At 41.4% G+C, this 44,301-nt stretch carries 35 protein-coding genes (1 of these 35 only partly in view); 10 read left to right on the forward strand and 25 right to left on the reverse strand.

Translation table 11 applies throughout. The features are described from left to right. Positions 1 to 189, reverse strand: partial view of a Tim44 domain-containing protein gene (locus BTO21_RS08060; protein WP_065193531.1) — the 5' end (the start) only. Its footprint begins 696 nt before the window's first position; 189 of the gene's 885 nt are visible here — the first part of the coding sequence; it begins with the start codon at positions 187 to 189; the stop codon falls past the left edge of the window. 407 nt (positions 190 to 596) lie between these two features. Here BTO21_RS08060 and BTO21_RS08065 point away from each other — a divergent pair, with 407 nt between their 5' ends. The 3 genes from BTO21_RS08065 to BTO21_RS08075 all read left to right on the forward strand — a co-directional run bounded on the left by BTO21_RS08065 (position 597) and on the right by BTO21_RS08075 (position 3,689). Continuing rightward, the gene (locus BTO21_RS08065) at positions 597 to 1,001 is read left to right on the forward strand and encodes an NINE protein (protein WP_045027705.1); all 405 of its coding nucleotides are present in this window, start codon (positions 597 to 599) and stop codon (positions 999 to 1,001) included. A 198-nt stretch (positions 1,002 to 1,199) separates the two neighbouring features. Continuing rightward, complete coding sequence (locus BTO21_RS08070) at positions 1,200 to 1,796, forward strand: TetR/AcrR family transcriptional regulator (RefSeq protein WP_045027704.1); 597 nt, start codon at positions 1,200 to 1,202, stop codon at positions 1,794 to 1,796. A gap of 18 nt (positions 1,797 to 1,814) precedes the next feature. Beyond that, on the forward strand, positions 1,815 to 3,689 hold the full coding sequence (locus BTO21_RS08075) for an MFS transporter (protein WP_045027702.1): 1,875 nt from the start codon (positions 1,815 to 1,817) through the stop codon (positions 3,687 to 3,689). Positions 3,690 to 3,806: 117 nt separating this feature from the next. Here BTO21_RS08075 and menE read toward each other — a convergent pair whose 3' ends face one another. From menE to BTO21_RS08100, 5 genes are all read right to left on the reverse strand, one after another. Then, complete coding sequence (menE, locus tag BTO21_RS08080; RefSeq protein ID WP_045027701.1) at positions 3,807 to 5,231, reverse strand: o-succinylbenzoate--CoA ligase; 1,425 nt, start codon at positions 5,229 to 5,231, stop codon at positions 3,807 to 3,809. Then, positions 5,219 to 6,193 carry an o-succinylbenzoate synthase gene (menC, locus tag BTO21_RS08085; RefSeq protein WP_045027699.1) on the reverse strand — a complete coding sequence of 325 codons (975 nt, stop codon included), beginning with the start codon at positions 6,191 to 6,193 and terminating at the stop codon, positions 5,219 to 5,221. The genes menE and menC overlap by 13 nt, the downstream gene beginning before the upstream one ends. Positions 6,194 to 6,273: 80 nt before the next feature. Continuing rightward, positions 6,274 to 7,089, reverse strand: coding sequence for a 2-succinyl-6-hydroxy-2,4-cyclohexadiene-1-carboxylate synthase (gene menH / locus BTO21_RS08090; RefSeq protein ID WP_045027698.1), 816 nt, complete (start codon positions 7,087 to 7,089; stop codon positions 6,274 to 6,276). Further along, positions 7,073 to 8,806, reverse strand: coding sequence for a 2-succinyl-5-enolpyruvyl-6-hydroxy-3-cyclohexene-1-carboxylic-acid synthase (menD, locus tag BTO21_RS08095; protein WP_373455611.1), 1,734 nt, complete (start codon positions 8,804 to 8,806; stop codon positions 7,073 to 7,075). The genes menH and menD overlap by 17 nt, the downstream gene beginning before the upstream one ends. Beyond that, positions 8,803 to 10,137 (reverse strand): isochorismate synthase, encoded by a 1,335-nt coding sequence (locus BTO21_RS08100; protein WP_045027696.1) that lies wholly within the window; start codon positions 10,135 to 10,137, stop codon positions 8,803 to 8,805. The genes menD and BTO21_RS08100 overlap by 4 nt, the downstream gene beginning before the upstream one ends. A 401-nt stretch (positions 10,138 to 10,538) precedes the next feature. Between BTO21_RS08100 and BTO21_RS08105 the strand changes: the two genes are divergently transcribed. From BTO21_RS08105 to BTO21_RS08115, 3 genes are all read left to right on the forward strand, one after another. Further along, positions 10,539 to 11,753: a pyridoxal phosphate-dependent aminotransferase gene (locus BTO21_RS08105; protein WP_045027694.1), complete on the forward strand. Its 1,215-nt coding sequence runs from the start codon at positions 10,539 to 10,541 to the stop codon at positions 11,751 to 11,753. Between the two features lie 188 nt (positions 11,754 to 11,941). After that, positions 11,942 to 12,526 carry a 5'-deoxynucleotidase gene (yfbR, locus tag BTO21_RS08110; protein ID WP_045027693.1) on the forward strand — a complete coding sequence of 195 codons (585 nt, stop codon included), beginning with the start codon at positions 11,942 to 11,944 and terminating at the stop codon, positions 12,524 to 12,526. Next, positions 12,526 to 13,893 (forward strand): anti-phage deoxyguanosine triphosphatase, encoded by a 1,368-nt coding sequence (locus tag BTO21_RS08115; RefSeq protein ID WP_045027691.1) that lies wholly within the window; start codon positions 12,526 to 12,528, stop codon positions 13,891 to 13,893. The genes yfbR and BTO21_RS08115 overlap by 1 nt, the downstream gene beginning before the upstream one ends. A gap of 178 nt (positions 13,894 to 14,071) precedes the next feature. On the opposite strand, the gene BTO21_RS08120 is transcribed toward BTO21_RS08115, so the two are convergent. After that, positions 14,072 to 14,680 carry a tRNA-uridine aminocarboxypropyltransferase gene (locus BTO21_RS08120; RefSeq protein WP_045027689.1) on the reverse strand — a complete coding sequence of 203 codons (609 nt, stop codon included), beginning with the start codon at positions 14,678 to 14,680 and terminating at the stop codon, positions 14,072 to 14,074. A gap of 10 nt (positions 14,681 to 14,690) precedes the next feature. On the opposite strand from BTO21_RS08120, the gene rrtA reads away from it, so the two are divergent. Next, on the forward strand, positions 14,691 to 15,233 hold the full coding sequence (rrtA, locus tag BTO21_RS08125; protein ID WP_065193515.1) for a rhombosortase: 543 nt from the start codon (positions 14,691 to 14,693) through the stop codon (positions 15,231 to 15,233). Positions 15,234 to 15,327: 94 nt separating this feature from the next. Here the strand turns inward: rrtA and BTO21_RS08130 are convergent, their stop codons facing one another. From BTO21_RS08130 to tig, 7 genes are all read right to left on the reverse strand, one after another. Continuing rightward, positions 15,328 to 15,630 carry a ComEA family DNA-binding protein gene (locus BTO21_RS08130; RefSeq protein ID WP_045027688.1) on the reverse strand — a complete coding sequence of 101 codons (303 nt, stop codon included), beginning with the start codon at positions 15,628 to 15,630 and terminating at the stop codon, positions 15,328 to 15,330. 128 nt (positions 15,631 to 15,758) lie between these two features. Further along, positions 15,759 to 17,651, reverse strand: coding sequence for a peptidylprolyl isomerase (gene ppiD, locus BTO21_RS08135; protein WP_045027687.1), 1,893 nt, complete (start codon positions 17,649 to 17,651; stop codon positions 15,759 to 15,761). Between the two features lie 428 nt (positions 17,652 to 18,079). Further along, entirely contained in the window at positions 18,080 to 18,352 is a 273-nt protein-coding gene (hupB, locus tag BTO21_RS08140; RefSeq protein WP_045027685.1) for a nucleoid-associated protein HU-beta, read from the reverse strand. 226 nt (positions 18,353 to 18,578) lie between these two features. Beyond that, a complete protein-coding gene (lon, locus tag BTO21_RS08145; RefSeq protein ID WP_045027683.1) occupies positions 18,579 to 20,942 on the reverse strand; it encodes an endopeptidase La in 2,364 nt (787 codons plus the stop codon). A gap of 209 nt (positions 20,943 to 21,151) precedes the next feature. Next, on the reverse strand, positions 21,152 to 22,435 hold the full coding sequence (clpX, locus tag BTO21_RS08150; RefSeq protein ID WP_065193518.1) for an ATP-dependent protease ATP-binding subunit ClpX: 1,284 nt from the start codon (positions 22,433 to 22,435) through the stop codon (positions 21,152 to 21,154). 112 nt (positions 22,436 to 22,547) lie between these two features. Continuing rightward, positions 22,548 to 23,171, reverse strand: a complete 624-nt coding sequence (clpP, locus tag BTO21_RS08155; protein ID WP_045027680.1) for an ATP-dependent Clp endopeptidase proteolytic subunit ClpP — start codon at positions 23,169 to 23,171, stop codon at positions 22,548 to 22,550. 105 nt (positions 23,172 to 23,276) lie between these two features. Next, entirely contained in the window at positions 23,277 to 24,575 is a 1,299-nt protein-coding gene (tig, locus tag BTO21_RS08160; RefSeq protein WP_045027678.1) for a trigger factor, read from the reverse strand. Between the two features lie 1,358 nt (positions 24,576 to 25,933). Here tig and folD point away from each other — a divergent pair. Continuing rightward, positions 25,934 to 26,791, forward strand: coding sequence for a bifunctional methylenetetrahydrofolate dehydrogenase/methenyltetrahydrofolate cyclohydrolase FolD (gene folD, locus BTO21_RS08170; RefSeq protein WP_045027675.1), 858 nt, complete (start codon positions 25,934 to 25,936; stop codon positions 26,789 to 26,791). A 76-nt stretch (positions 26,792 to 26,867) separates the two neighbouring features. On the opposite strand, the gene rfaH is transcribed toward folD, so the two are convergent. Then, complete coding sequence (gene rfaH / locus BTO21_RS08175) at positions 26,868 to 27,371, reverse strand: transcription/translation regulatory transformer protein RfaH (protein WP_045027672.1); 504 nt, start codon at positions 27,369 to 27,371, stop codon at positions 26,868 to 26,870. Positions 27,372 to 27,815: 444 nt separating this feature from the next. Here rfaH and BTO21_RS08180 point away from each other — a divergent pair, with 444 nt between their 5' ends. Then, on the forward strand, positions 27,816 to 29,210 hold the full coding sequence (locus BTO21_RS08180; RefSeq protein ID WP_045027670.1) for a peptide MFS transporter: 1,395 nt from the start codon (positions 27,816 to 27,818) through the stop codon (positions 29,208 to 29,210). Between the two features lie 241 nt (positions 29,211 to 29,451). Here BTO21_RS08180 and BTO21_RS08185 read toward each other — a convergent pair whose 3' ends face one another. Continuing rightward, complete coding sequence (locus BTO21_RS08185; RefSeq protein ID WP_045027669.1) at positions 29,452 to 30,501, reverse strand: response regulator; 1,050 nt, start codon at positions 30,499 to 30,501, stop codon at positions 29,452 to 29,454. A 336-nt stretch (positions 30,502 to 30,837) separates the two neighbouring features. On the opposite strand from BTO21_RS08185, the gene BTO21_RS08190 reads away from it, so the two are divergent. Continuing rightward, positions 30,838 to 31,722 carry a LysR family transcriptional regulator gene (locus tag BTO21_RS08190; RefSeq protein ID WP_045027667.1) on the forward strand — a complete coding sequence of 295 codons (885 nt, stop codon included), beginning with the start codon at positions 30,838 to 30,840 and terminating at the stop codon, positions 31,720 to 31,722. A gap of 239 nt (positions 31,723 to 31,961) precedes the next feature. Here the strand turns inward: BTO21_RS08190 and purF are convergent, their stop codons facing one another. From purF to BTO21_RS08235, 9 genes are all read right to left on the reverse strand, one after another. Continuing rightward, the gene (gene purF, locus BTO21_RS08195; RefSeq protein ID WP_045027666.1) at positions 31,962 to 33,479 is read right to left on the reverse strand and encodes an amidophosphoribosyltransferase; all 1,518 of its coding nucleotides are present in this window, start codon (positions 33,477 to 33,479) and stop codon (positions 31,962 to 31,964) included. A gap of 87 nt (positions 33,480 to 33,566) precedes the next feature. After that, positions 33,567 to 34,058 carry a colicin V production protein gene (gene cvpA, locus BTO21_RS08200; protein ID WP_045027664.1) on the reverse strand — a complete coding sequence of 164 codons (492 nt, stop codon included), beginning with the start codon at positions 34,056 to 34,058 and terminating at the stop codon, positions 33,567 to 33,569. Positions 34,059 to 34,122: 64 nt separating this feature from the next. Beyond that, positions 34,123 to 34,773 (reverse strand): cell division protein DedD, encoded by a 651-nt coding sequence (dedD, locus tag BTO21_RS08205; RefSeq protein ID WP_045027662.1) that lies wholly within the window; start codon positions 34,771 to 34,773, stop codon positions 34,123 to 34,125. Between the two features lie 57 nt (positions 34,774 to 34,830). Continuing rightward, positions 34,831 to 36,093: a bifunctional tetrahydrofolate synthase/dihydrofolate synthase gene (folC, locus tag BTO21_RS08210; RefSeq protein WP_045027661.1), complete on the reverse strand. Its 1,263-nt coding sequence runs from the start codon at positions 36,091 to 36,093 to the stop codon at positions 34,831 to 34,833. Positions 36,094 to 36,296: 203 nt separating this feature from the next. Beyond that, a complete protein-coding gene (gene accD, locus BTO21_RS08215) occupies positions 36,297 to 37,211 on the reverse strand; it encodes an acetyl-CoA carboxylase, carboxyltransferase subunit beta (protein ID WP_045027659.1) in 915 nt (304 codons plus the stop codon). Positions 37,212 to 37,437: 226 nt separating this feature from the next. After that, positions 37,438 to 38,217: a tRNA pseudouridine(38-40) synthase TruA gene (gene truA, locus BTO21_RS08220; protein ID WP_045027658.1), complete on the reverse strand. Its 780-nt coding sequence runs from the start codon at positions 38,215 to 38,217 to the stop codon at positions 37,438 to 37,440. Between the two features lie 355 nt (positions 38,218 to 38,572). Continuing rightward, on the reverse strand, positions 38,573 to 41,662 hold the full coding sequence (locus BTO21_RS08225) for a FimV/HubP family polar landmark protein (RefSeq protein WP_045027656.1): 3,090 nt from the start codon (positions 41,660 to 41,662) through the stop codon (positions 38,573 to 38,575). Between the two features lie 312 nt (positions 41,663 to 41,974). Beyond that, positions 41,975 to 42,988 (reverse strand): aspartate-semialdehyde dehydrogenase, encoded by a 1,014-nt coding sequence (locus BTO21_RS08230; protein ID WP_045027655.1) that lies wholly within the window; start codon positions 42,986 to 42,988, stop codon positions 41,975 to 41,977. Beyond that, a complete protein-coding gene (locus BTO21_RS08235) occupies positions 42,985 to 44,160 on the reverse strand; it encodes a 4-phosphoerythronate dehydrogenase (protein WP_045027653.1) in 1,176 nt (391 codons plus the stop codon). The genes BTO21_RS08230 and BTO21_RS08235 overlap by 4 nt, the downstream gene beginning before the upstream one ends. Between the last annotated feature and the right edge of the window lie 141 nt (positions 44,161 to 44,301).

Genomic DNA, 44,301 nt, shown 5'->3' on the forward strand with positions numbered 1-44,301 from the left:
CGCTGATGATGCTGCGGTTGGATTTTGTTTACGGATGGTATCAGTCTGTTGTGGTTGCTGCTTACGAACCGGAGCGGTTTTAAAGCTTTTACCAAACGACTTACCACCACCGAATTTTTTTGCTTCAGCATGTGGTGCTGTAAAAGACACCGCCACAATAAGAGCAAATACGGTAAAAAAACGTTTCATGATAATCGATATACCTTCGTCATTAACTTTAAGCATCGTAGCTATTCGCTAGAGAATGTCAATTTAATCACTCATCAAAATTGTTACTAATGTTTAACATTCGCTAAACGTCTTAAGATGAATAAATTAAAAACATAACAATCAGACATATATGACCAATAATATAGGCTACACCTGTTGTGATTCTTTATATAATTAAACATAAATAGCTTTAATATGCATACTTATGTGCAATAAATTGAACTAATACAACCTAAAAGGTGAAAATTCCAATATCCTTCCATATATTATCCGCAGTAAACGTTTATTATTATATACTGTTTTTTATCATGTCAGTGAAAGTACACAATAGTCGCTAAAGGTAGTGCTTTCCTTGATTATTATCATTTTTCCCCATGGAGATATCTATGCAAGAGAATAATACACACAGTAAATTTGTGGGTTATCTATTGTGGATTTTTGGTTTTACCGGCGCTCACCGCTTTTATTACGGTAAACCAGTAACAGGCACTATTTGGTTTTTGACATTAGGTTTATGTGGCATTGGCTGGTTAATTGATTTCTTTTTGATCCCATCAATGAACCGTGAATCTGACTTACGTTTCGCTAGTGGTGAAATCGATTATAATATTGCTTGGCTACTACTGACTTTCCTTGGTGTATTTGGTGTTCACCGTATGTATATGGGGAAATGGCTCACGGGCATCCTTTATTTATGTACGTTTGGTTTCTTCCTTATCGGTATTCTCATCGATTTTTGGACACTGAATGATCAAGTATCATTGGAAAACACCAAGAAACGAAACGCGTAACTGATAAATTCTGGAATTCATATTATGGCGTATATGCTATCGCCTCTTCGGGCTATATCAATGCCATAATATTTGCGTTATGTCCGATTTGTATTGCACATAATGTCTCACGGACGAATATGATTAAAATAATAAAAAAAGCAGCCTTCCGCTAGGCTAATTATAACAATTGCAAACATATTTAAAGAGTATAACTCCATGGCAAGAAGAAATGACCACACTCGCGAAGAATTGGTAAGTATGACGCTTGAGCAAGTAAAAAACTTTCTCGATCAACATCCGCATCATGAATTGAGCTTACGTAAAGTAGCTGCAATGATTGGCTATGTACCCAGTACTTTAGTTAATGTGTTTGGTAACTATAATCTCTTACTCCTTCATGCTGTCGCTCAAACACTGGATGAATTATTCCAACAAGCTGAGCTTTGTGTACGTGATTCAACCTCTTCGCAACAAGCATTACGTAACCTTGCTTTCTGCTATCTTAACTTCGCAACAGCCCACCCTTATCGTTGGCAGTTAATTTTCCAACATACGATGAATGGTGAAGATCTTCCCGAGTGGCAAACCGATCGTATTGATAATATGACGGGTATGCTAGAAGCGTTAATTGGTCAAATTAATAGTGATATGAGTGACAAACAAGTCCTTGAAGCAAGTCGTGTTATTTGGGCGGGTGTCCATGGTATAACCTTACTCACCGTCGATGATAAATTATTCACTTCAAGCCCAGTAGATGGTAAAGCGCTGATCAATAATTTATTAGATACCTACTTAAATTCATGGCATAAATAATTTAACGAGAACAGCAGAATGTCCCCTAAGCCTCAATCAAACCTGTTAACTAAACGTCGGTTTTTACCTTATTTTCTCACACAGGCTTTAGGGGCATTTAACGATAATGTTTATAAAAACATTCTGCTTATTTTTATTGCTTATGCCTCCGTACACACGCTGCCGCTTAATGCTGATCTATTAATTAATTTAGCGGCAGGACTCTTTATTCTGCCCTTTTTCTTATTTTCAGCCTCTGCTGGCATACTGGCAGATATTTATGATAAAGCCAAAATCATGCGCATGGTTAAATTGGCAGAAGTGATCATAATGTGTGGCGCCGCAGTGGCCTTTATTTACCAAAGCTATTTATCATTACTTTTTTTACTGTTTTTAATGGGCACCCAATCTGCATTTTTTGGACCGGCTAAATATGCGCTATTACCGCAACACCTTAAAAAAGACGAATTAATCTCAGGTAATGCATTAGTTGAAACTGGAACATTTTTAGCTATTTTACTCGGTACTATTATTGCTGGCGTTATCGCTAACAGTGACAATAGCCGTTACATTGCTGCCGCTAGTGTGATTATCTTTGCGATTTTAGGCTATGTGACTTCACTGGCAATTCCACCTGCACCACCAAGCCAACCTCATGTTAAATTTCATTGGCGTCCATGGCAGCAAACTCGCCACACCATGAAAATAGCCCAACAAGATAAAATCATTTTCCAATGTATTATTGGCATTAGTTGGTTTTGGTTTCTTGGCGCGTGTTACTTAACCCAATTCCCTAACTTTGCTCGCGGTAATTTAGGCGGCCAAGCCTCATCCGTCTCGTTTTTATTAACCTTATTCTCAATCGGTATCGCCATTGGTTCAATGCTCTGTGACCGCTTATCACAGCATCGTATTGATCCAGGTATCGTACCCATTGGCTGCTTTGGTATTAGTCTGTTTGGGTTTGGCTTATACGCCATGACACCCACGGTTATGCCAGTAAGCGACTCGATCATGACATTCATTGCCCAACCGTTATTATGGCCGGTCTTTATCTCATTATTATTACTTGGGGTTGCTGGCGGTATTTTCATCGTGCCGTTATATACCTTAATGCAACAACGCGCCCAAGAAGATCAGCGCGCTCAAATTATTGCGGCTAATAATATTTGGAATGCGGTCTTTATGGTGATTAGTGCCATTGTTGCGATTGTGTGCCTGTCTTTATTGCAACTTTCCATTCCACAGTTTTTTCTATTACTGGCCGGATTAAATAGCCTTGTGTTGGTTTATATTTATTTCCAAGCCCCTGATTTTTTCTGGCGTTTCGTGGTTTGGGTTGTCACTCATACCATGTATCGCGTCCGCCACCATAATCTCAACAATCTTCCTCAACATGGCGGCACATTATTAGTCTGTAATCACGTCAGTTATATGGATGCGCTACTATTAGCAGGTGCTTGCCCTCGTCCGATCCGTTTTTTAATGGATAAAGACATTTATAATCTCCCTGTTATCAATGCCTTTTGTCGTGCATGCAAAGCGATCCCCGTTGATGCCAATGATCGTAAATCAGTACGAACAGCCTTTGCTCAAGTAGCGACATATTTAGAAGATGGCGATATTGTATGTGTATTTCCTGAAGGTCACTTAACCCAAGATGGCGAAATCGCACCCTTTATGCGCGGTATTGACTTAATCATTAAACGTTCAAAAGTTGACGTTATTCCCATTGCTTTACAAGGTTTATGGGGCAGTTACTTTAGCCGTGAAGGTGGGCATGCATTACTGAAATGGCCTAAACGTTTTTGGTCAAAAGTAACGATTATCGCGGGGGAATGTGTATCATCTGAGGAAACCAATAGCCAGTTACTACGCCAACAAGTCATCGACTTACGTGGTGATAATCGCTAGTGATAACGCGGCTTATCCTCGCTTAACTACAGGTTAATAATACTAGACGAATACTAGATAAATAATAAAAAGGCGAAGCTATTATGCTTCGCCTCTTCGTAAATATCCGTATTGTTTTTATACTTGTAACGCTAACCACTGTGCCAACTCTGACCGTGATATTTTCACACTTTGCGTAAAGCTTTCTGGTAATGCAAGATAACGCACAGGTCGCTTATGAGGTGCCACATTTTGCGACATATAAGTAATTAACTCATCCATCAGATAATTATCTAACGGCTGAGCTGTGGTTAATATCGCTACGGGCCTGGCACCAAAATCATGATCAGCCACAGGTAGCACAATCACTTGGTTAACCGCCGAATGTTGTAATAATACCTGCTCAATATCTTCTGGCTGCACATTTTCACCACCAGAAATAAACATATTATCGGCTCGACCACGAATAAATAATTCGTCATCATGCCACTCACCTACATCTTTGGTGGCAAACCAATCATCATCGTCATTACATCCCAATAACGAGAAAATAGTCTTATTGCGGTAATATCCCAGACATAGCACATTACCACGTACCCAAATTTCACCATCGCGTAAAATAAGCTCACGATGTGGCAAAACAGTACCGACGCCAGCACTACTATTCGCACGTTTAACGGTTATGGTTGATGCCATCTCTGTCATCCCATAACCATTCCAACATTCAATCCCGGCTTGTTCAGCCGCAGTGGTTAAACTCACAGGGATCGTCGCACCACCTAATAATACCTGTTGTAATTGATGTTGCTGTGCATATTCAGAATCAAGGAAGCGTTGTAACTGCGTCGGAACCAATGATGCATGACTCACCCACTGTAAGGCTTGTTGGTGTAATTTTGGCTCCACAACAACAATTCTTGCACCACGGTATAACCACCGCCAAACAATCGCTAATCCCGAAATATGGAATAACGGTAACGACAATAGCCAACTATCATCAGCGGTAAACGTCATTTGCTTTAATAACCCACGGGCACTGGCTAAATGTGATTGCGCATGATGCACAACTGCTTTAGGAGAACCAGTAGAGCCTGATGTTAATGTTAGCGAAACAGGACGGTGTTCCTGCCACATCACAGGAATAATACGTTCAGACGTCATCGCAGGGATCAAAGATAACGTCGATCCGGGCAATGACTCAGCTGCATCTATCTCTGGACACCAAATGTGATCATTTCCCAATACCGTTAATTGCTCCATTAACGCCTTGGGTGGCAACTTAGGATTAAGGCCAACATAACGGGCACCAACACGAATAATGGCTAATAACAGCCACAACACGTCGATACTATTTGGTGCAACCACGGCAACTAATTGATCACGTTTTACCCCTTGAGCAACCAACCGTTGAGCATATTTTTCAATATTGGCGGCAACTTCAATCCAATTCCATGTCACAGCGCCTGCATTAACATCACCTAATGCAATCGCAATTTCTGTTGGTCGTTGCTCAGCCCAATATTGCCAAGGCCACATCTGAAATGCTGCTTTTATTTTTGCCATACCACGTCTAATTCAGATAAAGGGATCACCGGCAGTTCACAACCAGGCCATGACTGCATTAATTGCGCTTGAAATAATTGCATGGTATCCAACCCCGGGATCACATTCGGAGTTTGCCATTGCGCTAAGCGTGCTAACTGATTTAAACCCAGACTTGATTCAATACTTGAACTGATCACTGCAATGAGTCCAGCAGCATGTGCTTGCTCAATCAATGAAATACAACGCTCAAGCGAACCTATCAAGGTCGGTTTAATGATTATCGCTGCAACACCTGGCTCGGCTTTTACTTCAAACCCAGCATCGCGTACTGTTTCATCCCAAGCAATATTAATTCCAGTTTGTTGTGCAAACGCCAAACTGTCACTCGGTTCACGACACGGCTCTTCTAGAAAAGCAATGCCACTGCGATGTTCAGGTCGAATATATTTAGCAAATTGTTGTGCTTTAAGTGGTGTCCATTGACGATTAGCATCGAGTCGTAATTGCATATCGGGAATGGCTTCAAGAAGCATATTGGCAACGATACCGTCACGGACGGCTTCATACATACCGACTTTGATCTTAGCCACTTTCTCACCCGGCATTTGGTTCAAACGTACCACCAAATCATCAGGATCCCCTGAACATAATGGCGCTACCAAATAATTACCTGTAGCGGGAAGTTCAGCCGCTAACTCTGCTAATGCACAGCTAATACCAAACGCAACCGATGGCAAAGCAACATCAAGATCTAATGTCTCACCAGCGACCCATTGCGAAAGTAACTGTTGTGCTTGCTCGCCAGCTTCCGTTGCAGTCTCAACACTAAATTCTGGTAATGGCGCAATTTCACCATAAGCCCGTTGTTGATCTTGGCATAACTCAATCACCCAACCTTCACGCGTAATCAACCGTTGATCACGTAAAATAACCCCAGAATCCATTGGAAGTTGGTATTGAAATAACTTAGCGCTACGCATTGAATTTCCCTTATATGATGCCAGAGACGTATTAACTAAATCCTCTAGCCAAAAACAAAGTCGCTCTCGCTTTAACGAGATTATGAATCAATAAAGCTTAATAATGCCGTTGTAAAAGCAACAGGTTGTTCAATATGAATATTATGACCTGCATTATCTATAACCGTGATATTTAAGCCACAAGCAGATGCTAATTGGCAAAATTTACTATCATGCTCACCACAAAGATAATGGATGGGTATAGAAAGCTGTTGTAATTGTGGCAATAATTGTGGCTGTTTAGCGAGTGACGTTGCGAGCATCATTTTCGCAATCCCAGAGCCTAAATTATCACTCCGTTTAGCCACTAAAGCCTGTCGTTGATCTACTGTCAGTGATGCAAAAACAGGTTGTTGATACCAATCTTGTAATACATCAACCAATGGCTGTTGTGCAAATCGTGCCGCCCAACGCTGATCATGTTGATAGCGAGACTCACGTTCAGCAACCGGTAAACCAAAATGCCCACCTTCAAGCAACACGTTAATTAATCGCGGTGAATCCGTTGTTGCTGTTGAGTGCGTCGCCAAGGTACACGCATGGTACATCGCTAAACGTGCGCCCATCGAATAACCAATCAGCACATAATCATTAACGCCACGTTGTTTTAACGTTGCCATCAACGCTTGATGAATAGCAGCAAAGCCGCCATCAAATGCATCGGTGGTTATTTCAGCATCAACAAACGCACTTAACCCATGTCCTGGCAAATCGATGGTAATACATTGCTGAGTAGCCGCAAGTTGGCTAATCACATATCGCCAATCACGACCATTACCTAATAAACCATGTAGAAAGACTAATGTAGGCTGGGAAGCATTGGCTTTAACCCCAAAGGTTTCAGAATAAAGTAGCATGCTCGACCTCAGCAAATAACACTTTTAGCATTTCCCCAGCTTCACCGGCTGGCGTTTTGATTTCAACGAGTGTTGTACCTGCTTGTAATTGCCCCTCACGAATCGCTGTTTCAGCCGCAATTAATGATGTTGGCGCACAATAATGTAAACCAAACATCGCCGCAGCATGACTAAATTCAAACCCATGTGGCATGCGATAGAAATCATCTTTTTGCTGATCAGGCACCGGCAGCATGTCAAAAATACCACCGCCATCATTATTGGTTACAATAATAACAATCGGATATTGATGTTGATTTAATAAAGATAATGAATTGAGATCATAAAGTAGCGAAGTATCACCAATCAAACACACTAAAGGCGCTTTTCGAGCCCGTTGCACACCTGCTGTCGTCGCGATTAAACCATCAATACCCGATGCGCCACGGTTAGCAAATGTTGCCGTTGATGGTAATTGAGCACACATATCCAGTAATCGGACAATCATGCTATTACCCAAAAATAATTCTGTTGATGGTGCTATCCAATTCATCACCTGCGCCGCTAAGCCCAATTCAGAAAAGTGTGTGCTGTGTGCTGTGACAATGTCAAAATAACGCTGTGAGGCAGCAACCAACGGCAATGCCCATTGTGAATGTAGAGATTCAGTGGTTAATGCCAACGCTGCGTGCGCCCATACTTCAATATTGGCTTGAATACGTTGACTACGACGATGATTGGGATCTAATCGACCCGCTAGCGGATCAATCAATAAAAAAGACTGCCACGTTTGGCTACCAATGAGCTGTAATAACCGTTTTGAAACTAAGCGACCACCAAATTGTAGTAGCACTTGCGCTTGTTGAAGGTGATGCTGGCAGGCCGCATTTTGTAACCACCCATCAAAACCTGCAAAATCACTGCTGCCACCTGCTTGAGGATCCACCAGCAATGGCCACCCCAACGCAGTCGCTAATTGTTGCACCGCATAAAGTTCATTAGCCGCGAGTCGACCCGCCACTATCACCCCTTTCTGGGTACACAATGCTTGCCACTGTACAGGGTCAATTGTTGCAGTTGCTGAAGACAGTAACGCTTGATGCTGACAATGCGGCGTATGATCCTGCATCCACTCAGCGACAGGGAGTAGATAATCGCTAAAATCGACATCATCGCCATATAATGGCTCAGGGTAATGGCAATTAAAATGCACCGACCCACCACGTAATTGCTGTTGCTGCATCACATCATCAATAGCGCACAATAACCAATTAGGGCTAATATCCAAACTTGGGCTTGGTACATCTAAAAAATGATTAACATGATCAGAAAAAATACCATGCTGCCGAATCGCTTGGTTGGCACCACATTGAATTAATTCAGCGGGACGATCAGAAGTTAATAGTACTAGTTTTTCACCAGTTAACCCCGTTTCAGCAACTGCAGGTAATAAATTCGCCACAGCGGTACCCGAAGTCACAATCACGGCAACGGGAGATTGCGTTGCTTTGGCTAACCCTAATGCTAAAAAGCCTAACCCACGTTCATCAAAATGCGTATGAATCGTCAGCTGGGTTAATTTTGCCGCTGCTAATGTTAACGGCGTTGAACGAGATCCCGGTGCAATACAAACATGTTGCACTCCAAGTCTCATTAACTCCTCAAGCATTAAACTTGCCCAGCAACCATTTAGTGCCGCACGGTATGAGTGGCTAGTCGTTAATGATGGCTGCATCATGCGCTTTTATATCCCATATTATCCATAACTGTACCGTCATCAAAACAAGGTTGCTCAAATAAACTACATAAGGTTGATGTTTTACGATCAAGCTCTTTCCATTCGCTATCAGCTACTGACCCCGGCACAATGCCAGCGCCAGCAAATAAATGTAAATCATCACCGCTAATCATCGCACTACGGATCGCCACACAGAATTCACTGTGCTTTTGACCTATATAACCGACAGCACCGCTATACCAACCACGGGCAAACGGTTCATGCTCTGCAATAAAGTTTAACGCTGCATCACGGGGTAAACCTGCAATCGCAGCCGTAGGTTGCAAACTATCAAGCAAATTAGCACTAAACACAGCATCATTGAGTTGACCATCAATGCTGCGTTTTAAATGTTGCACTTTACGTAACCGTACTAACTCCGGCACCGGTGAAACATTCATTGATTCACATTGCGGTACTAAACGTCCCACGATGTCATCAACCACTAATCTATTTTCATAGCCATTTTTAGTATCAGCTAACAGCCATTCAGCTAATTGCTGATCTTCTTGATTATCAGCTCCACGTCCAATAGTACCAGCAAGAGCTTCTGTTTGTAGTGCGCGATCATGGCGCTGAAATAACCGTTCAGGGGTTGATCCCACAAAACAATGCTCAGCATCAAGTGCCATCAGAAAATGGAAACTATTACTGTTACTTGCTCGGCTAGCCTTTAGTAATTGCGCGGGTAATACCGGATGATCCAGTTGTAATGTTGTCCGTCGAGCTAACACCACTTTTTCAAATTCATCATTCGCAATCCCCGTTAACGCTTGCTCAATCATGGTTGACCAACCAGCAAAATCAGGGCTATAACTACGGCTTAATATTCGACTATCAATATCTGTTACTACTTCAGGATTGGTGGCGATTTTTTGCAGCATCGTTAACATGCGTGGTTTATCATCACTCATATTAGCGGCAAGATGCCATTCACCATCTAAACGAATAATTTCAAGTAATGGCAAAAAGAAAAAAGATGAAAGACAACGACGGTTACGATCAGTGTGACCATCAAAAGAGCGTCCACCCCATACGCGCTGATCGTCAGCAATGACTTTTTCAGCGATTAACGGATCAGTAAACGTTTTGATTTGCCCTAACGCCACCACTTCCTCACGACAATCACGAGATTGCCAATAAAATTTAGGAAATAAAGGTTGGGCATCCATCCAATCAATTAAATCAGTATTTGCAGATAGTTCTAATTTCACTACTAATCGTTGTGTTGTTATTGTTGCTTGTTTAATCTTAGCAACCAATAATTCAACGGCTTGTTGTAACGCAGTCAAGATAACCTCGCTCAGCTAAATATCACCAATACGGCTCATCCCTGGCTGAAAAATAAAAAATATGCCAATCATGGACATACTCGATTCTTTGCTAAAAACAGTCATTTTTTCAACGGTTACCAAACATGGCAAATCATTGATTATCAGCAAAGAAGAATGATCTGGGTATTCTACCTCACTCAATAGCATCTGACTAATGAAGTAACGTCATTCCTTTTGAGGATATTTCAGCACAAATAGCTAAACCTTGACGATAACTGTAGTTGATACAACAGCCATGATGGGTTTGAAATAACACAAAACACTGTTTTTCCAAATATTGTGCTAAAAGGTGTTCCTTTAAACCAGTTTTATAGTGTAATTTGTGGAGATACCAAAAATTCTCATCAGGAAAGTATTATATGCAAAATTTCGGGATGTCATCCAAGCTCAATAATGTTTGTTATGATATACGCGGTCCCGTTCTTAAGCATGCTAAACGCATGGAAGAAGAAGGCCAAAAAATACTTAAACTTAACATTGGCAATCCAGCCCCGTTTGGATTCGATGCTCCTGATGAAATTCTGGTTGACGTGATCCGTAACTTGCCAACATCACAAGGTTACTGTGATTCAAAGGGCATTTACTCTGCACGTAAAGCCGTGGTCCAGCATTACCAAAAATGTGGCTTATTAGACATTGATGTTGAAGATGTTTTTATTGGTAATGGCGTTTCAGAATTAATTGTAATGGCGATGCAAGCACTGCTAAACCATAAAGATGAAATCTTAGTGCCTTCTCCTGATTATCCATTATGGACGGCAGCAGTATCGCTTTCAGGCGGCACCGCAGTACATTATACCTGTGATGAACAATCTGATTGGTACCCTGATCTTGAGGATATTAAGAAAAAGATTGGTCCTCATACCCGCGGCATCGTGCTAATCAACCCTAATAACCCAACCGGTGCTGTTTATAGCCGTGAGTTTTTATTAGAAATTGTTGAAATTGCACGTCAGCATAATCTGATTATTTTTGCCGATGAAATCTACGATAAAATTCTCTATGACGGTGCAAAACACACTTCGATTGCACCATTAGCACCAGACGTATTCTGTATCACGTTTAATGGCCTGTCTAAATCATACCGAGTATGTGGTTTCCGTGCGGGTTGGATGGTACTTTCTGGCGCAAAACACAAAGCAAAAGGCTATATTGAAGGCTTAGAAATGCTGTCTTCTATGCGCTTATGTGCCAACGTACCGATGCAACATGCGATTCAAACCGCATTGGGTGGTTATCAGAGTATTAATGAATTGATTTTACCCGGCGGACGCTTACTTGAACAACGCGATAAAGCGTATGATTTATTGACGCAAATTCCGGGCGTTTCATGTGTAAAACCCAAAGGTGCGTTATACCTATTTCCAAAGCTAGATCAGAAAAAATTCAATATTATTGATGATCAACGCTTTGCTATGGACTTCTTACTTCAAGAAAAAGTATTAGTGGTTCACGGAACGGGCTTTAACTGGAAACAACCGGATCACTTCCGTATTGTAACGCTACCGCGAGTCGATGACTTAGAGCAGGCAATGACCCGTCTTGAGCGCTTCTTGCACAGCTATCGTCAATAACACGACTATCACTTATCGTCGTTAACAATACACGATTATCAGCCTCGGTTTATCCCCGAGGCTTTTCTTTATCAGTTGTAATATAACGCCCAAATAACGCGTGAACACTTACCAAGTAATTCCTTCATTAACACCATACACTTGGTATACTTATACCCATCAAAATTTTGCTATAAGGGAACACTCCCATGGAAAAAAGCCATTTTTTTGCTCATCTCGCGCGGATGCGTTTAATTCAACGCTGGCCATTAATGCGCAGTGTTGAGACTGAAAACATTTCAGAACACAGTCTTCAAGTCGCTTTTGTTGCCCATGCGCTGGCACTCATTAAAAATCGCAAATTTGGTGGCAATGTTAATCCTGAACGTATCGCACTATTGGGTATGTTTCATGATGTCAGTGAAGTCATTACGGGTGATATGCCAACCCCGATTAAATACTTCAACCCAACGATTGCTGAAGAATACAAAAAAATCGAGCTTGCTGCCGAGCAAAAATTACTCTCGATGTTACCTGAAGAATTTCATGATGATTATGCGCCGTTACTTGATAGCCATAAGCTCGATCCTGAAAATGCCGCTATCGTCAAACAAGCTGATACCCTATGCGCTTATCTAAAATGCTTAGAAGAATTAAGCGCTGGTAATCATGAATTTACCAAAGCAAAAAAACGTCTTGAAGAAACCTTAGCAGCACGCAGAACCCCCGAAATGGACTATTTCCTCACCACTTTTGCAGATAGTTTTAACTTAACGCTAGATGAGATCAGCTAATGAGCGCTTTTATTATTGATCCTTGCTGGCAACAGCGTCATAGCGATGAACAAAAAATGCGCCGTGATGATCACCGTTCGGCCTATCAACGTGATCGTGCGCGAATTTTACATTCGGCGGCATTTCGACGCCTGCAGGCCAAAACCCAAGTTCATGGTGCTGGCAATCACGATTTTTATCGCACCCGTTTAACTCACTCCCTTGAAGCTTCACAAATTGGCACTGGCATTGTGGCGCAATTAAAATTAAAGCAGCCTCAATTCCATTCATTATTATCGTCAACCAGCTTAATGGAAAGTATCTGTTTAGCGCATGATATTGGGCACCCACCGTTTGGGCATGGTGGTGAAGTGGCATTGAATTATATGATGCGTAACCACGGTGGGTTTGAAGGTAACGCGCAAACCTTTCGTATCGTAACGCTCCTAGAACCTTATACCGAACATTATGGCATGAACCTCTCACGTCGTACTTTATTAGGGCTTCTCAAATACCCCGCCTTGCTGAGTCACACTACCGCGACAGAGCGAGCTGATGATGTAGTCAATTTTCGTCATTTAAAAGCCAAGCTGTGGCATCCTGCGAAAGGCATTTATGATGATGATCAAACAGTCTTTGACTGGGTATTAGCACCTCTTTCCGAACATGATCGGCAGCTATTTAAACAAATGCGTAGCCACTCTCATTTACCACAAAAACACCACAAAACCCGTTTTAAATCAATTGATTGCTCAATCATGGAATTAGCTGATGATATTGCGTATGGCGTCCATGATCTTGAAGATGCCATCGTAATGGGTATCGTCAACCGTGATCAATGGCAAGAAGCGGTGGCATCAAAAATTGCTGAATGTGGTGATCCGTGGTTAGAACAACGTATTGGTGAGATCAGTGAACATATGTTTGCCAGCCATCACCAACGTAAAGATGCTATCGGTGCGCTAGTTAATGCCTTACTGACCTCAATTGAAATTGCACCAACACTGCAAGATGGCCTCCACAGTTTTGAAGAACCATTACTAAAATGGAATGCATATCTGTCACCCGCAATGGAAAAAGCGCTTAATGTCCTAAAACAGTTTGTCAGTGATTATGTGGTTAAAAAGCCTGAAATTCAGTTATTAGAATATAAAGGCCAACAATTAATCATGGAGTTGTTTGATGCGTTTGCCTCAGATCCTGAACGCTTATTACCAGAGTCTACTCGTAAGCATTGGCAGAGTGCCGTTGATAAAGGCGACAATGAAATGCGGATCATTGCTGATTATATTTCAAGTATGACTGATGGCTTTTCGCAGCGGCTGTACAACACCCTATTTCAACCGTCGATTACGCTGGAAATAGGCAACGAAGGGCATGGGGTGTAGAGGGTCGAGGGTCGAGGGTCGAGGGTCGAGGGTCGGCATTCTCAATACCCTTAACTCATAGTCAAGTACCAAAAAGAGGAGAGTGTCCTAAATTCTCGTTACTTGCTTCTGCTTTTTCTCGTCACTCGCCCCTGCTCTTGCCTAGCTTCAGCCCTTCCTCGCTACTCGTGCCTTCTTCTCACAAATAATTGTTCTCAAACACCCCTTGTGGCATTTGTTTAATCTGAAAATCTATCATGTGATTAAAGGTAGTTAGCAAAGGCGTAAACTTATCAGTATCAGCTTCAAATGCAGACAAGGCTAAATACCCCGCTTCTACAGTTGATACTCCCTGATCTTTAGGCGACTTACGAATACGATAATTGCCACTATCAGCATTGTCTAAATTCACTAACGGTAAATGGTGTAAGTTAGTGGCTAGTTGCCACATTTTATAGGCTTTTTTCCACGTACCATCTAATAAAATAACCGTTTGTATTCGTTGCTTATTAGCCGTGACTGCAACAGTTGAAATCGGTACCGATCCCTCACCAGGATAAACGACATACACATCACGTTCAGGCTCTTCAAGTAAGCTGTTAAGCTCATCATGTTCAGAAAAATCTTCTCCTACCCAAAGTCGGCTATTTGGTAGAGAAAGTGATAATATTCTTGCTGTGCCTATCGCGCGCTTAATTTCTGATGGATGCTGTAAAATCCAAATTTCTGTTGTTGCTGTGATGTTTTCGATCCAGTGGCAAATACAGGCTTTTTTTGCCTTACCACAGTATTCACAATACCGACTCATTGAGGTTGCCTTGTCTATTCGCAATTACATTATTATCGCATTAATTGTAGGAATTATTGCTCAAATTCCACAACTTCAACCGCTGCTAGTTTGGGATCGCCAAGCGATCCTTAATGGTGAAGTATGGCGGATCCTAACAGGAAATATCACCCATACCAATTGGATTCATCTCGCTATGAATGCTGGTGCGTTTATTATTATCAGCTTTATTTTTCGCGCCCACTTTACTCCGATCCACTATAGCTTATTAATTTTAAGCCTCAGTGGCATTATCGGCGTTGGCTTATTTGCGACACAAATTAGCTGGTATGCGGGCTTTTCTGGCGTATTACACGGCTTATTTGCTTGGGGGGCAATTCGGGATATTCAAACCAAAACCAAAGGCGGTTGGTTATTACTGCTCGGGCTAATCGCTAAGATAAGTTGGGAACAATGTTTTGGAGGCTCTGCCAGTTCAGCCGAACTGATTGGAGTACAAGTTGCGACACAAGCCCATTTAATCGGAGCCGTATCGGGTGCAATAATTGCCCTTATTACGCCATCAAAAAAATAAAGTTACAACATAAGCGCCAGTGTTAGATAAAAAACGACAGACGCTAGCCTGTCGTAATACTTGTCGTAATAGATAGAGTCCGAATTATTAGTAACTACAACTTAATTCGGTTACGGTTTTTATCTACCGTTGAAATACCAATGCCTTTTACTTTCGCAAGATCATCAGCAGCTGCAAATTTTCCATACTTGATTCTATACTGAATAATATTTTCTGCTTTATCCGGCCCAATCCCCACCAATAATTTATCAAGCTGCTCTGCATTAGCATCATTGATATTTACAATGATATCAATACCTTTGTGTTGATCAGGATTTGCATAACTTATCGGTGCTAACACTAGCGTACCGGCAACAACGATTGCTTTAAATAACTGATATTTTATTGTCATTATCATTCCATTTCTAATTAAGACGAATACAAATGATACGCAACAAGTTACTTATAATAACAAAAACCAATAAAATTTAAGCAAAAAAAAGACGAGCCGCACAAACGGCTCGTCTATTTACATTACAATTTCAATTAATCTTTCGATGTGTCTTGCATTGGGTAGCTGATCTCTGCTGATTCACGTAATGTTTTTAACGTGGCAGCTAGATCTTCTTGAGCAAACATCTGCCCAATTTGCTCTGCAAACTGACCATTTACTTTTTCGCCAGCCAACTTCATGTTAACAACTTTATCAAGCGCGATGATTTCAACATTACCGTTGTTATCACGAGCCATGCCGTAAGTTGCTTTACCTGCTGTTGGTTTCGGTAAACTAAATGCTACATTTGAAATATTCGCATTTGGACCAGCACGATTAATTGTTTGTTCACCAGAGAAGCTTAAGCCATCTTTAGCAACAATATCGTCTTTACCTTTACGTAAGTCTGCCATAATCTCATCAGCTTTAGCTTGTGCTTGCTGTTCGCCTTTTTGGCTCGCAACCATCGCATTCACTTTTGCTGCAACATCTTTAAATGGCAACACTGCTTCTGCACGAGCATCATCAACACGTACCACAATCACATGCTCAGGACCTAACTCAATCACATCAGAGTTCATACCATCATCATGAACTTCAGGACTTTGTAATGTCTCTTGCACTTGTTTATTCGCTAAGACACCTTTTTCTTCTGCAGCTGTAATGTAATCAGTATGTATGATTTTTGCTTTCACAGCTTCAGCCGCAGCATCTAATGAATCTGGTGATTCAAAAGCCACTTCGGCTAACTTACTTTTCAGCTTATAAAACTCATCAGCAGATTGTTGCTGTTGTAACTCAGCAATAATTTGTGCTTTAACATCAGCAAATGGTTTTACTTTTCCAGCTTTAATACCATCAAGTAAAATGATGTGGTAACCAAATGATGACTTGACTAAACCTGATAGATCACCTGGTTTTGCAAGGGCAAATGCTTCTTGCTCAAACGCTGGATCCATCATGCCTTTAGTGAACCATTCTAACTTGCCACCATCTTTAGCACTGAATGTATCATCAGATGATTGCTTAGCAACCTCAGCAAAGTTTGCACCATTTTGTAGCTGTGCAAGTAGTGCTTCTGCTTTAGCTTTCGCCGTTGCTGTATCACCTTTCACTAAGATATGGCTAACTTCACGCTCTTCAGCTGTACTGAACTTAGCTTGATTATCTTTATAGTACGTTTCAGCAGCTTGCTCTGAGACTTTAATATCTTTAGTTAAGCCTTTACCTGATAGCTCAATATAAGACACTTTGATTTGCGCAGGTCGAGTAAACAAGTTCGAGTTTTGGTCATAAAACTCTTGCGCGTCTTTATCTGTTACTTTTACTTTTTGAGTAAAGTCAGCAAGGTTCAGCGTTAAGGTACGAACAACACGTTGCTGCGATTCAAGTTTACGTAGCTCATCAGCTTCGTCAGCTAACACGAAGTCACTGCCTTGTAATGCTGATAAGAACTGCTGACGTAACATGTCTTTACGGATAGTTTCTGCAAACTGATCAGGAGTAAAGCCCGCACGGCGTAATGCCATGTTGTATTGCTCGTTATTAAACACACCACCAACGGCAAATGCTGGCATCGCAAGAATTTCTTGCTTCACTTGTGCATCACTGACGCTAAGACCAAGTTTATCCGCACGTTGTTGAATCAGTTCATCATTGACCATACGATCTAATACACTTTGACGGAATTGCTTCACATAAGCAGGATCGCCCATCAAGGTTGAAAAGTAATCGCCCATACGCTCTTGCATACGGTTACGTTCATTTTGGTAAACTTGCTCAAACTGACGTTGGCTAATTTCTTTACCGTTAATCTTTGCTGCAACTTGCTCATTACCACTCGCCAGATAACTGCCGACGCCAGCAAATACAAAAGATAAAATAATTAGGCTTAGAATAATCTTAACCCAGATGCTGTTAGCGCCTTCGCGCAATCGCTCCATCATAATCTGCCGTCTCTCCTACTGTTCGATCTGGCTCGGTTTCGAACTACTATCAAATTTATGCATAATGCTACCGGCATCACCATGATGACCGCACCATACTGTTTACTACATGTTATATAACAACAACTGAATAGCTACTGCTATATCGATAAACCTAGTCTTAATTACTCTAGTCTTCTCAATATAGATAACCTGCGACCGATAAGCCACACACAGCACTGAGAATTGTTACATAAACTCAATTAAACAACACTATGATGAATATTAACGTTAATATTTCTCATAATGGATTGTCTATCAGGCTATTTATAAGTAAAAAAAGCGCATCAACCGATGCGCCTTTATCGTACCGAATAAGTATACTCTTTCCGGTAGCAATTTTTAAGCCATGAAAACATGACAAAACCAAAGGCTCACGCCTTTAATTTTTAGTTTACAGAATCTTTAAGCGCTTTACCTGGTTTGAAACCAGGTACTTTTGCCGCTGCAATTTGAATCTCTGCACCTGTTTGTGGATTACGGCCAGTACGTGCCGCACGCTCACGAACAGAGAAAGTACCAAAACCAACTAATGCAACCTGATCACCCTGCTTTAAGGTCTCAGTAACAGTTTCAATTAATGCATCAAGAGCACGGCCAGCAGATGCTTTAGAAATATCAGCACTTTCTGCGATTTTATCAACTAGTTGAGTTTTGTTCACAATTAGATCCTCTTAATGAACCTTGATTACAACGCTATGTTTAGATAAATACGTCACGTAATAGTAATCAAATAGAAAAACGTTATTGCCTTGATAGCCCACTATGTATAGCGATCAAAGCTTAAAATCAGTTCGCATAACGCGGATTAGATGTACCTTATAGCCACACAAAAAAACGCTGACAAGGTTTTTAGTCCTGAAAGCGTTTTTTCTTTAACTAATTTAGCTATAGGTCACTATTTTGCGCATTGACTAACTCAATGCCTGATGGATTATTCTGCAATGCTATTGTCAGCACCTCATCAATCCAACGTACAGGGCGTACTTCCAAATCAGCAATCACATTCGCTGGAATTTCTTCCAAGTCACGTTCATTTTCTTTTGGAATTAACACTGTTTTAATGCCACCACGGTGAGCCGCCAAAAGCTTCTCTTTTAAGCCACCAATCGGTAACACTTCACCACGTAATGTGATTTCACCCGTCATGGCAACATCAGCACGCACAGGATTACCCGTTAAGCTTGATACCAAGGCGGTACACATCGCGATACCCGCACTTGGACCATCTTTTGGTGTTGCGCCTTCAGGAACGTGAACATGAATATCGCGTTTTTCGTAAAAATCGCTCGCAATACCTAAACGTTCAGCGCGACTACGTACCACTGTCATCGCTGCCTGAATAGACTCTTGCATCACATCGCCCAAAGAACCGGTGTATGTCAACTTACCCTTACCTGGCATAGACTCTGTTTCAATGGTCAATAAATCACCACCAACTTCTGTCCATGCTAAACCAGTAACTTGACCAACGCGGTTACTTTCGTCAGCTTTACCATAATCGCAACGCTGCACACCTAAATAATCTTTAAGGTTATCTTGGCTAATCGACACATGCTTAATGTCTTTGTTCAATAAAATTTCTTTCACTGCTTTACGGCATAGTTTAGAAATTTCACGCTCAAGACTACGCACACCAGCTTCACGAGTGTAGTAACGAATAATGCCCATTAATGCTGAGTCTTCAATCGTCAACTCGCTAGGCTTTAATCCATTACGCTGGATTTGCTTATCCAATAAGTGATTTTTAGCGATGTTCAGTTTTTCATCTTCGGTATAACCAGAAAGACGAATCACTTCCATACGATCAAGCAATGGACCCGGAATATTCATTGAGTTCGAGGTTGCAACGAACATTACATCAGATAAGTCATAATCAACTTCTAAGTAATGGTCATTAAACGAACTATTTTGCTCAGGATCTAAGACTTCTAGCAGTGCTGATGCAGGATCACCACGCATATCAGAAGACATTTTGTCAATTTCATCCAATAGGAACAGTGGGTTTTTCACTTCCACTTTTGCCATTTTTTGAATTAACTTACCCGGCATTGAACCAATGTAAGTACGACGGTGACCACGGATTTCCGCTTCATCACGTACACCACCTAATGCCATGCGCACGTATTTACGTCCGGTTGCAGCAGCAATAGATTGACCTAGAGAGGTTTTACCTACACCAGGAGGACCAACAAGACAAAGGATTGGACCTTTAAGCTTGTTAACACGGCTTTGCACTGCGAGATATTCAAGAATACGTTCTTTAACACGCTCTAGACCATAGTGATCAGCGTTAAGAACTTCTTCTGCTTTCGCTAAATTCTTCTTCACCTTTGAACGCTTATGCCAAGGTACACTAAGCATCCAATCGATGTAGCCACGAACCACCGTTGCTTCTGCTGACATCGGTGACATCATCTTCAGCTTTTGTAGTTCTTGCTCAGTTTTTTCGCGTGCTTCAGTAGGCATCTTCGATGCTTCGATTTTAAGCTGTAACGCTTCAAATTCATCTGGCGCATCATCAAGCTCACCCAGTTCTTTCTGGATAGCTTTCATTTGTTCGTTCAGGTAGTACTCACGCTGAGATTTTTCCATCTGCTTTTTAACGCGTCCACGGATACGTTTTTCAACTTGCAGAAGGTCGATTTCAGATTCCATCATTGCCATCAAGAACTCTAAACGTTCTGTGATATCAACGATTTCAAGTACTTTTTGCTTATCTGCTAATTTCAGAGGCATATGCGCTGCGATAGTATCTGCAAGGCGCGCTGCATCATCAATGCCGTTAAGGGATGTTAATACTTCTGGTGGGATCTTTTTATTGAGTTTAATAAAGCCTTCGAACTGACTGATTGCCGTTCGAACTAAAACTTCTTGTTCACGTTCGTCCATTGCTGGCGTAACCAAAAATTCAGCATTAGCGGTAAAAAACTCATCATCAGCAAGATCTTCAACTTTTGCTCGTTGTTGGCCTTCAACCAACACTTTTACCGTACCATCCGGTAATTTCAATAGTTGAAGAATCGTTGCTACAGTACCAACATCATAAAGATCAGTGATCGACGGTTCATCTGTGGCGGCTTCTTTTTGAGCTACCAACAGAATCTGTTTATTGTTTTCCATTGCCGACTCAAGGCAACGAATTGATTTTTCCCGGCCCACAAACAATGGAATAACCATATGAGGGTATACCACTACATCACGCAGTGGTAGAACCGGGATCTCAAGGCGCTCAGAACGCTCCAGGTTCATATTCTTCTCTCTTCCTGTCCATACTAATCGTATTAAATAACCTAACTGGATACAGCGTAGTTACTTAATACGATTAGAGTTAGCTTATATTGAGTATATGGGGGTAAAGCATCAAGTTTCAATGTATGAAATGTCAGAAAATAAAAAAGGAGGCAAAAGCCTCCTCTTTTTTAGCTTTTACGTGCAGATATTAAGCACTTACTCAGCTTTTATTCAGCACTGGCTGCTTCTTGTGTTTCTGTATTTTCGTAAATCAATAATGGTTCTGACTCACCGTTAATTACAGACTCATCAATCACAACTTTACTCACACCCGCTAGAGACGGAAGCTCATACATGGTATCAAGTAACACTGCTTCAACAATAGAACGTAGGCCACGTGCACCTGTTTTACGATCCATTGCTTTTTTCGCAATCGCAATCAAAGCATCATCGCGGAATTCTAATTCAACATTTTCAAGCGCTAGTAATGCAGCATACTGTTTAGTAAGGGCATTCTTAGGCTCACGTAGAATTTGAACTAGCGCATCTTGGTCAAGTTCGCCAAGTGTTGCTGTAACAGGTAGACGACCGATGAATTCAGGAATTAAACCGTATTTCACCAAATCTTGTGGTTCAACTTTCTTAAACAAATCACTTAATGTGTCTGTTTGGTCTTTTGAACGTACATCAGCAGCAAAACCGATGCCAGTACCTGTTGCGACACGTTGCTCAACCACTTTATCTAGGCCAGCAAATGCACCACCACAGATAAATAGAATCTTAGAAGTATCAACTTGTAAGAACTCTTGTTGAGGATGCTTACGGCCACCTTGCGGTGGAACAGAAGCAACAGTACCTTCGATCAGCTTCAGCAACGCTTGCTGAACACCTTCACCTGATACATCACGTGTAATTGATGGATTATCCGACTTACGTGAGATCTTATCGATCTCATCGATGTACACAATACCGCGTTCGGCTTTGGCTACGTCGTAATCACATTTTTGTAGCAACTTTTGAATGATGTTTTCAACGTCTTCACCAACATAACCTGCTTCAGTTAATGTTGTTGCATCAGCCATTGTAAACGGAACATCAAGCATACGCGCTAATGTCTCTGCTAATAATGTTTTACCACTACCAGTAGGGCCAATAAGTAGGATATTACTCTTACCTAATTCAACGCCATCACTATTCTTATCGCCATTACGTAGACGCTTATAGTGATTGTATACAGCAACAGCCAACACTTTTTTAGCATGTGATTGGCCGATAACATAATCATCTAAGTTGTTACGAATTTGTTGTGGAGTCGGCAGCTCGTCGCTATCGCTTTTCGTCATCACTTCTTTGATTTCTTCGCGAATAATGTCGTTGCATAAATCAACGCACTCATCACAAATATAAACAGAAGGACCAGCAATTAGCTTGCGAACTTCATGCTGACTTTTGCCACAAAAAGAGCAGTAAAGTAGCTTGCTGCTACTTCCCTCTTTGCGCTTATCTGTCATTCGCTAACCTCTTTATTGGGGTATCCCATCATTGTCATGTCTTGAGTGTATAACAAGTCGACTTATTTTGCTTTACTAAACCCGCTTCGCGAATTGCAAAATAAAACGTCTCTTAATCACGCTTACTCAATACAGAATCAACTAGACCGTACTCTACTGCCTGATCTGCAGACATAAAGTTATCACGATCGGTATCACGCTCAATAATCTCTAACGGTTGACCCGTATGCTCAGCCAATAATCCATTTAAACGTTGTTTAATCGTTAGGATTTCTTGAGCATGGATTTGAATATCCGATGCTTGGCCTTGGAAACCACCCAATGGTTGGTGGATCATCACGCGAGAGTTAGGTAGGCAATAACGCTTACCTTGAGCTCCGCCTGCCAATAGGAATGCACCCATTGAACATGCTTGTCCCATACATACTGTACTTACATTTGGTTTAATAAACTGCATGGTGTCATAAATTGACATACCTGCAGTTACAGAACCGCCTGGAGAGTTAATGTAAAGGAAAATGTCTTTGTCTGGGTTCTCAGACTCCAAAAATAGCAACTGGGCTACAACTAAGTTAGCCATATGATCTTCAACCTGACCGGTTAAGAAAATCACACGCTCTTTTAGGAGACGGGAATAAATATCGTAAGAACGCTCACCACGAGAAGTCTGCTCGACCACCATCGGTACCAGCGCATCCATAATCGGTGACATGCCGTTTTGTGCTTGGTAGCTCATAATCTTATTTCCCTAAAATAAATGGCCCGAATGAAAGTATTCACACGGACCATTGTTAGCAGAAGACTTGAGCTAATGTCAAATCTCTACAGCAATTTCAGTAAATTAAGCAGCAGGATTCATTAGATCGTTGAAGCTAACTTCTTTATCTGAAACCTGAGCTTTAGCTAGAAGTGCATCAATTGCTTGCTCTTCTAGAGCAACATTGCGCATATTATTCATTAGCTGCTCGTTGCTTGCGTAGTATTTAACTACTTCAGTTGGATCTTCGTATGCAGAAGCCATTTCAGCGATGATTGCAGTTACGCGATCTTCGTCTGCTTTTAGCTCTTCTGTTTTAATTACTTCACCAACTAGTAGGCCAACAACTACACGACGCTTAGCTTGCTCTTCGAACAATTCACGTGGTAGTTCAGGCATGTTCTTAGCGTCGCCGCCAAAACGTTGTGCAGCTTGCTTACGTAGTGCTTCGATTTCTTGATCGATAAGCGCTGTAGGAACTGCAATGTCGTTTTGCTCAACAAGACCGTTAAGAACTTGATCTTTAATACGACCTTTAACAGCTTGCTTAAGCTCACGTTCCATGTTCTTACGAACTTCAGTCTTAAGACCTTCAACAGAACCGTCTTCAACACCAAACTTAGAAACGAATTCTTCAGTTAGTTCAGGTAGTTGTTGTGCTTCTACTTTATGAAGAGTGATAGCAAACGCTGCAGACTTACCTTTTAGGTTTTCTGCGTGGTATTCTTCAGGGAATGTTACTTCAACAGTAAACTCTTCGCCTGCTTTCTTACCAACAACACCTTCTTCGAAACCAGGGATCATACGACCTTGGCCCATAGCAAGTGCGAAACCTTCAGCTTTACCGCCGTCGAATTCTTCGCCATCGATAGTACCAACGAAATCGATAGTTACACGGCTATCAGCTTCAGCTGCAGCTTCAACGTCAGTCCAAGTAGCTTGTTGCTTACGTAGTGTATCTAGCATGCCGTCAACGTCAGCATCAGTTACTGTAACAACTGGCTTCTCAACAACAACTTTATCTAGGCCTGCAAGTACGATCTCAGGGAAAACTTCAAAAGAAGCTTTAAACACTAAATCTTTACCTTCAGCAATTTCTACTGGAGTGAAAGTTGGTGCGCCTGCTGGATTGATCTGCTCTTTAACGATAGCTTCGATAAAGTGGCGGTGCATTACTTCACCTAGGATGTCTTGACGTACAGAAGCGCCAAACATTTTAGCAACCATCTTCATTGGTGCTTTACCTGGGCGGAAACCGTCGAAACGACGAGTTTTAGCAATTTTACGTAATTCAGCAGCTACAGCATCTTCGATGTTTGCAGCAGGAACTGTAATAGTTAGGTGGCGTTCTAGACCTTCAGTGGTTTCAACGGTAACTTGCATTATATTTAACCTCAAAACTTAACTCAGCATTTTCTGAGTGATGTTGCCGAACAGCCATTTACTGACGGTGGCATCCTTTCGTGTTACAGCTCGAAAACCATAACGCCTAAATTCTTTCTTAAAGATTCTGATAGTAGGTCGCCTACTTATCAGAGCGCGCTATTATAACGACACGTAAGCGTGACGTCGAGGTAGATACCTTATTAACGCGAACGATCTCTCTGACTGCATTACAAGATAGGGGCTAGAAATATCATTTCAAGGGGAAAAACGAAAAAAATCGCCTTTAAACGGTTTTTTTACGTTTAAATGTTGGAAAAACGAACTAATTTGATAAATAGCTACATTTTATCATCTTATCGAATACTAAAAGTTTGCATGTTCAATTCGATGACAATTTGCACAAAGTAAAAGACACTTATCTAATTCGTCCATATGCATTGTTGAAAATTTCAAAGATCGTACTTTGCTAATAACAAAATCTTTTCGAGTCGGATCTTTATGGTGAATAGTTACATCTATTTAAAAAGGGAATAACAAAAACGCATTCATTACCGATCCAAACACATTAAATACATCAAATTTTAGATAAAAAAAAGCCAGCTAATAATAGCTGGCTTTCAAAAAGTGGTGTCCCCTGCAGGATTCGAACCTGCGACCACATACTTAGCTTACCACTACAGTTTTCACTGCCACCTTCGGTGTTTGTAGTCTGGACTATATCATCACCCACAGCATTATCTGTTTGGGTGGAGGGCGCTAGTGATGTATTACACAATGAGATCGCATTGCATCATCTAGTCTCTGCACCTTCTCTACACGCTTGTAGAGCTTGGCTCAAGATTGCCACCGCCATCATGCGCTGAGGTTTCCTTGAATTCACCCTCTCCACTGTAACTGTTTCCAGATACAGGCTCCTCTCTTAAAGGTACGTGCTCTATCCAACTGAGCTAAGGGGACAATTTTTAATGTTAACACTTAAGTTTTTACTATAACCAAAACTTAACGATTAACATTACAACCTGATGTAACATCAAGCTATGGAGCGGATTATACGTAGCAATAAAGTAAGGTCAATCCCTTTAGTTCATTTTTCATGTTTCAAGCAACTAACTGGTTAAAGATACAACAAAAAACCATTTTTGAGAGTATTTCCAAAAGTAACAAAAGCTCGCCACACCAATTTAATCTCACAATAACAACCGTCTCTTTTATGACTCCTCATTTATTAGATCGCTAAATCACAATTTTGTTTCAAGATAAAATCAAATAGCAAACGATTGCCTAATGGCTATTCCATTTATAATCTGCCACAATATTAGCGTTGATACGTTCAACCAACACAACAAAGGATCACCATGAGCGCTCAAATTATTGATGGGAAAATCATATCCCAAACCGTACGACAGGAAGTTGCTGCGAGAGTAAAAGCACGTACCGATGCCGGATTACGCGCACCTGGATTAGCCGTGGTTCTCGTTGGTCAGGATCCTGCCTCACAGATCTACGTTGGTAGTAAACGCAAAGCCTGTGAAGAAGTCGGCTTTATTTCAAAATCATTTGATCTGCCAAGCACCGCATCTGAGCAGCAATTACTCGACTTAATCGATGAACTTAATCAAGACCCAACCATGGATGGTATTTTAGTTCAATTACCGTTACCTGCAGGTATGGACTGTACTCGCATTCTTGAACGCATTGATCCAGAAAAAGATGTTGATGGCTTTCATCCTTATAATGTCGGTCGTCTTAGTCAGCGTATCCCCAAGTTACGTTCATGTACCCCTAAAGGCATTATTACGTTACTTGAGCGATATAATATTGAGGTGCGTGGTAAACATGCGGTTATTGTTGGCGCATCAAATATTGTTGGACGCCCAATGACCCTAGAGCTATTGCTAGCGGGCGCAACCACAACAACCTGCCATCGCTTCACACAAGATCTCGAAGGCCATATTCGCCAAGCGGATATATTAGTCGTTGCTGTTGGCAAACCTAATTTTATTCCAGGAAACTGGATTAAAGAGGGAGCAACTGTTATTGATGTCGGTATTAACCGTCTTGAAAATGGCAAATTATGCGGAGATGTTGAATTTGATGTTGCTTGTCAGCGCGCCAAACATATTACGCCAGTACCTGGTGGTGTCGGCCCAATGACAGTCGCTAGTTTGATTGAAAATACCTTGCTTGCCTGCGAACAATATCACTCAGCATAAACAAGCGTATATTATTAATGTGTCACATTGATAAGCATATAAAGAGCGAGTATTTATATACTCGCTTTTTGTTGAATTAAGATTTGTTTTTAACTAAATCTGTATTTTCCACACTGACTTTTACTTGTTTACCCAACAAATTGATCAGCATAAAAGACCGTTTTTCACCATCAGCTTCCTGATAAATAGCATCTAGGCCTTTAAATTTACCTTGTTCTAAGACCAATTTATCACCTTGCTGAGGTAATGACTCAAACATATGATCATATGCATTATTGTCTTCATTTAGCATTAAGTTATAAATCAACTCTTCGCTAACAATTTGCGGTAAAGCACCCTGTCGAATAAAATCAGCTACACCACGGGTCGAACGCACCGTCGTAAAACTTAATTGTTCAGGATCAAATGTCACAAAAATATAGCTTGGAAATAGTGGTTCATTGCATTCACAACGTTTACCACGCACAATTTTTTCAACAACAACCTGAGGGTAATAGCATTCAGCCCCTTGACGATCAAGATTGATCACTGCGCGCTCTTGCTCACTACGCTTACAATAAAGTAGATACCAATCTTTCATCATCAACCTCAATAAAATCTTAACTTTTATTATTATATACAAAATCAAGATCGATTTACATCTTGACTCGGCACTACCTTTTAATATTCCCCTCCACTTTTATATTCTACGGTTATAAATTTTCACGATACTATTGACCAATATACGCCTTGGATTTTGTAACATATATGAACATTCTTAACTGATGATATAAGCGACCAATATAATATTCTAAAACAATATAAAAACCCAAAATACATTACATAAGTAGTGTAAGATATAATATCCAGTGATGAAATTTGACTTTTCATAATTGATCAATAAACGCACAAAGCATTACTTATCAACAGTTTGCAATGTTTTATTATTGTTTACTAAATGTAAAAACTTGCAGTTAAATATATTGTGCTTTATAAACCTACATGAATGAGCAAACACACTAATTAAAATAAAATAGAGAGTCCTATGAGTCATAATAGTAGTGGTACCCTTCTGGGTCACCCAAAAGGCTTGTTCCTGTTATTTGGAACAGAGCTATGGGAACGCTTTTCTTATTACGCTATGCGAGCAATTCTGGTTTTATATTTAACCGATAAAACCATTAATGGCGGTCTTGGGTGGACCACAGAAGAAGCGCTTAACTTATACGGTATCTACACTGGCTTAGTTTACTTTACCCCTCTTATTGGTGGTTGGATTGCCGACAACATTTTAGGCCAACGCCGCTCCATCATTATTGGTGGCGTATTGATGGCGATTGGTCAATTTACGCTAGCCTTACCGCATAGTGTGGTTGATCCCCATGCCGTTACCGCTTTCTATGTCGGTTTGGCTTTCCTTATTGTGGGTAATGGTTTATTTAAACCAAACATTTCAACTATGGTCGGTGATTTATACCCTGCTGGAGATCATCGTCGTGACGGTGCTTTCACTATTTTCTACATGGGTATTAATATTGGTTCATTACTAGCCGGTGTTATCGCAGGTACAGCATCAGCGGTATATGGTTGGAAAGCGGGCTTCCTATGCGCAGGTGTAGGTATGCTAATGAGCTTATTAACTCAACTTTTCTTTGCTCAACGTTACTTAGGCGATATTGGTAAAGTACCTGCTGCCGTACGTGATGCTGCAAACAACGCAAGTGGTAAAAAAGAACCGTTAACTAAAATTGAGCGTGATCGCTTAAAAGTAATTTTAGTAATGTGTACTTTTGTTATCGTATTCTGGGCAGGCTTTGAACAAGCTGGCGGCCTAATGAATATTTACTCGCAAGAATACACTAACCGTATGATTGGCAACTTTGAAGTACCAGCAGCATGGTTCCAGTCACTCAACCCATTCTTCATTATTCTATGTGCGCCACTGCTTGCTGCACTCTGGGTTAAAATGGGTAAAAGTGAGCCTAATTCACCAGTTAAATTCGCATTAGCGATGTTCTCTCTGGCACTAGGTTTTGCTTGTATGATCGGTGCCGCGTTAGAGCAAAATGGTGATATGACCGTAAAAACATCAATGATGTGGCTGGTCGGCGCTTACTTCTTCCATACTATTGGTGAGCTATGTCTATCACCTATTGGTCTATCAATGGTAACCAAATTGGCACCGTTACGCCTTGCATCATTAATGATGGGGGCATGGTTTGGTGCTAATGCTATTGCGAACTACATTGCAGGTGTTGTCGGCGCAAGCATCGGTCAAGCAGGCCCATTAGCAATCTTCTCTGGTATTGCGATTACCGCAGTGATTGCCGGAGTGTTATTACTGTTGTTCTCTAACAAACTGATCTCGTGGATGCATGGCGCTGAAGGCGATGCATATAGCGATAACGATGAAACTAAACCACAACCAGCAAATGCTTAATTGTAGTTTAAAATAAAATCGTGGTTTAAAATAAAAAAGGGGATACGCAAGTATCCCCTTTTTTTATCTGTAACCATTTTATATATCTCAACACAATAGCGTTATCCCATCCTATTAACTAAGTGGTCATCTTTCAAAAGCAATAGATCCTCTATCATCCTCGCGGGCATTCGCTGTCGGGAATATTGTGACTTAATGAACTTGTACACCTAATTATGTCATCAATTTATTATGATGAGTCTTAGGTTACTGTTTCAAAATTAACACTGAAATTAGCATGATTAATGTCACTCAGTGACAATCGCGCACCATCATCAGACATAGGTAAAATCACTAATGGATTATTACACGCACCATCACCTAGCCACTGCCCTGCGGTTATCATTGCACAATGATCATTGACTTGCAGTTTCCCACCAATCCCTGCCGCAATCAGATGCAACTGCTTCTCAGCCAAATTAAACACCCCAAACAACCCTTTTACTGGTGTTGCATAGCCTGAATACTGTAAACCTAGTTCTATTTGCGTGACTAAATGCTGCACACTACTGAGGTAATTACCTTGCCGACGTAAGAAATCATTAAAACACGCTCTAATTAATAAAGCCGTTGCGGTACTATTTTCACCACCAGAACTGGTATCAACCATATAGAAAGCTAATTGACCATCAATTAACCAAATATAATCAAAGATGACTGGTGACATCTCTGCCGATTGTAAAGCGCGATAACTGAGTTTCCAGCGCCCACAACGTGATTGAAGATCAGGCATTAATCCCATTAATAATTCACGTGCAGCTCGAGGATCATTTTTTAATTCTGAAATATGCCATTGTAATTCCTCTTCGACTAAGCCCGAATCATCCCCTCCCATCACCCACCGTTGAGAGAAATCTTGCTGCTTTTGTTGAGCGCTATCTTGCATATTTAACACTGAGACAATCGCCGACTTAAGCGTCATAATGTTATCAATAGGCTTAATTAAAAAGTCTTTAACACCTAGACGTAACGCCTGAGCGACATCGGTCATATTTCCGGTACCAGAGATCACAATCACTGGGATCATTGGATACTGCAATGCAACCTCTTCAACAAACTCCATTCCTGTCATGACTGGCATCGCCAAATCACACAATAACAAATCGGGAATATTGTCTTTTAAGGCTCGAAGTCCAACCAAACCATCTTCTGCTTCTCTTACCTGACAGCCCTGACTGTTTAAAAAGCCAACAATCATGGTTCGAAATACAGGATCATCTTCTACGATAAGTATATTTTTCCCTTTTAGCAAAAGTCTCTCCTTTTTCATAACTACGTCTAATAAGTGTATAAGCTTAAATCTGTAGCACCAACCAAACTTTGTGATGAAAATCTGATTTACGGACGCTATATAACTAAGCATAGGTAAATAGTTTACCGTTAATCACTATTTTCTATGTCTTATCAGAAAATTTGTTCTATAAATAGAGACGAGCTAGATACGGTTAAAATTTATAAACAAACCCACCTTAGCCCAATATATATCAGCTCTAACATACTTTTATTTAAAATACATAACAAAAAGGGGTGATTTTGACTCGTTTTGTTATACAATTACCCATTATCAGTTTTCACAAATGACTTTGATATGAAACTTGACGATCTAAACCTATTCCGCATGGTTGTGGAAAATGGCAGTTATACTGCCGCATCACGAAAAACACAGGTACCTGTTGCTACGCTAACCCGTCGCATTCAGGCGCTTGAAGAAGGCCTCAACATTCGCCTTTTAAATCGTCATGCTCGTAAACTATCGCTAACAGAGGCCGGTCAGAAGTTTTACCAAGACTGTGCACCGTTGTTACAACAGTTACTTGATACGACTGAGCATATCAGTGAAGAGTGTAAAGGCGCTGCTGGTAAATTGCGTATTGCTGCACCGACCAATATCACTAAGGTGATGTTACAGCCGTTGCTCACTGCATTTATGCAAGAACATCCAGCGATTAGCATTCAACTTTACATGAGCAATGAACCCGATCAACTTGATCCAACCGATTGGGACGTTATGTTCCGTGTTGGTCCTCAACGTGATTCAACGCTTATTGCACGTCGCATTAATGAAGTAAAAGATATTTTGGTCGCAAGCCCTGATTATCTAAAGAAAAATCCAGAACCTAAGCATGCTCAGGATCTACACGAACATACGCTACTAAAAGGTAATCCGCTGTTACGCTGGCGTTTAACTAACCAAAATGGCGAGACGGTTACGATTAACGAGCGCGCACGCTTTGAAGCAAGTGAACTCAATGTTATTCGTAAAGCATGTAGTGCAGGTCTTGGTATTACACTGATGCCAAACGTAATGTTAGAAAAATACATTGCTGCAGGTGATGTGGTACAAGTGCTTAAAAATTGGTCGGCTAACCCATGTGATGTTTATTTGATTTACAACCACCGTGATTACCAACCAGAAAAACTGCGTCTATTTATTGATTTTGCAAGTCATTACTTTGATCTTGAAAAACACTAATTAGAAATTAGCACTCAAAAAAAACAGAGAAAAATGCCGCCAAATAATTAGGAGCGGCATTTTCATTTTTGGGGATTGTCATTTATGCCATCGTTAATCAACGAGCCTTAAATCCTTCACTGAAAATATCATTGTTATTGCTTTACGCTATTTTCAAGCCCCCTAACAATGTTAAACAGCAACCACAAAAAAGCGACAAGCTTTCACCTGTCGCTTTTGTTGTTAATCAGTCACAACCATTACATCCCTTCGTTATACAACTCAAGGTTAGCTAAATCTTGTTGTAGTTCTGACTGTAACTTTGAATCTTCATTACGCAGTGAATCCAAATAATCAAGGTAAGGTTGATCAACATCACCCGTAACATAATGACCATTGAATACCGAGGTTTCAAATAAAGTAATATCAGGATTACCTTCGGCAACAGCTGCCACTAAATCACTAAGATCTTGGAAAATGAGTCCATCAGCACCAATCAATTTACCGATTTCATCCACTTCACGACCATGAGCAATCAATTCATTGGCACTTGGCATATCAATGCCATATACATTCGGGAAACGAACCTCAGGGGCTGCAGAGGCCAAATACACTTTGTTCGCACCAGCATCACGCGCCATTTCAATAATCTGCTCAGACGTAGTACCACGAACAATAGAGTCGTCCACCAGCAATACATTCTTACCTTTAAACTCAGAACGGATCGCATTTAATTTACGGCGTACTGATTTACGACGCATTTGCTGACCCGGCATGATAAAAGTACGGCCAACATAACGATTCTTAACAAAACCTTGGCGATAAGGTTTATCTAGCGTGCGTGCAATTTCAAGTGCGCTATCACATGAGGTTTCAGGGATAGGGATCACCACATCGATATCAATATCAGCCCACTCTCGCTTGATCTTTTCGCCGAGCTTAGTGCCCATTGCTAAACGTGCGCCGTACACTGATACTTTATCGATGAATGAATCTGGACGTGCAAAATACACGAATTCAAACACACATGGATTTAGCTGTGGATTAAGTGCACATTGTTGAGTGTATAGCTCGCCATCAAAGGTAATATAAACCGCTTCACCCGGTGACACATCACGCATAAAATCAAAACCAACCGCATCTAATGCCACTGATTCTGACGCTACCATGTATTCGATTTTGCCGTTTTCTTCACGCTTACCTAAGCATAATGGACGAATACCATTAGGATCACGAAAGGCAATCAATCCGTGACCAATCACTAAGGCAACCACTGCATAAGCACCTTTAACGATTTCATGGACTTCGCTAACGGCTTTAAAAATATCGCTAGGGCTAATCGGATAAGTTTGACTGTGCGCTAGTTGATTAGCCAACACATTCAATAAAATTTCCGAATCAGAAGTGGTATTTACATGCCGCTTTGTTTGTTCAAACAAGGTTTCTCGAATATTCGCTGCATTGGTTAAATTACCATTGTGCGCTAAAGAAATACCATAAGGAGAGTTAACATAAAACGGCTGAGCTTCTGAGACACTTGAGCTTCCTGCCGTTGGGTAGCGAACATGTCCAATACCCACATTACCCTGTAAGCGTTGCATATGTTTAGCTTCAAAGACATCACGCACTAAACCATTCGCTTTACGCAGACGGAAACGATTGCTTTCTAAGGTACAAATACCAGCGGCGTCTTGGCCACGATGCTGTAGCACAGTAAGTGCATCATAGATAGACTGGTTTACCGGGGTTGAGCCCACGATTCCAACAATACCACACATTTCCTAAGTCCTCGTCCTGCATAAAAGAACAGTTGCTAACCCAATTATTATTCAACAATGGTGTCAGCAACCGCGGTTAATCTTGCACTATTTAATGCTATGTAAAAAACTAGAGCTCTCTTTGATGTACTCGAAGAACCATTCTATTACTGCACCAAATTGAGGAATCAACTCAGATTTTTTCCACCATTCTGAGCTAGATAAACCCGTAAAGGTGTCAATAAAGAACAATACCGCAGCCACAATAAGTACGCCACGAACCGCACCAAAAACAACCCCTAAAACACGATCTGTACCAGACAAACCGGTTTTCTGCACTAATTGACCAATAACGTAGTTTACCACCGCGCCAACAATCAATGTCGCTACAAACAGTACTGCGATAGCACTACCGTTACGCAGCATCTTGTCATGGAAATTGGTAAAATAAACCGCCAATTCCGGATAAAAATTACTCGCGATAAAAAACGCAGTAAACCAAATCACTAATGACAGTGCTTCTTTAACAAAACCACGGACCAAACTCACCATTGCTGAGAAGCAGATCACGCCCAGTATTACATAATCAATCCAGATCATTTTTGCTATTGCTCGTTTTGTTGATGGGTATTCTAACAGAAAAAACGCTTACGCAAACGTTTACCTAAGGATTTATTGCATCAAATCGGTTCAATTTACCGTTTAAGCCAGTAATTTTTTTCAATTCTGCAATTTGGCCTGTTAGCTTCGCTTTTGATACATCAGGACCAACAACGACCTTTACATATTGACCAGGTTTAGCATCTCTTGGTATTAATTGTGCCTGATAACCATTTAGGCGTAATTTTGCAACGAGAGCATTAGCGTTATTAAAATTACCAAACGTCCCCATTTTAATCACCCACGCCGAACTTGTTGTGGTTGATGCAGACGGTTTCACTACAGGCTTTGGTACACTTGGTTTTACAACAGGTTTAACGACAGCCGGCTTTGCTGCAACAGGTTTTACCACAGCAGGTTGTGGTTCAGCGGTTGTAGTATGATCAGCCTCAATGGTATATGTTTCATCATTCGTTGACGCTGAATTATCCGTGCTTGCTGTTACAGGTTCTTTAGGTAACACAACATCGGCGTTTTCAGGTTCAGGAATCGTTTTTGCTTCCGTTTGCCCGCCCATCTTTGGCTGCAACGGAATACTCGCAAACTCTTCTTTATAATGTTCTTTCTTACCATCGAAAAAATCCGGTAGAAAAATAACGCCAATCGCAACCAAAATAATGGTTCCAATTAATCGATTTTGAAATTGACTCGCCACAATGACTCCTGTTGATATCTGAAACGAGAACACAACACAATGTGCTCTCTTTACGTTCTACAGCTTTAAATGAGTGGTTATTTGCCCGACAGTGTAAAACGAGCCAAACACGATTACCACATCGTCAGCACTTGCTTGTGTTAAGGCTTGGTCAAAAGCTAATTCAGGGCTCTCAAAACCACCACAACCTGCTGGTAAATGCTGCAATATTTCATCCGCTACTGCCGCACGAGGACCTTGTAGCGAAGCTGGATACCAACAATCAACACTGTCACGCATTGCCGCGACGGTTGCCGCTATGTCTTTATCATGCAGCATCGCTACCACGGCATGGATTTTGTTTTTGCCTTCTTGGGCTTTTATTTTAGTAAGCTGAGTCGCAAAATATTGGGCTGAATGGGGATTGTGTGCCACATCCATAATAATCAAAGGTTGTTCACTAACACGCTGCATCCGCCCGGGTAAACGTGCATTACGCAAACCTTCAACAATATTGTTATCACTAATATTTAGCTCAGCAACAGACAATGCCATCAACGCTGTCGCGGCATTTGGTAATGGTAAACTTGGCAACGGTAAATCCGTTAATTCAAAGGCACCTGCCTGCCAATGCCAGCAATCATTATCAACTTGATAGTCAAACTGATAACCGACTTGATACAGTTCAGCACCAATATCATCAGCATGTGCAGGCACTGTCGCTGGCGGATGTGGCTGGCCACAAATCGCGGGTTTACCACCACGGAAAATACCCGCTTTTTCATAGCCAATAACATCAATGTTATCGCCTAACCAATCAATATGATCAATCGCTAAACTGGTAATAACACACACGTCATGATCAACAATATTGGTCGCATCTAAACGTCCACCTAAGCCTACCTCTAACACCACCACATCAACCTGATGTTGCTTAAATAATGTCAGTGCCGCTAAGGTGCCAAATTCAAATAAACTTAAACTGGTTTCACCTCGTGCAGCTTCTACACTCGCAAACGCCCTGCTATGCTCGCTATCATCAAGCTCTTGGTTATTAATTCGCACGCGCTCGTTATACCGCACTAAATGAGGCGAACTATAGACACCGACTTTATAACCTGCAGCCAACAAAATAGCTTCCAGCATGGCGCAGGTCGATCCTTTACCATTGGTACCAGCAACGGTAATAACACACGGCGCAGGTTTAATGAGATCAGCATTTTCAGCCACCAGCCGAACCCGATCGAGGCCTAAATCAATGGCGCTAGTATGAAGCTGTTCAAGATATTTCAGCCATGTTGAAAGCGCGGCTGTCGCTTGCGGAGAGGTCAATCCTGACATTAAAAATCATTCACTTGTAGTAACAAACTGAACCCTTAATTTACCACTGAATGACCAATAACTTAATCATCGAGGCCAATAAATGGGTGATTCAGTTTAGAAAACAAAAATGCCACCCTAATTACATCAATTAGGGTGGCATTTTATGACATTAATCGTGGTGGCTACCGTTGGTAAATACCCCTCGATTAAAGATAGTGTTATTAGTCTTCTTTTTCGACAACAGGTTGTGGCTCTGGCTTACTATCAATAGAAACAACCAACGGTGATGCTTGGTTGGTCATTTTTGCCATTAAACCTGCAATACGTTGACGCATTTCACGACGATCAACAATCATGTCAATCGCGCCATGTTCAAGTAAAAACTCACTACGCTGGAAGCCTTCTGGCAATTTCTCACGTACTGTTTGTTCAATAACACGTTGGCCAGCAAAACCGATAAGCGCTTTAGGCTCACCAATATTAATATCGCCTAGCATCGCAAGAGAGGCTGATACACCGCCCATGGTTGGGTCAGTCAGTACCGAGAAGAACGGTAAACCTTTCGCCGATAAACGCTCTAATGCTGCACTGGTTTTCGCCATTTGCATTAGTGACATTAACGCTTCTTGCATACGCGCACCGCCACTGGCAGAGAAACAAATCAATGGACAGTTTCTTTCAATTGCCGAATCAACCGCACGCACAAACTTAGCGCCAACAACCGATCCCATTGAGCCGCCCATAAAAGAGAATTCAAAGGCACAGGCAACAACTGGCAACCCAAGTAACTCACCATCCATCGCAATTAAGGCATCTTTCTCGCCTGTTGCTTTTTGGGCTGCGTATAAACGGTCTTTGTATTTCTTCGAGTCACGGAACTTAAGCTTATCTTGTGGCTCGAGTTCAGCTGCAATTTCCACTTGCGTATCAGCATCAAGAAATGTTTCAAGACGACGACGCGCTTTCATACGCATGTGGTGGTCACATTTAGGGCAAACTTCAAGATTGCGCTCGAGATCTGCGTGATACAGTACCTGATCACAAGACGTACACTTCGTCCATACACCTTCAGGAATAGATACCTTACGCGAAGATACGATGTTACTTTTAGTTAGAATCTTTTCAAGCCAGCTCATGAATGACCTTTCTTTTTTATTCTTCCGCCAATAACGACCGAAGAGACAAATTCATTAAATATCATCTATAGATTAAAACATAAACTTATTAATCTGTAGATAAAAAACTGGTATTACCTTTGTGTGCCATCATGATGTTTTTAAGTAAAAACACCAGTACACGTTAAAAACAGTCATAATTGAGATTATTGCGTTCTCTATTTTTAACCTGCCATGACTAAATAGCTTACAAAAATAATGGCCCCAGTGCCGAGCGCGGTAAATTAAACTCCGCAGGATAATCAACATCGACTAAATAAAGACCCGCAGACTTTGCCGTTGGGCCAGCAATACGACGATCTTTTTGCTCAAGTACCCACTTGATCCAATCTGGTTGTTTTTCACCTTTACCGACTTTAATCAAGCTACCTGCAATATTACGCACCATATGGTGTACAAACGCATTGGCTTTAATGTCGATAACAACAAAATCACCTTGGCGTGTAACAGTTAGATGCTCAAGACGCCACCACGGGCTACGTGATTGACATTGGGTCGCACGAAATGAAGTATAATCATGCTCGCCAATTAAATGCTGTGCTGCTTGATGCATTTTTTCTTCATCAAGATGACCATGATAATGGCTAACACCGTGTTGAAAAATAGCCGGGCGTACAGAGTGATTATAGATAACATAACGATAACGACGCGCTGTTGCTGAAAAACGCGCATGAAAATCTTCATTCACTTCATGTGCCCAACGCACAGCAATATCTTTAGGAAGATAAGCATTCACACCCATCGTCCATGCCGCCATTTTACGGTCAATATCAACATCGAAGTGAACCACTTGTCCTGTACCATGCACCCCTGTATCGGTACGTCCAGCACAAAAAACAGCAATGGGTTTATTAGCTATATGTGACAGCGCTTTTTCTAAACGTTCTTGAACACTATCGACATCTACTTGACGTTGCCAACCACAATATTTAGCACCATCGTATTCTATACCTAACGCTATTCGCATAATCTCACTTCGACTTAATTCAGCATAAACACACAGGCGATGTTATTTAAGCGCCTGTTCAAAACAGAGGGTGAAGTATAGGGGATGGCGATACAAAGGGGAAGCAGGGACGAGTTTTCGAGGGGCGAGTTGCGAGAAAAGCAGGAAAACCAGGAAAACCAGGAAAACCAAAAACAGTATCAAGTTTTATGTCACCCAACAGTCACACAGAATTTAGGACACTCTCTAGCACTGCTCTTCCTAGCCCTTCGTCCCTCTAAACCTCACATATACAAAAAAAAGCGACAGGCTTTCACCCATCGCTTTTTTATCTCGAAACTAGAACCCTCGTCCCTGCTCTGCCTCGAAACCTGTTTTACTTCTTCGTCTTAAACTTATCTAGCAAAGCACTCGCTTCCGCTTGGGTTTCACCCTCACCTTTTAATGCGATATCTTGCAGTAAATCAACCGCGCCACCAATATCATTCATCTCAAGGTACGCTTTAGCTAAATCTAACTGACCTGCATATTCACCCGCACTGTCCACATCAAATTGACGAATATTGGCGAACATATCAGGAAACCCTTTCAAACCAACATCAAGGTTTAATGGCTTCTCATCTGGGTCTTCTTGGTGATAATTAGGATCATCTGCTAGCAATTGATCAATACTAATGTAAGCCGATGCTGTAGACGTTGCTGTTTTAACATCTTCTTGCGCTAAATCCGGTTGTTTAGACCAATCTTCGTGCTCAAGTTCAGGTTCAGCGACCATGCTTTGCCAAACAGCGGCTTCATCTTCTGCTAATACATGTTCATTATCAGCAATAGCGCTATCGACTGTTGGGGTTAATAACTGCTCACGCTCATCATGATTAAGGCCACGTTGAGGCATAGCCGTTGTTGATTGTGCACCATCAAACAGCAACGCCTCCATGTCTAAACCAGCAGAATCGATTCGATCTTGCTCCGCTTCTGGCGAATGATCGACAACAGCAGTAACACCTTGAGACGATGGTTGCGGTTTAAAGCCTTGCTCAATCGCATATTGCTCTAATTCATGCTGCTCTTCAAATGAGGCAAATAATGCTTCATCTTCATCAAACTCTGGCAAGCTGCTGACATCAATATTATCAAACGCGTATTCCAGATGACGCGCAGTATCAAACGGTGAATAATCAGGCTCAACATTAGCGCTAGCATTATCAACAGGTACTTGTTGACGTTGCTCTGCCGCTTGTGCCGCTTGCTGTAATTGACGAGTAACATTGTCGATGGCAATTTGCTCATCAATCTCTGAACGCTCATCCATTTGTTCTAATGGTGCGGCTTGCGGATCATCAAACGCTGAGTTTTCATCAAACTCAGGTAAATCATCAAGACTTAATGGCGTATTGTGAATTGCATCCGCGGCTGGCAGTGCTGACATGTCTTCATCATAGTGATCAAACGCGGCTTGCTCATCAAACTCGGGCAAATCATCAACACTAAACGAGGGTGTTTGTTGCTCATCAGCAAGCAGTTCATCTAATAAATCAGTACTGTTTTCAGCTAATTCAATATCACTACCAAACGATTTATCATCGTCATCAGCGACTAAATCATCTAATAATTCAGTACTATCTTCAGCAAATAACGATTCGTCATCATTCACTTCAGATTGAGTCGATGCAGCATTTATGTCAGGCAAATCATGATTAAACTGAGAAAATAAGATATCGAGTTCATCTTGAGAAACCGCTTTAGTGCCGACTAATTCCGATTCAGCGAATGCTTCAGGCTGAGAAACATCTGATGCCTGTGCTTGTTGCAAGATCTCATCTAATAACGCTTGGTCTGATAACTGTTTATCCGCATCATTGTCATCTTCAACAGTTGATGCTGATGCTGGCGATGAAATAATCGCTTCATCATATTCAGACAAATCAAAATTAGTATTATCATCTTCGCTCAGCGATTTTTCCCATAACGTAGCTAATGCTTCATCCGCACTCGGTTCTGGTTTCGCATCAAGCTCGTCGAGCGCACGCGACATGTCTTCCAGACCGATAGCATCATCATGAGTAACCGAAATTGTACTGAGGTTATTATCAAAGACACTGTCATCAAAATCAGTTTCAGCCAATGCCGCTACAGGTTGATGATCTTCATTGTTAATAACAGTCGCATTGTCGTTTTTATTCACATGCTGATTAGGCTCAATATCCGCAAATAAATCATCATCTGCAAATAAATCATCAAGATCGTCGTTATGATCGATATCAACTAAATTAATTGGCGGTACAACAGCGGTGCTATTATCATTATCAGCAATAGGAGCAGGTAACGATTGCGGTTCGGGATCATTTTTCTTACGGCGGAATAACAATAAAGCCAATAATGCTGCAATTAAACCACCAGGAATAATACCTGCGGCAGCCAATGCCCATGGATTATTGGTCAAGCGATCAAGCCATGTTTCAGGTACTGGCTCGACGACAGCAGCTTGCTGTTTCTGTTGCTCTAAAAACGACACCATTTGTTGACGAATGCTATCACTTTCGGTGACTTGATCTTTTAATGTCGCCATATCTTGCTGCATAGCCGATAAACGTAACCGTAATGCGTGATTACTTTCGACTAATGCGTTCATCTTTACATGAGCAACATCAACGTGTGGCAGAACAGGTTTCGCAGGGATTATCGTACTGTTGTTAACATCATTAGTATCAGTAACATCAGTAGTATCAGCAATCACTGCTGCATTAACAGTATTATTATCCGTCGTTGCAAGTGGCTCAGTTGCAACAGTTACAGGTTGCTGTGCGAGCTTATCAGTAGTAGCAGCCTTCGCTTGAGGTGCAATGTCATAGCTAACCGTTGGCACCGTAGCAATGATTGTTTTTTTCAATGGCGCGGTTGTATCCGCTGCCGAAGCAATCGGTACTGATACCTCTTTTTCAGCCGCCACAGATTTCGACGCTTTTAATTCTGCCAAGCGTCTTTTTTCCAATTCTGTCGCATAAGGTGCACGTAATTGATCTGCAGCTAATTTACGGCTAACCGCACTAATACGTTGCTGCTGAATTTGCTCCATTGTCGGCAGTTTTAAATAACTTCCTGGCAACAGTGAATGGATATTATTATTTTCAAAGGCATCACGGTTAAGATTATAAATAGCCCCAATGACTTTAAAAATAGACACATCTTGATTCGGCAAATGGCGTGACGCAATGCCCCACAACGTTTCACTTTCATACGTTGGACCATAGCTTTTTGCCATCAATGACGATGTCGAAAACGGTTTGGCTGATACATTCAGCGGGCTCGGGGCAGTATCTCGATTGAGAGTTGCGTACGAGCTGTCTTCATTCGCAGGACCGACGATACGTATAGTATTTGCATTCACTACGGGTAAGTAAGACGAAATAGTAACAAAAGCGACCGGTAGTACCATACGTTTAAGTATTTTTGGGATGTTAGACACTGCCTACATTCCTCTTTGGCAGAGATAAAATTGCCCGAAATCGTCGCCTAGCAACAAATTCGAAATAATAGTTTCTGGTGATAACGACCTAATAATAACGACCAATATCAATAAAGCTTGAATAGCGATATTTAATCATAACAAGCACCATATTATGTCAAGTTATCAGCAAAAGAAAAGCAAGCAGCTAACGAAATAAAAAAGCGACCGGCTTGCACCCATCGCTTTGTTATTTTGTTAGCAAGTTTGTTCGCGCTATTGTGTCAGCAGACACTAATAACGCGATCTAGACCTTACTTTTATTGCAGCTAATTACAAATAATCTGCAATTAATTTTTCTGCAATTTGAACACTGTTCGTCGCTGCGCCTTTACGGACGTTATCAGCCACAATCCACATGTTAAGTCCACATGGATGACTAATATCTTCACGAATACGACCGACCATCACATGATCTTTACCAACAGCATCGGTAACTTGAGTTGGGTATTCATTGGTTGGGAATACTTCAATACCGTCAGTATTCTCAAGTAAGTTAATCACATCTTCTAATACAATCGGTTGATGCGTTTCAACGTGTACTGCTTCGCCATGACCAAAGAATGATGACACGCGTACACAGGTTGGATTCACACGAATACTTGAATCGCCTAAAATCTTCTGCGTTTCCCACACCATTTTCATTTCTTCTTTGGTGTAGCCGTTATCCATAAACTCATCAATCTGTGGAATACAGTTAAATGCAATTTGCTTATCGTAAGCTTTGGTTTCAATTGGCAGACCATTAAGCAGTTTTGCTGTTTGTCCTGCTAGCTCATCAATACCTTTACGGCCTGAACCTGACACTGACTGATACGTTGCCACGTTAATGCGATCAATACCGTAAGCATCTTGAATTGGCTTAAGTGCGACTAACATCTGAATTGTTGAACAATTCGGGTTAGCGATAATATTACGGTTACGGTAATCTGCAATCGCTTCTGGGTTCACTTCTGGAATAACCAGCGGTACATCATATTCGTAACGGAATTCAGAGGTATTATCGATAACCACAACACCTTGCTCAGTGGCAATCGGTGCCCAATGGCGTGATGCTTCAGCGCCTGCTGAGAACAAGGCAATTTGCACTTGGCTCCAGTCGAAATCTTCTACATTACGAACGCGGGTTGATTTACCTTTAAAACGTAACGCTTTTCCTGCGCTACGATCACTTGCTAACAAGTAAAGATTGCGAACAGGAAAATTGCGAGCTTCTAGTACTTCAACCATGGCTTCGCCCACTGCGCCTGTTGCGCCGAGTATTGCGATATCATATTCCTGACTCATTGTGTAACCTCTACTACTGTAAAACCTAATTTAGCCAGCGACTCTACCGCAAACTCGGCCTTCGCCGCTACTGTAATCGCACTATATTCACGTCGATCCCAGTAATTTTTACGCATTAGATCAAAAGCGGTTGCCATTTTGCTGTTATCGTCGCCAGCAGCTAACATTTCACGACGGAAAATACCGTCGTCTTTGCGAACATCATAAACTAATTGGATCAAACTAAATAACGTTGCTTCATCCCATTGTCGGCTTAATTGCACCGAGGGTACAGGTGCAATTGGTAATAAATCGCTCGCCAATGCGTGGTGATTATTACCTAAAAATTGACAAAAACTGTTAAACACCATCGTGGTGCCACGCGCTTTACCTTCAAGGCCATATCCCGCCACATGTGGAGTAGCAAATGCCAATAAAGGCAATAATTCTAAATCAACCAACGGTTCTTGCTCAAATACATCTAACACTGCGGTTAATGCTTTGCCTGAACCTGAGCTTGACGCTTGCAGAGCTTGTTTCAACGCCTGATTATCAACCACTGGCCCACGGGCAGCATTAATTAAAATTGCCTTCGGCTGCATCGCTGCTAAAAAGTCTGCATCAATTAAATGATGGGTGGGATGATCCCCTGTACGTGTTATCGGAGTGTGGGTGGTGATCACATCACACTCAGCCAATAAACGCTCAAGTGAATCAAACTCACGCTTATCACCTCGTGCTTGCTTAAGCGGATCATTTAACAGATAACGAATACCCAAAGCATCAAGACATTTGGCTAAATACGTACCGACGTTACCCGCACCGATAATACCAATGGTGCGATCAAAAATAGAAAAATCCTGTTGCTGACCTAATACCATCAAGCTACTTAACACATATTCCGCTACACCGACTTTGTTACAACCAGGTGCTGCGGTAAAGGTAATCCCCTTGGCGGCTAATAAATCCTGATCAACATGATCTTGGCCTGCGGTTGCGGTACCCACAAATTTCAATTTATCGGCTTTAGCAATGAGATCAGCATTCACTTTCGTTACAGAACGGATCATTAAGGCATCAATGCCCACTAAATCATCAGCGGTTAAATTACGTCCTGGCTTAGCAATCACCTCGCCCAATTGACTAAATAATTGCTGGGCATAAGGCATGTTTTCATCGATAAGGATTTTCATATACGTCCTGTAGAGAGAATAAAAGAGAAAGGATCGTGCAAAAATTATTATATAGGAGAGAACGACAGGTTTCGAGGGAAAGCAGGTAACTAGGGATGAGGAAGAGATAGAGGTTTAAGGTTCAAGGTGCAAGGAAAAGCA

The organism is Photobacterium phosphoreum, from assembly GCF_002954725.1.
GTDB lineage: Bacteria > Pseudomonadota > Gammaproteobacteria > Enterobacterales > Vibrionaceae > Photobacterium > Photobacterium phosphoreum.

Bases quoted from the DNA above. Each gene is read 5' to 3' on its own strand.
- BTO21_RS08065 (WP_045027705.1), top strand. From the start codon at position 597: ATGCAAGAGAATAATACACACAGTAAATTTGTGGGTTATCTATTGTGG.
- BTO21_RS08070 (WP_045027704.1), top strand. From the start codon at position 1,200: ATGGCAAGAAGAAATGACCACACTCGCGAAGAATTGGTAAGTATGACG.
- BTO21_RS08075 (WP_045027702.1), top strand. From the start codon at position 1,815: ATGTCCCCTAAGCCTCAATCAAACCTGTTAACTAAACGTCGGTTTTTA.
- menE (WP_045027701.1), bottom strand. From the start codon at position 5,231: ATGGCAAAAATAAAAGCAGCATTTCAGATGTGGCCTTGGCAATATTGG.
- menC (WP_045027699.1), bottom strand. From the start codon at position 6,193: ATGCGTAGCGCTAAGTTATTTCAATACCAACTTCCAATGGATTCTGGG.
- menH (WP_045027698.1), bottom strand. From the start codon at position 7,089: ATGCTACTTTATTCTGAAACCTTTGGGGTTAAAGCCAATGCTTCCCAG.
- menD (WP_373455611.1), bottom strand. From the start codon at position 8,806: ATGATGCAGCCATCATTAACGACTAGCCACTCATACCGTGCGGCACTA.
- BTO21_RS08105 (WP_045027694.1), top strand. From the start codon at position 10,539: ATGCAAAATTTCGGGATGTCATCCAAGCTCAATAATGTTTGTTATGAT.
- yfbR (WP_045027693.1), top strand. From the start codon at position 11,942: ATGGAAAAAAGCCATTTTTTTGCTCATCTCGCGCGGATGCGTTTAATT.
- BTO21_RS08115 (WP_045027691.1), top strand. From the start codon at position 12,526: ATGAGCGCTTTTATTATTGATCCTTGCTGGCAACAGCGTCATAGCGAT.
- BTO21_RS08120 (WP_045027689.1), bottom strand. From the start codon at position 14,680: ATGAGTCGGTATTGTGAATACTGTGGTAAGGCAAAAAAAGCCTGTATT.
- BTO21_RS08130 (WP_045027688.1), bottom strand. From the start codon at position 15,630: ATGATAATGACAATAAAATATCAGTTATTTAAAGCAATCGTTGTTGCC.
- ppiD (WP_045027687.1), bottom strand. From the start codon at position 17,651: ATGATGGAGCGATTGCGCGAAGGCGCTAACAGCATCTGGGTTAAGATT.
- lon (WP_045027683.1), bottom strand. From the start codon at position 20,942: ATGAACCTGGAGCGTTCTGAGCGCCTTGAGATCCCGGTTCTACCACTG.
- clpX (WP_065193518.1), bottom strand. From the start codon at position 22,435: ATGACAGATAAGCGCAAAGAGGGAAGTAGCAGCAAGCTACTTTACTGC.
- clpP (WP_045027680.1), bottom strand. From the start codon at position 23,171: ATGAGCTACCAAGCACAAAACGGCATGTCACCGATTATGGATGCGCTG.
- tig (WP_045027678.1), bottom strand. From the start codon at position 24,575: ATGCAAGTTACCGTTGAAACCACTGAAGGTCTAGAACGCCACCTAACT.
- folD (WP_045027675.1), top strand. From the start codon at position 25,934: ATGAGCGCTCAAATTATTGATGGGAAAATCATATCCCAAACCGTACGA.
- rfaH (WP_045027672.1), bottom strand. From the start codon at position 27,371: ATGAAAGATTGGTATCTACTTTATTGTAAGCGTAGTGAGCAAGAGCGC.
- BTO21_RS08180 (WP_045027670.1), top strand. From the start codon at position 27,816: ATGAGTCATAATAGTAGTGGTACCCTTCTGGGTCACCCAAAAGGCTTG.
- BTO21_RS08190 (WP_045027667.1), top strand. From the start codon at position 30,838: ATGAAACTTGACGATCTAAACCTATTCCGCATGGTTGTGGAAAATGGC.
- purF (WP_045027666.1), bottom strand. From the start codon at position 33,479: ATGTGTGGTATTGTTGGAATCGTGGGCTCAACCCCGGTAAACCAGTCT.
- cvpA (WP_045027664.1), bottom strand. From the start codon at position 34,058: ATGATCTGGATTGATTATGTAATACTGGGCGTGATCTGCTTCTCAGCA.
- folC (WP_045027661.1), bottom strand. From the start codon at position 36,093: ATGTCAGGATTGACCTCTCCGCAAGCGACAGCCGCGCTTTCAACATGG.
- accD (WP_045027659.1), bottom strand. From the start codon at position 37,211: ATGAGCTGGCTTGAAAAGATTCTAACTAAAAGTAACATCGTATCTTCG.
- truA (WP_045027658.1), bottom strand. From the start codon at position 38,217: ATGCGAATAGCGTTAGGTATAGAATACGATGGTGCTAAATATTGTGGT.
- BTO21_RS08230 (WP_045027655.1), bottom strand. From the start codon at position 42,988: ATGAGTCAGGAATATGATATCGCAATACTCGGCGCAACAGGCGCAGTG.
- BTO21_RS08235 (WP_045027653.1), bottom strand. From the start codon at position 44,160: ATGAAAATCCTTATCGATGAAAACATGCCTTATGCCCAGCAATTATTT.